The sequence below is a fragment of the Rubritalea profundi genome (assembly GCF_002954445.1).
GTDB classification, from domain to species: Bacteria; Verrucomicrobiota; Verrucomicrobiia; order Verrucomicrobiales; family Akkermansiaceae; genus Rubritalea; species Rubritalea profundi.
In genome coordinates this window covers 1,556,139-1,597,223 of sequence record NZ_MQWA01000001.1, presented here as the reverse complement: position 1 = coordinate 1,597,223, position 41,085 = coordinate 1,556,139, and the positions used below count along the sequence as shown (strand labels likewise).

36 protein-coding genes are annotated in these 41,085 nt (G+C 49.4%); 27 read left to right on the top strand and 9 right to left on the bottom strand.

Annotated elements, in window-relative coordinates:
* Both BSZ32_RS18745 and BSZ32_RS18320 read right to left on the bottom strand, forming a co-directional pair.
* Nucleotides 1-894, bottom strand: an 894-nt coding sequence (locus BSZ32_RS18745; protein ID WP_165788702.1) for a hypothetical protein, incomplete at its 3' end; no start/stop codon positions are given.
* A gap of 17 nt (nucleotides 895-911) precedes the next feature.
* Nucleotides 912-1,397 (bottom strand): hypothetical protein, encoded by a 486-nt coding sequence (locus BSZ32_RS18320; protein ID WP_129589638.1) that lies wholly within the window; start codon nucleotides 1,395-1,397, stop codon nucleotides 912-914.
* A 156-nt stretch (nucleotides 1,398-1,553) separates the two neighbouring features.
* Here BSZ32_RS18320 and BSZ32_RS06940 point away from each other — a divergent pair, with 156 nt between their 5' ends.
* Both BSZ32_RS06940 and BSZ32_RS06935 read left to right on the top strand, forming a co-directional pair.
* Nucleotides 1,554-2,459, top strand: coding sequence for a DMT family transporter (locus tag BSZ32_RS06940; RefSeq protein ID WP_105042769.1), 906 nt, complete (start codon nucleotides 1,554-1,556; stop codon nucleotides 2,457-2,459).
* A 36-nt stretch (nucleotides 2,460-2,495) separates the two neighbouring features.
* Nucleotides 2,496-2,789 carry a hypothetical protein gene (locus tag BSZ32_RS06935; RefSeq protein ID WP_105042768.1) on the top strand — a complete coding sequence of 98 codons (294 nt, stop codon included), beginning with the start codon at nucleotides 2,496-2,498 and terminating at the stop codon, nucleotides 2,787-2,789.
* A 125-nt stretch (nucleotides 2,790-2,914) separates the two neighbouring features.
* Here BSZ32_RS06935 and BSZ32_RS06930 read toward each other — a convergent pair whose 3' ends face one another.
* From BSZ32_RS06930 to BSZ32_RS06915, 4 genes are all read right to left on the bottom strand, one after another.
* Nucleotides 2,915-4,750 carry a sodium:solute symporter family protein gene (locus tag BSZ32_RS06930; RefSeq protein WP_105042767.1) on the bottom strand — a complete coding sequence of 612 codons (1,836 nt, stop codon included), beginning with the start codon at nucleotides 4,748-4,750 and terminating at the stop codon, nucleotides 2,915-2,917.
* 45 nt (nucleotides 4,751-4,795) lie between these two features.
* Nucleotides 4,796-5,065: a DUF4212 domain-containing protein gene (locus tag BSZ32_RS06925; protein ID WP_105042766.1), complete on the bottom strand. Its 270-nt coding sequence runs from the start codon at nucleotides 5,063-5,065 to the stop codon at nucleotides 4,796-4,798.
* Between the two features lie 154 nt (nucleotides 5,066-5,219).
* On the bottom strand, nucleotides 5,220-6,689 hold the full coding sequence (locus BSZ32_RS06920) for an arylsulfatase (RefSeq protein WP_105042765.1): 1,470 nt from the start codon (nucleotides 6,687-6,689) through the stop codon (nucleotides 5,220-5,222).
* A 10-nt stretch (nucleotides 6,690-6,699) separates the two neighbouring features.
* Nucleotides 6,700-8,118: a sulfatase family protein gene (locus BSZ32_RS06915; protein WP_105042764.1), complete on the bottom strand. Its 1,419-nt coding sequence runs from the start codon at nucleotides 8,116-8,118 to the stop codon at nucleotides 6,700-6,702.
* Between the two features lie 252 nt (nucleotides 8,119-8,370).
* On the opposite strand from BSZ32_RS06915, the gene BSZ32_RS06910 reads away from it, so the two are divergent.
* The 9 genes from BSZ32_RS06910 to BSZ32_RS06870 all read left to right on the top strand — a co-directional run bounded on the left by BSZ32_RS06910 (nucleotide 8,371) and on the right by BSZ32_RS06870 (nucleotide 21,073).
* Nucleotides 8,371-10,023 (top strand): ATP-binding protein, encoded by a 1,653-nt coding sequence (locus tag BSZ32_RS06910; protein ID WP_129589637.1) that lies wholly within the window; start codon nucleotides 8,371-8,373, stop codon nucleotides 10,021-10,023.
* Between the two features lie 301 nt (nucleotides 10,024-10,324).
* On the top strand, nucleotides 10,325-10,963 hold the full coding sequence (locus BSZ32_RS06905; protein WP_165788701.1) for a 3D domain-containing protein: 639 nt from the start codon (nucleotides 10,325-10,327) through the stop codon (nucleotides 10,961-10,963).
* Between the two features lie 148 nt (nucleotides 10,964-11,111).
* Entirely contained in the window at nucleotides 11,112-11,762 is a 651-nt protein-coding gene (gene nth / locus BSZ32_RS06900; protein ID WP_105042761.1) for an endonuclease III, read from the top strand.
* 280 nt (nucleotides 11,763-12,042) lie between these two features.
* A complete protein-coding gene (locus BSZ32_RS06895; protein WP_105042760.1) occupies nucleotides 12,043-12,828 on the top strand; it encodes a MotA/TolQ/ExbB proton channel family protein in 786 nt (261 codons plus the stop codon).
* Between the two features lie 90 nt (nucleotides 12,829-12,918).
* On the top strand, nucleotides 12,919-13,371 hold the full coding sequence (locus tag BSZ32_RS06890) for an ExbD/TolR family protein (protein WP_105042759.1): 453 nt from the start codon (nucleotides 12,919-12,921) through the stop codon (nucleotides 13,369-13,371).
* Between the two features lie 26 nt (nucleotides 13,372-13,397).
* Nucleotides 13,398-13,859: an ExbD/TolR family protein gene (locus tag BSZ32_RS06885; RefSeq protein ID WP_105042758.1), complete on the top strand. Its 462-nt coding sequence runs from the start codon at nucleotides 13,398-13,400 to the stop codon at nucleotides 13,857-13,859.
* Between the two features lie 128 nt (nucleotides 13,860-13,987).
* Complete coding sequence (locus tag BSZ32_RS06880) at nucleotides 13,988-17,053, top strand: tetratricopeptide repeat protein (RefSeq protein ID WP_129589636.1); 3,066 nt, start codon at nucleotides 13,988-13,990, stop codon at nucleotides 17,051-17,053.
* Nucleotides 17,054-17,137: 84 nt separating this feature from the next.
* On the top strand, nucleotides 17,138-18,079 hold the full coding sequence (locus BSZ32_RS06875) for a Mul1B family putative transporter subunit (protein WP_105042756.1): 942 nt from the start codon (nucleotides 17,138-17,140) through the stop codon (nucleotides 18,077-18,079).
* Between the two features lie 132 nt (nucleotides 18,080-18,211).
* Entirely contained in the window at nucleotides 18,212-21,073 is a 2,862-nt protein-coding gene (locus BSZ32_RS06870; RefSeq protein ID WP_105042755.1) for a hypothetical protein, read from the top strand.
* A gap of 76 nt (nucleotides 21,074-21,149) precedes the next feature.
* Here the strand turns inward: BSZ32_RS06870 and BSZ32_RS06865 are convergent, their stop codons facing one another.
* Complete coding sequence (locus BSZ32_RS06865) at nucleotides 21,150-21,425, bottom strand: HU family DNA-binding protein (RefSeq protein ID WP_105042754.1); 276 nt, start codon at nucleotides 21,423-21,425, stop codon at nucleotides 21,150-21,152.
* Between the two features lie 231 nt (nucleotides 21,426-21,656).
* On the opposite strand from BSZ32_RS06865, the gene BSZ32_RS06860 reads away from it, so the two are divergent.
* The 9 genes from BSZ32_RS06860 to atpC all read left to right on the top strand — a co-directional run bounded on the left by BSZ32_RS06860 (nucleotide 21,657) and on the right by atpC (nucleotide 30,067).
* Entirely contained in the window at nucleotides 21,657-23,000 is a 1,344-nt protein-coding gene (locus tag BSZ32_RS06860; protein WP_105042753.1) for a YiiX/YebB-like N1pC/P60 family cysteine hydrolase, read from the top strand.
* Nucleotides 23,001-23,198: 198 nt separating this feature from the next.
* Entirely contained in the window at nucleotides 23,199-24,167 is a 969-nt protein-coding gene (gene atpB, locus BSZ32_RS06855) for a F0F1 ATP synthase subunit A (RefSeq protein ID WP_105042752.1), read from the top strand.
* A 93-nt stretch (nucleotides 24,168-24,260) separates the two neighbouring features.
* Nucleotides 24,261-24,446: an ATPase gene (locus BSZ32_RS06850; RefSeq protein ID WP_105042751.1), complete on the top strand. Its 186-nt coding sequence runs from the start codon at nucleotides 24,261-24,263 to the stop codon at nucleotides 24,444-24,446.
* Nucleotides 24,447-24,534: 88 nt separating this feature from the next.
* The gene (gene atpF, locus BSZ32_RS06845; RefSeq protein ID WP_105042750.1) at nucleotides 24,535-25,065 is read left to right on the top strand and encodes a F0F1 ATP synthase subunit B; all 531 of its coding nucleotides are present in this window, start codon (nucleotides 24,535-24,537) and stop codon (nucleotides 25,063-25,065) included.
* 44 nt (nucleotides 25,066-25,109) lie between these two features.
* Nucleotides 25,110-25,502 (top strand): F0F1 ATP synthase subunit delta, encoded by a 393-nt coding sequence (locus BSZ32_RS06840; RefSeq protein ID WP_105042749.1) that lies wholly within the window; start codon nucleotides 25,110-25,112, stop codon nucleotides 25,500-25,502.
* A 58-nt stretch (nucleotides 25,503-25,560) separates the two neighbouring features.
* The gene (atpA, locus tag BSZ32_RS06835) at nucleotides 25,561-27,093 is read left to right on the top strand and encodes a F0F1 ATP synthase subunit alpha (RefSeq protein WP_105042748.1); all 1,533 of its coding nucleotides are present in this window, start codon (nucleotides 25,561-25,563) and stop codon (nucleotides 27,091-27,093) included.
* Between the two features lie 79 nt (nucleotides 27,094-27,172).
* Nucleotides 27,173-28,069 carry an ATP synthase F1 subunit gamma gene (gene atpG, locus BSZ32_RS06830; protein WP_105042747.1) on the top strand — a complete coding sequence of 299 codons (897 nt, stop codon included), beginning with the start codon at nucleotides 27,173-27,175 and terminating at the stop codon, nucleotides 28,067-28,069.
* A gap of 63 nt (nucleotides 28,070-28,132) precedes the next feature.
* On the top strand, nucleotides 28,133-29,599 hold the full coding sequence (atpD, locus tag BSZ32_RS06825; protein WP_105042746.1) for a F0F1 ATP synthase subunit beta: 1,467 nt from the start codon (nucleotides 28,133-28,135) through the stop codon (nucleotides 29,597-29,599).
* A gap of 57 nt (nucleotides 29,600-29,656) precedes the next feature.
* Nucleotides 29,657-30,067 carry an ATP synthase F1 subunit epsilon gene (gene atpC, locus BSZ32_RS06820; protein ID WP_105042745.1) on the top strand — a complete coding sequence of 137 codons (411 nt, stop codon included), beginning with the start codon at nucleotides 29,657-29,659 and terminating at the stop codon, nucleotides 30,065-30,067.
* A 412-nt stretch (nucleotides 30,068-30,479) separates the two neighbouring features.
* Here atpC and BSZ32_RS06810 read toward each other — a convergent pair whose 3' ends face one another.
* Nucleotides 30,480-30,944 (bottom strand): hypothetical protein, encoded by a 465-nt coding sequence (locus BSZ32_RS06810; protein WP_240610575.1) that lies wholly within the window; start codon nucleotides 30,942-30,944, stop codon nucleotides 30,480-30,482.
* 198 nt (nucleotides 30,945-31,142) lie between these two features.
* Here BSZ32_RS06810 and BSZ32_RS06805 point away from each other — a divergent pair, with 198 nt between their 5' ends.
* The 7 genes from BSZ32_RS06805 (at nucleotide 31,143) to BSZ32_RS06775 (ending at nucleotide 40,187) form a co-directional block, all read left to right on the top strand.
* Nucleotides 31,143-32,126 carry an AAA family ATPase gene (locus tag BSZ32_RS06805; protein ID WP_105042743.1) on the top strand — a complete coding sequence of 328 codons (984 nt, stop codon included), beginning with the start codon at nucleotides 31,143-31,145 and terminating at the stop codon, nucleotides 32,124-32,126.
* Between the two features lie 15 nt (nucleotides 32,127-32,141).
* Entirely contained in the window at nucleotides 32,142-32,990 is an 849-nt protein-coding gene (locus tag BSZ32_RS06800; protein WP_105042742.1) for a DUF58 domain-containing protein, read from the top strand.
* 10 nt (nucleotides 32,991-33,000) lie between these two features.
* The gene (locus BSZ32_RS06795) at nucleotides 33,001-33,801 is read left to right on the top strand and encodes a hypothetical protein (RefSeq protein WP_105042741.1); all 801 of its coding nucleotides are present in this window, start codon (nucleotides 33,001-33,003) and stop codon (nucleotides 33,799-33,801) included.
* A gap of 6 nt (nucleotides 33,802-33,807) precedes the next feature.
* A complete protein-coding gene (locus tag BSZ32_RS06790; protein WP_338066252.1) occupies nucleotides 33,808-34,731 on the top strand; it encodes a vWA domain-containing protein in 924 nt (307 codons plus the stop codon).
* Nucleotides 34,731-35,714 (top strand): VWA domain-containing protein, encoded by a 984-nt coding sequence (locus BSZ32_RS06785; protein ID WP_105042739.1) that lies wholly within the window; start codon nucleotides 34,731-34,733, stop codon nucleotides 35,712-35,714. The genes BSZ32_RS06790 and BSZ32_RS06785 overlap by 1 nt, the downstream gene beginning before the upstream one ends.
* Before the next feature lie 43 nt (nucleotides 35,715-35,757).
* On the top strand, nucleotides 35,758-36,306 hold the full coding sequence (locus BSZ32_RS06780) for a tetratricopeptide repeat protein (RefSeq protein WP_105042738.1): 549 nt from the start codon (nucleotides 35,758-35,760) through the stop codon (nucleotides 36,304-36,306).
* Between the two features lie 170 nt (nucleotides 36,307-36,476).
* Nucleotides 36,477-40,187, top strand: coding sequence for a hypothetical protein (locus BSZ32_RS06775; protein ID WP_105042737.1), 3,711 nt, complete (start codon nucleotides 36,477-36,479; stop codon nucleotides 40,185-40,187).
* A gap of 315 nt (nucleotides 40,188-40,502) precedes the next feature.
* Here the strand turns inward: BSZ32_RS06775 and BSZ32_RS06770 are convergent, their stop codons facing one another.
* Nucleotides 40,503-40,988 (bottom strand): hypothetical protein, encoded by a 486-nt coding sequence (locus tag BSZ32_RS06770; protein WP_129589634.1) that lies wholly within the window; start codon nucleotides 40,986-40,988, stop codon nucleotides 40,503-40,505.
* Nucleotides 40,989-41,085 lie beyond the last annotated feature (97 nt).

The following is a 41,085-nucleotide window of genomic DNA, read 5'->3' as shown; positions in this document are numbered from 1 at the left end:
ATTGAGATAGAGGTTCTCTCCTTGCGCAGAATCTCCTTTTTTAGCCGTCACTTGGAGATAGACATGTGAGAGGTTATCTTTGTCGAACTTGGTGAAGACTGGCTCTTTGATCAATTGCTCTAACCTATTTTTATAGGGAAGATAAAATCTATCTTGGCTATACTGGGAGAAGTTTTTTGTGCCGAGACTAGCGACCATAGCTTGTTCAAACTTTGGTCGCAGTACGTCTGCTCTGCCAACTATGACGCGCACGCTCTTCTCAGGTTTTGGGTCGAGCGTGAGGGGTAAGACTTGTTCGAGGTCGTACTGAGGGACGACCCAGAAGACGCGGAGTCCGGGCTTGTTGAAGTAGGATTTCCACCAAGTTTTTACCATTCCATTGGCTTCATCTGTGCTGAGGCCTTGGGCGACGAGGCCTTGGCGCATTTGTTGGAAGACTTCGACTTGTGGATTCTTTGGTGTGATCCATTCGTTTTCAGCCACCAGAGCAGCCTGGTTAGGCTCAACGCGGCCTAAATTTTTATAGCGGAATTTTCCGCCTATATTTTCGAAAGCAAAGGCGAATGGGATGGCTTGTTTGCTATTGTTCTGCACCTTGAGGGTTTCATTGGAATCGACACTGAAGGTGGCAGGCAGCTGGAAGTTTCCAATCCCTCGGTAGAATAAGAAATCTTCATACTCGTCAACGACTTTGAGCATGTTGGCGTCTGGCACGCGCGGGTAAATCCAGGTGTAATTTTCTTCTGCTTTGAATGTGAATGCTGGGTCAGCCTGGGATTTAGGGAGAATTTCCACATCCCATTCGATCCCGCCAGTGTAGGGTTTGGAAAAATCAATAGGGGCATTGATAACCATCTCACGTCCAGTGAGCGATTTTGCTAGAACCTCGCTCATCTTGAGGTTTTTGCCTGTCAGTTTGTTGGGAGTGTCGCCTGTAGTTCTTTGTGGATACCACTGGCTGATCGTGCCGCCATTGAACCCCACTTTGACATGCACCTTTGGGGTGTCGTCACCGTAAAATAGAGGACGGGTGTTTCCATTTTTACCGTAACATTCTGTAGTAGGGACTGGTGCATCCCCTTCGAGAATAACGGAAAGTATTGCTTGTTCTCTCCTTGAACAACTAACATCTGATTCTCGTTTTGAGTGGATCGACCACCAAAGGAATAGTTTTGAGGTAACTGATTAACAAAGGCACAGAGGTTTCCCGATTGTGGAGCTATTCCTACATGTGAATAGACGAAGGGTGGCTGGTGCTCTTCTTCTGTGTGTAGTCCAGTTAGCGTGCGGCCGTCTGATCCTGAGACTTTGGTGAATGTTCCCCATTCGTGCATTTCATAAGCATTCAAAAATGGGCTAAGACCACAGAGGGTGAGTAGCGGTAAATAATTTTTCATAACAATCACTTGTAGCATGAATATCTGTAGGGAAATACATGAAACAGCTTGGTTTACAGACTCTTTACAGGCTGCGTGTGCTGCCTTTGGTCGGGAAATTTACTGAGACCTATTCCTCCTTGCATCTTCACAAAGGTGGGGTGAGCTTGGCAGCAGATGAAGCGCTCGCCCTATTTTGTTTTCCTCCCGGTCTTGCTGTGCGCATTGCTCTGGGGCAGCGCGTTCCCTACGATCAAGATGGTCTACAGCCATTGGGCAGAATCTGGGATCGAGGTAAACATCTTCGACCGTTGGTTATTCGCTGGGGTGCGTTTTACCGTGGCGGGTTTAGGGCTGTTGCTGATTGCTAAAAAACCGTGGGCAGAATGGCAGGCGACGCCTAAGAGGTGGGTAGCTCTGCTGGCGGTAAGCCAAACTTTGCTGCAGTATCTTTTCTTTTACTTGGGGCTCTCACTCTCGAGCGGCAGCCTCACAGCTTTGATGGCATCGACGGGAAGTTTCTGGTGGATGATATTGGCTCCAGTGATGTTAGGCACTGTTTGGCCTCGTCTTAGGCAATGGTTGATTTTGGTAGTTGGCGCCATGGGCGTGGCGCTAGCGGTCTATGCTCCTGGAGCGGGAGCTGGAGAGCCTCTGCTCGGTGCCATTTGCATCATGTTCGCTACTTTCTTTGGTGCTATCGGTATTATTGTCGTTTCTAAAGTAAAAGCTACGATGGGTTCGCGCGCCGCTACTGGGTTTGCCCTCTTCCTCGGAGGTGTGGGGTTGTGCTTAGTGGCTGTGCCTGCTTGGGAGCACATCACTCAGTTGTTTGATGGCTACGTCATCGTTGTGACTGCTTGGTTGGCTCTCGTTTCAGCTCTGGCATTTGCGGTTTGGAATCATCTATCTACCCAGTACCCTGTGCCATTGTTAGCGAGTTGCCGTTTCCTTATTCCGGTGTCTGGCGTTCTCCAGTCGCTGCTCTTTTTGCCTGGCGAGTCCGCGGGGTGGGGTTTGATCGTTGGCGGCATGTTAGTCATAGGGTCGATGCTCGTGGCTACTTGGATGAAGCGCGATTGATGTTGATTTTGTGGATTAAATACTGACAATTAGCCCATGGCTGGACACGAGCGACACGATTGGAATGAGGATACAGAAGAGGGAACTCGTCTGTATAAGGCTGTATATTTCGCTAAAGAATGGCGATTTGCGACAGCAATGAAGGGATCACGCAGTGCTCCTGCTGAGTGGGGAGACATTCATGAACCGACCACAGAGCATTGGCAGGCCCTCCGTGATATTCTTTTCCGTAAGTATCAGCGCAAGCGTTGTCCTTGGAAGTTTATCGAAGCTATCGATAAAAGGCTCGGTCGCAAAGTTGATGATATTAAGCAGGGTCGAGGTAAGTAAACCTACCAGCTTTGGGCACTGAGAGGAGTGTCGAAGGTCAGAGAATCGAGTAGGGTTTTGACCTACACAAAAAAGCCGCTGTGACCTAGAGATCACAGCGGCTTTTGTTTTATTAGAGGATAGTGTTAGTGGCTGGCGTCCCCCGCATCCGATGGGATGTGGATGGACTCTACCATGTCCTGCACTTCTTTCGGAGGAGCAGGGGTGAAGGCGGAGACGATGAAGGTCACTGTGAAGTTGATGAGCATGCCAACGAATCCGATACCTGCAGGGCTGATGCCGAGGAGGAGTTGGTCTTTAGGACCATCGAGGAATTGGAAGTATACGATGTATCCAATGGTGAAGCCGATTCCACAGACCATACCTGCGATCGCTCCTTCTTTGTTGACGCGCTTTGAGAAGATACCCATGAGCAAAGTCGGGAAGAAGGATGAGGCGGCGAGACCGAAGGCGAGAGCCACTGTCTCTGCAATAAACGTGGAAGGTGGGTTGATACCGAACCATGCAGCGACCGAGAGTGCTACGAATGATGCGATACGAGCGTAGCGCACTTCTTCTTTATCACTGAGATCCGGCTTGATGATGTTTTTCATCAAATCGTGTGAGATCGAAGTAGAAAGAACTAACAAAAGTCCAGCAGCAGTGGAAAGCGCCGCTGCGATACAACCAGCCATGAGGAGAGCGATCACCCATTTTGGAAGGCCAGCCATCTGCGGGTTAGCCATCACCATGATGTCTTTACCGAACCATAGTTCGTTCGGGTTAGACATGTCGGCTTTGACCGCGAGTAAGCGCTCACCATGAACTCCAATGAGTTGACCAGTTGGTGTTTCCTCCGGTGGATAAATTGGCTTTTTGGCTTGGAATACTTTGTTGCTCCCGTATTTCTTATTGTTTTCATCTAACTTCTCAGGGCCGAAGTACTGGATCTTGCCGTCGCCATTCTTGTCCACCCATGCCATCTGGCCGGTTTCCTCGAAGTTGCCGAGCCAGGCTGGAGCTTCTTTGTACGAGGTATTGTGGAGCGATTCGATGAGGTTGACGCGGGCGAACGCTCCGATTGTTGGAGCCGTGAGGTAGATCACTGCGATAAAGAGAAGTGTCCAGCAAGCGGACTTACGTACAGCTTTGACGTTTTTCACAGTGAAGAAGCGAACAATCACGTGCGGCAGACCAGCAGTACCAAACATAAGCGCTGCGGTGACACAGAACATGTCGATGGTGCTCATCTTGCCATCGGTGAATCGGCTGAAGCCTAGATCGGTGTTGATGGTGTTGAGCTTTTCAAGGAAGGGGACGGGGTCGCCAGCTCCTGCAGTGTACTCGCCGATGAGTCCGAGCTGAGGGATGACGTTGTTAGTCATCGCTATGGCGATGAAGATCGCGGGGATGGTGTAGGCAAATGCCATGACGCAGTACTGAGCCACCTGAGTGTAAGTGATGCCTTTCATGCCGCCGAGGCCAGCATAGAAGAAAACGATAGTGCCACCGATGAGCACACCCTTAGTAAGCGAGATACCGAAGAGCTGTGAGAAAACCACGCCTACTCCATTCATCTGCCCCATGATGTAGGTCATGCAGATGAAGATCGCGCAAACCACGCCCACTCCACGAGCGAGCTTGGAATAATAACGGTCGCCTAGGAAGTCTGGGACAGTCGCTTTGCCAAATTTACGGAGGTAAGGAACCATCAGAACTGTGAGTAGCACGAAGCCGCCAGTCCAACCCATGAGGAAGCGTGAGGCGTCGTAACCAGAAGCTGCAATTCCACCAGCCATCGAGATGAAGGTGGCTGCTGACATCCAGTCGGCTGCAGTTGCCATGCCATTGGCGAGTGGGGATACGCCACCACCAGCGGTGTAGTATTCCTTAGTGGATCCTGCACGCGAACGCAGGGCGATAGTGACATACACCGCGAAGGTGATGCCGATGAAAATGAAGTTGAGTTGATCTTGGTTCATTGAAATAGTCAGGTGGAAATTGGGAAAAGCAGTGAAAAAGCGACGTTATTCGTCTTCGTCTGCGTAGCCGTGTTTTGCGTCGAGCTTGTTCATTCTCCAGGCGTAAACAAAGAGGATGAGGAGGAAGCTGATGATGGATCCTTGTTGCGCCATCCAGAAACCGAAGGGAGCAGTGCCAACGTTAGGCATATTGAGATCTAACCAATCACGGAAAAGCACTCCGCAGCCGAGGCTCACAGAAAACCAGATAGCTAACAAAATGAGTACTAGGCGGAGGCATGCGCGTCGGTGCGCTCGAGGATGGTCAATTTTCATAGGGTTTGTAGGGAGTATTCCTAGGTGTTGGTTTGAATGATGACAAGCAGGGAAAGTGTTCTTTTTGAGGAGTGTCGTTTTTTAGACATCTCAACTGATCTACTCAGCTCTGAACACGCTTTGTGAATCCGCAGAAAGTGAGGGCGTGGCTCGATTACTTTTTGTCGACCAGTGGAAGTGGGAACTTTTGGTTCACGGTGCGACTGGTGAGCCAAGATTTTTCGAGCAATTGGACGCGCTCTGGGTTCTGTTTCGCGAGGTCGTGTTTTTCCTTGGGATCTGACTGGATGTCGTAGAGTTCCCAGTTCTTTGGTTTTTTTGATTTTATCCCGCGGCGGATGGCTTTCCATTTGCCGTCGCGGATGGCGATGATGCCGCCGTAGCCGTGGAACTCCCAGAACATGGGTTCATTTCGCTTGGCTACTGGCTGGCCTGAAAAGGCTGGCAGGAGGTTGATGCCGTCGGATTTAGAAATATCAGCGCCGGCAATGTCAGTGAGAGTGGGGAACCAGTCAGGAAAGTAACTGACCGTGTCGTTGGTGGTCCCAGCTTCGATGTGGCCTTTCCAGCGGACGATCATGGGAACGCGGAGGCCGCCTTCGTAGGCTGAGCCTTTACGCCCGCGGAGGTCGTTTACTGAATTAAAGAACTGGGTGTCCACTCCGCCCTCATCCGTTGTGGCCCCATTGTCTGAGGTGAAAATGATGAGGGTGTTATCGTAAATGCCTTCGGCTTTGAGTTTGGTGACGATGGTGCCGACGTGGTTGTCTAGGTCCGTGATCATGGCAGCGTAGCCAGCGCGTGGGCGTGGGTGGGGGAGGTAACCTTGCTGACCGCGGTACGGCTTAGTGTCCCATGATTTAGGGTATTTATTGATGTCTTCTTGGTGAGGCTGCATGGCGACATGTGGCTCTACGAATGGCAGGTAGAGGAAGAAGGGCTTGGCTTTGTTTGCGCCGATGAATTTGACGGCTTCGTCGAGAATGAGGTCAGGTGCGTAGCTCTCTGCACGGTAGGTGTCAGCGAGCACTTCTCCCTTTGGTTGGCGTGCGCGACCTGGAATAGGATGCTTGTTGATGGTGACTTGATCTTCGTCGCTATCGAGGTAGGCAGGGTAAAAGCTGTGGGCGTTGCGCTGGCAATTGTAGCCGTAGAATCGGTCGAATCCCTGCTTGATAGGTGAGCCAGTGCTCCATGTGGCTCCGAGCCCCCACTTACCAAAGCCGCCAGTGGCATAGCCTTGTTCTTTGAGAACTTCAGCGATGGTTACCGCCTCTGGCGAGAGCGGCGTCTGGCCACCGTAGAATGCTTCTTTGCCCTTTGGTTTGGTCTTTATTTCGCCATTATTGCGGACTTCGGCGTGGGCCAGATTTTTTCCAGTGAGGAGCACACAGCGGGCTGGACCGCAGACGGGCGCGCCGGAATAATGGTAGTTGAACTTCATGCCCTCGGCTGCGAGTTGGTCGATGTTAGGGGTCTTTATTTTCTCTTGGCCATAGCATCCTAGTTCACCGTAGCCGAGGTCGTCGGCGAGGATGAAGACGATGTTCGGTTTCTCAGATGCGCTGAAGGCTGGGGAGCTGAGTAGGCAAAGTAGAGTGAAGCTTAAATTCTTTTTGAGCATATTGATGGAGCTAATTTTTAAATTGATCGAACTCTGGATTCACACACTTCTGTTTCCAGCGGTTGTAGACGGCTCTGAGTCCGGCTGGGGATTCTGGCTGCATGCCTTTGTCGCCAGTTTCTTTCTGCCAGTTTTCTAGGATAGAGATGTGCTGTTGGAGAGTTGTGGCATGTTTGGGGTCGGTGGCGAGGTTGTTGATTTCAAATGGATCCTTCTCTAGGTCGTAGAGTTCGTGCTCTGGGCGCTTACTAAAGTAGATTTTCTCCTGCAGCTCGCTGAGTTTACCCGCTGCGTGCATGCTCTTGAGCTGTTTGATGTAGTCCTTGGAGTCGCGGTATTGTGGTTGGAGGTAAATGCGGTCGGTCTTGAAGTTCCGAAGGTAGCGGAACTTTTCGGTGCGCACGGTGCGTGTGACATCGATGGTGTAGTCACAGCGATCACGGGCGGAGATGACGTGGTTGCGAGGCTGGTGGTCTTTGGAGAATAAGTCTCTGCCTTCGCTCCATGCAGGAGCTTCGATGCCGGCGATGGCCAGTGTGGCAGCGCTGATGTCTAGACCTGAGACGAGGTCTTTACGGCGCTGGTTCTTTGGTAGACCAGCCCCAGCTACGATGAGTGGCACGCGGACTCCGCCTTCGTAGCAAAATTGTTTATGGCGGACAGAGTGGTTGTTGCCGTGGTCCGAAAAGAAAAAGACGACGGTGTTGGCTGCGCGTCCAGATTGCTCAAGCTCGGCAAGTATGCGCTTCACATCAGCATCTGTCTTGCGGACTGTGTTGTAGTGGTGCGCCCACCATTTTTTGAACACTGGGGTGTCGGGGAAATAGGGAGGAACCTCGATGTCGTCGGCTTTGACGGCTCCATTTTTGATTCTGGATTTCCCACCAGCTAGCTGAATCTGGACAAAGAAAGGTTTGTCGGCGGGGAGTTCGCTGAAATTGCCAGTGCCTCTCTGGGCGATTCCTTTCTTTTGTCCGTTGCCGATGGAATAGAGCTCAGATCTTTTGTAATCAAAGTTGTAGTCGTCCTTGCCGCGGTTGAAGGTGGCGTAACCATTTTCTTGAAAAATCTGTGGCAGAGTTTTCCAGCCTTTTGGTAGCTGGATGAGGGCGCTTTTGTCGCGGGATGATCGGTGGTTGTGGGTGCCGCTAGTGGTCTGCATGGCGCCGGTGATCATAGCGGAACGGGTGGCGGAGCAAACCGGAGCTGGTGTGTAGCAGCGCTCAAAGAGCACGCCGTCGGCGGCGAGTTTGTCTAAGGTTGGGGTGGATTCTTTGTTGATGTCGTCACCGTAAGCCCCGATCCAAGGTGAGAGATCTTCGACATAGATCCAAAGAATATTCTTATGTGTGTCCGAGCTGTCTTTAGCATCCACGCTGGCGATGCTGAGTAGACAGGAAATGAGTGCGAGTAGTTTGAGTGATTTCATAAAAAATGAATGGACTGTGGAAGAGTCTCGAAGGGGAGACACCTACTGGATGCTGCGGCTAGCTTAGTCTGCCGCAGAGCGGTGTCGAGCCACTAGCAGTCCAGAGCAGCTGCGCAAGATTTGAGATCTATTCAGCTTTCGTCAATTTCGTTTATTTCGCGGTAGGAAATGGGTTTCACCCATTGGGCTTGCAAATCTTCTGCTAGATTATAGTTGCCGAATGGGGGAGTGATCGGTGAGGTTGTAGGGGTGATGAAACTTCCTAGTTGGTCAAAAGAGGTGATAGCGTCCTATGAGAGTGGGACGGCTGGGTGCTTTGTGTTACACGGCAATGTGCACGATAGTGTGATGTTAGGTCACGGTGGAAGGAAGCGACAGCTGGGGAATTTAGGAGATTTTATCCAGGAAAGTTTGCTGCCAAAGTTTGATGTGGTGCTGAGCTATGATCTTGGCTTTGGCATGCGGGTGGAACGTGGTGGCGATATCTTTAGAAAGTGGCCATCGCTGGACGAGACTCCAGACATCCCGCATCACCCCTTGCCGGCTATTCGTCTGATGACTCACTACATGCAGTATTGTAGGAATCTCAAGATTATGGGGCGTGAAGCACCACGAGTGGCGGTGGTGGTGAAGCAGGCGCATTTGGTTTGCCCCGCGCTGCCGAATTTACTCAACTACGATTTGAGCTCGATGGCCTCGCTGCTGCGAGGCTGGGCGGCGGAGGCGAAGTTGCCGGATTTTGGACAAGCAGCCTTCTTGGTGTCGGAGAATCTCAATGGACTGCACCCGTTGGTGTCTGAGAGTAGCCGGGTGTGTGCTCTGGATGTGCCTTTGCCGGATCAAGAGGCTATTCACGCTGCTCTAGAGTATTTAAAGGCGGACTGCGGGAGTGCTCTCACTAACTATGATGGGAAATTAGAGCAAGTGGCGGAGCGCTTGGTCGGGGCGACTTTGATGTCGGTGGAGCAGCTGTTGCGCCGTAGCAGCCATGATGGACGGGCTCTCGACGATAAGAGTCTAGCGAAGCTGAAGAAGCAACTAGTCGAGCGCGACTGCAAGGGGCTGATCGATTTTGTTGAGCCGGACCGAAGTCTAGAAGATATAGTAGGGCTGGACGGAGTGAAGAAGTGGTTGCGGCAGGATATCTCCCTGTGGAACCAAGGCGAGCTAGAGGCTATGCCGATGGGTTACCTAGTTTGTGGGCCGGTGGGTACGGGCAAGACCTATCTAGCGGAATGTTTGGCTGGTGAAGCCGGTGTGCCTGTCGTCACGATGCGTAATTTTCGGGACAAGTGGGTGGGGTCAACCGAGGCGAATCTGGAGAAAATCTTTACATTACTGCATGCTTTAGGGCGTTGTATTGTTTTTGTTGATGAGGCGGATCAGGCATTAGGCAAGCGTGATAGTGGGTCTGGTGACTCGGGGGTTTCATCGCGTGTGTATTCCATGATGGCAAAGGAGATGTCGAATACTCGCAATCGAGGGAAAATCATGTGGGTGCTGGCATCGAGCCGACCAGATTTGATAGAGGTGGATCTCAAGCGCCCTGGGCGCATTGATGTGAAGATTCCTTTGTTTCCTTCTCTAAACTCGCAGGAGGGATTCTCTCTTATCCGTGCGTTGTGCAAGCGAAAGGGAGTGGTGGTGAATGAGGAAGATTTCAGTGAGTTCGAGGGGGTGATTCCGCCGTTGCTCACAGCAGGTGCTGCCGAGACGCTGGCGGTGAAAGCGTATCGGGTGAAAATGACTGAGAGTCTGACGGATAAAGAGGCGCTAATGGCATGCCTGAGAGAATACAGGCCACCCGTTTCTCTAGAGACTTTGCGTTTCCAAATGCGGATCGCAGCGGATGAGGCGACGGATGCGAGCCTCATCCCAGCAGAAGTACAAGAGATGCTAAAATAGTGTTTTCGTGCTCCGGTGACGGACTATTTTCTGAAAATGGAATACTTTAAACGGCGATTATGCTCGGATCTTTCAGAAAAATGCATTTTTTTCACATTTCTAGAAAGTCCATGGAAGTATTGATATTTCGGGGCTTGTTGCGCTTGGAGCTGTAAATATTGGGTGGAATCGAGTCCTGCCGTCTTAAAAAAGATTTGCGCCAATGTGTCGGCACCCCTAGAAGTCGCCCCCGAGAGGGGATTGGGACTTGTTGGTAGTCAACATCCCATGAACTAAACCTAACAACTTATCAGCAATGATTATGAAGAGCATACTTTTTAAGACGGCAATGGGATTGGTAGCGAGCGCTGCTTTTTCCAGTTGCGCACTGCAAGCCGATTCGGCCACGGGTTCTAAGAAAGTGGTGAAGGGGATGCCACACGCCCCTTGTTCCAAACTAGTAGCGAAAGATGCTGGGCGTACTAAAGATAAGCACGGGATGGTGACTTATAAGGACAGTGAGCGTCGTCGTCACGTCCGCACAACATCCTATTCACACATGGAGAATGAGCCTGGCGCTCCTGGCAAGATGAATGCCGCAGGAACAACTCTGATATTTAACAATAAGGTGCGCAGCGCTGCCGCCGACTGGTCGGTGTATCCTTTGGGTACGAAGTTCCGTATCAAAGGGCTGCCCTACCTTTACGTGGTGGATGACTATGGCTCCTCTCTTGCTGGAACAAACACAATCGACATTTATAAGCCGACCCTATCAATGATGCGCAAGTGGGGGTCTCGCAATGTGGAAGTGACTGTGGTGCAATGGGGAAGTTATGAGCGCAGTCGCCGACTTCTCTCCGGTCGCAGAGGTTATTGGCATTGTAAGAGAATGCATACAGCGATCGTAAAGAAGCTCAATACTGGTAAATATGCCAAGCTGGAAGAGGCAGTCCTCTTCTAAGAAAATAATTTTCGGCCCTTCATGGTGAAGGGCTAAATCATAGCAGATACTGCCGCTCTGGATTATTCTAGAGCGGCAGTATTTTTTTGTAGAGAGAGGTGCTGCTCCAGCCTTGGCAAGTGAAGGCTCATTGGATATGTGTTCTTTTATGTTGAAAGCAGAGAGGGCTGAGTGGGTGATGCATCGGTTGGAAGAGCTCTATCCGGAGACTCCAATCCCGTTAGATCATAAAGATCCATTCACCTTGCTGATAGCGGTCTTGCTTTCGGCTCAGTGCACGGATGCAAGGGTGAATACCGTCACTCCTGCTCTTTTTGAGTTAGCTGACAACCCGTCAGATATGGCCCAGTGCGCCGTCGAAGATATTCAAGCGATTATCCGGCCCTGTGGCTTGTCACCAAGAAAGTCGAAGGCCATTGCCGGCCTCTCTAAGATTTTGATGGAGCAGCATGCTGGTGAGGTGCCGCAAGATTTTGCCGCATTGGAGGCATTGCCCGGGGTGGGTCATAAGACCGCCTCGGTGGTGATGGCTCAGGCGTTTGGAGTGCCGGCATTTCCTGTGGATACACACATCCACCGGCTCGCCCAGCGGTGGAAGCTGACTGATGGAAAAAATGTCGAGAAGACCGAAGCCGACCTTAAGAGGCTGTTCCCCAGAGAGAAATGGAATAAGCTTCATTTACAGATCATTTTTTATGGTCGTGACGCCTGCACAGCACGTGGTTGTGATGGGACTGTTTGTGGGTTTTGCTCCACACTTTTTCCGCTGAGAAAATCGCCAGTTGTTACCAAAAAATAGAAAAAACGCCCTAAAGTTTTGTTAACTTTACTTAAGCACTACCAACGGTTAGAGTTGTGAATGTATATTTTCTGAAAAATATACGGTCGCTTGGAAACGGTGTAAGTCACCTATTTTAAACAAATTTTATGGGTCCTACGTGGGTAAGTGAGCGAGGTTTTCAGATTATTTCCCAAATTACTTCTTTACTAGAGACGATCGATTAAGAGAATCACGAATCTACTATGATTCAATAGGTCATTTAGACACACACCTAGACCCACGCACCCACGATAAAACTATGAAACATCTTTCGCCTCGACCGCTTAGAACAGCTGGAATTACTCTCTTCACAACATTGCTAGCAACTGCTCCATTGTTTGCCCAAGACACTGCCGCAAAAAATGAAAAAAGTGCATTGGACTCCTACTTTTTAGATGGTGGTCCATTGACTTGGTTCATTGTTGCTGTCGGCATTCTCTCACTTATGGGCTTGAGCGTCTATAACTTCATCAACCTCGGTAAGGCAAAGTTTGCACCTGATGATCTCAAAGAAGCTCTCCTCGATCACATGCTCAACTGCCGTGTTCGCTCGGCTATCGAGCTTGGAGCATCACACCCAAGCTACCTTGGCCGTATGCTTGCCTATTCCCTTCCTAACATCGATGCTACTCAGCCTGAAACTCTTGGGCGTGATGCCGTCGAAGATGCGATTGCTGATTTCTCTATCAACGAGAACCGCAAGCAGATGATCTGGATCAACCTTATTTCACTGGTGGCTCAGTCCGCTCCGATGATGGGTCTTTTTGGTACAGTGTTCGGTATGATCGCAGCCTTCGCCACATTGGAGCAAGCTGGTGCTGATCCATCTCAACTTGCGGGAGATATCTCGATTGCGCTTCTTACAACTATGTGGGGACTAGTGATTGCGATTGCTTCAGTGATCGCTTACTTCTTCTTTAAATCTCGCTACAACAACCTCGTAGCGGACTGTCACCAAACAGCTGAGGAACTTATCAATGCTTCTGTACAGACTGTGAACGGTGAAGCACATCTTGCTAAGATTCCTGAGGGTCTAGCCGTTTAAGCCTTCGATAAGGCGACACGAATGGTGGCGCAGTAACTCTATGAAGCTGCGCCTAGTCTCCTCAATCGTAATTACGAACTAGGAATTTCAATGTCAAATAAACTAAGAGAACTCAGCGCCCGCGAAGAGGACGAAGCGAAGATGGACATGTCACCAATGATTGACATGGTTTTCCTGCTCCTCGTTTTCTTCATCGTGGTGTCCACACCGATGGTGGTGAAAATGGACGCCAAGGTGAAGCCCTCTGTAGCCTACAATGCGAAGCAGCCTGAAGAGAAGCGCGGACGTATCGTCGTCAACGTACGCTCCGATGGAACTATCTACCCAATCGATGTGGAGGATGGCCCATTAGAGACTGATGAAGACATCACTGAATACGTTAAAGCGTTCAAGGAGAAGTATGATAACCAAGGTTTTGATCCACGTCTCCACCTTCGTGGTGATAGGGAGTCTGTGTTCAAGTATACACGGAAGGTGATCAAGGCTGCAGCCTTGGCCGGTGTTGATAGTGTTATTTTCTCAGCGTTTGACTTCGAGAATTAGAAAACCCAATAAAAATTTAGAATACTATGTCCAGACGTAAAAAAGGACTCGTTCCAGAAGATGATGAACCAGAATTGGACATCTCGTCATTGATTGACGTGTGTTTCCTCCTCCTCATTTATTTCATGGTGACGGCGACGATTCAACCACGTGAGAGTGACCTCGGCATGACTTTGCCGTCTCAAGCTCCCTCGGATACTCCGCCAGATCTTAAGCCGATGCTTATCGAAATTCTGGATAATGGATCCATCCTAGTGAATAAAGAAGAAAGTCTCGATCTCGCGGCATCAGGCGCGAGGCGTAATTTGCCGCTTTTGGCGCAACGGCTTCTGATCTATAAAGATGGAGCATCTGCCGCGAACGAGGACCCACTTGTTCAGGTGGCTGTTCGTGGTGAAGCGTCTCAGCAATCGGTCATTGACGTGCTCAACTGCCTCGTTGGTTTAGAAATTCAGAAAGTCACCTTCACGGATTTCTCCAATGACTAATTTTGCACTTATTGCTAATAAACTCTCACTTAGTAGCGTTATACTACTACTCATAACAATAGTGCCTTTTTAGGGCGCGTTCCTCGGATCACGCCTTTTTTCAAAACTCAATTTTTTCTTAGACACCCATGAAAACTCATCATTCTCTAACAATCGCCTTTACTCTAGCTGGGGCGTCACTCGTTGGTATGGCCCCAACACAAGTAAGCGCTCAAGATATCCAGGAAGCGGTACCCCTAGGGATCCAAGCAATGAATGAAAAAAAATGGGAACAAGCGCAAGGAATTTTCGCTAAAATTATTGAATCCTACGGCGGCGACCGCGGTAAGCGTCTTTTTGGCGGACGTTTTGGGATCATTTATTACAATAAAGGTTATGCTGAGCAAAAGATGGCAACGAATTTTAAGGGGCTTGGAGGCGAGGAGAACCTTGCCAAGGCCGCTGAATATTCTAGCCTTGCGAAAGAATCGTTTACAAAATCTTATGCAATCCCGTCGGATGACAAAAGTAAGAATATTTACCACAAGAAATCGCTTCTTTGTAAAGGCCAAGCACACCAGGCGTTAGAGGAGTACGAGGAAGCCATTACTAGCTATAAAAAATTCATCGCTGAGCGAGGACCTCGAGATAAGTTCAACAGAGGGATGTACCAGATTAATATGGCGATTTGTCACTTCAGACTCGATGAACCACAGATCAAGGAAGGGATCGTATTTTTTGATACATCTCTGAAGAATAAAGACCGTTGGAAAACTCCAAATACGGCTATTGTCTCAGCATTCCAAGCTCTCACAAGGGCTATGATTGCAACCAAAAATGAGCGCGCTCTCATTGATTTTCTCAATCAAAACCGCTCGGCAATCACTCTGCGGCCATACCAGATGGTGCAATTTGGTCCCTTTTTCCAGAAATTGGCGACGGATGCTCTCACTGCTGACATGCAACAGGCTGCATATAGTCTGTTCGCATTGATTCCAGGCACTGAAGTTGCTCTGAGCGACTTAGGCGGGATTAAGGAAAAGCTCGCGCTTTATCCTGGTTTAGCAATCAAAGAAGGTTCCGATTTTATCTCTAAGGAACGGATCAGCAAGTGGTACAGCGATTTGCGCGATAAAGATCGTTCCGGCGACCCTCCAGAAGTGCTAGCTCTCAGCGCTTTGGCCTTCACTCACGAATCTAACGGTAATGTACGAGGAGCATACCGAGCATATGAGCAACTCGAACTCTATTTTCGCGATTCAACCCGCCGTGAGGTGAACCTTTACAACTTAGTACGGACTTCGGCGGTGGCAGATGAACTTTCCGTTACTGTGGGTTATGCTCAAAAGTTTCTCGCGAAATATCCAGAGAGTAAGTACCGTGAACCTGCAGCAAATATGATGCTTTCTTTACTCTTTGCGAATAGTAAATATGAAGAAAGTGAGTTAATCGCTGGTGAAATGATAGCTGACTTGCCGAAGCCATCTCCTCTGCACGATATTTGCCTGCACGTTTTGGGTGGCTCAAAGTTCTACTTAGGGAAATTCGCTGAAGCTCGCCCTCACCTGGAAGAGCACCTCAAATTATATGAGAAGAGTAAATATAGTATTTCCGCTAATTACTTTGAAGCTTCAAATCTGGCCCAATTACAGTTGTGGGATCAGGCGGGTGTGAAGTTGAAAAAATTCCTTAAAACGTACCCAGATTCTACAAAAAACGTATTTTTAGCCTATGCCCTCAATGATCTAGCAAATGTGCACTCCTACAAGGGGGAAGATGAAATAGCATTGGAAAACATTGCACGTATCGAATCCGAGTTTCATGAGTCAAATGTTGCAAATACGGCATACAACCTTAAAGGCAGTATTTTACAGAATATGGGACAACTTGATGAGGCTAAGAAATATTTTCTCAAGGTATGTGATTCTGTTGAGGATAGTGACAGTGATGTGAATCAGGGTGAGTCACTTTACCGGCTGGTAAACCTCCTCGGTGCAGAGAAAATTGATAAAAAGCCTAATGCTAATATGAAAGAGGCTCTTCCGTACTATGATCGTTTCTGGAAAAATCACCAAAACTCGCCTTTTAAAGGACTGCTCGCAGTTGCTGGTATGCCGGCTTTGATTGAAGCTGGACGAGATGACGAAGCCTTATCTAATCTTCAGCTTGCGATTACTGATATGGCAGAGCGTAAGAAATTTTCGAATTTGGAAAAGACTATTGCTACATACACAGTATATTATCTTCAGGCACAGGAAAAAAAGAAAATCTCACCGTCAAATGCAATAAGTAACTTGAAGTTGCATTACTATACCTTCCCAGGTATAGATAAAAAAAATATCCGAGCACTTGCGTTACTTCGTATTGCTGTGATTGGGGTTTATGAAAAAAGTTTAAAAATTGCCTCTAAAGAAGGAAATGAAGCTCTCGTAAGCCGTATCCAAGCTGGCATCAATGCCACCTTCAAGGACTTGAAGACTGCTTATCCTGTGGAAAAACTCTCCGATTCTGTTCTTATCCGTATAGGTGATTATCTTCGTACTAAATCCTCAGCTCCTCGCCAGGCTCTGCCATATTACCAAGAGCGCTTGAAACATACGCAGCCTAATGGCCGTATATCTGCAGAGTTTGGTATTGCCGATATCTACGGTAGAGCTGGAAGCAATGCTGAGATGACTAAAGCCATCGGAATGATGCAAGATGTCATCAAGCAAAAGGACACTACTAAGAAAAATCGTGCTAAAGCGCATTCAAGCATGGTTCAGATCTATGCTAAGCAGGGTAACTGGAACAAGGTGGTCGAAGAAGGGGTACTCTATCTGGAGGAGCACACCAAAGAACGTACGGCTATCCAGCAACTCCTCGCACAAGCATATGATGAGCAAAAAAATTATCTTAAATGTATTGCAATTAACTCAAATTTAGCTGGAAACAACAGATCAAACTGGGATGTCTCAGTGCCTGCAATGAACCGTGCCACCGAGCTTATGTGGGCTCATGGTACGGCAGCAAAGGATGGTAGATCGAAGCAACAGCTGGCATACGAAGTGGCAGCTCGATACATCAAGTCATCACGCGCTGCATTTGATGAGCATAAAGATGAAATGTCTGAAATTGTTCGTACCACATGGAAGCGTATTGATGCCCGAGTCATGAAATGGGAAGATAGCGGGAAAATCCAAACCTTTGCGGAGATGGAAAAAAATAATAAGTAGTCCAGTATTGATTGAATCCAAATATCTGGCGACACAAACAATGAAATTGTGAGCGCCAACTAACAAAAATATTTAACAAAGAATATGAAATTACTCACAATGCTCATGGTAGCCATCTTTGGCTTCACTCTGTATGTTTCAGCTCAGCAACCTGAGCGAGTTGCGATAAGAGGCTTCCTCATCATGGCCGATAGTACATACGAAAAAGTGTTGCTCTTGGGAGCTACTGATAAAAGGATTTTCTATGTGCCTAATATAAAGGCAGTGGATGTCAGCAATAAGCGTCGCGGCTCTGTTGCTTCAGTCTACATCACGGAGCCGAAAGAATACACAGAGGCGATGTCTCTTTTCGAAGATCGTAAGTATAGCGAAGCTCACACCAAGTTTGGTGAAGTGATGGAGCGTTACAAGAAGTTCCAGCCAATCAAAGATAACCACTACACGCTCGCTGGTTTCTATCAGCTCGAATGTCTTCGTAAGCAATTGAAGGCAGCGGAACTCGTGAAAGCAGTGGCTGCCTACGACACGCAAAATCTTATTCGCACAGATCTCCTCAAGCAGCTCGAAGTGTATAAGTTTTGGGAAGTTCTGAACTCGAAGGATTGGGCTCGGCTTGATCGACTTGCTGGCGAGTGGAAGAGCAAGCGTGTGCCAATCTCTCAACGTGCACAGATTGCCTATTGCCATGCTACGGCGCTAGAGGCTCTCGACCGCAAGACTGATGCTCTAAATATGTATGCTCAGGCAATGACGGCTGATTATTCAAAATCAGAGGAAATTGTGCGGGAGTCAGTACATGCAGCGCTTCGTGTGTACCAGTCTATGCCTGAGGTGAAGGCTGCGATGAAGCTATGGAAGAGCCCCGATGAAGATATTTACTCCTCTGGTTATCGTTTACTGGCTGAGGCGAATGCCCTGGCACGTCTTTACAATAAGGCTGGCATGGGGGCGGGTGTAGCGCTGCCGGCTAAGTATGTGGAGTTTCTTAAGTTCACGGCCGATGATGCCCCTGGTCTGAAGAAGTAAGAGCCCGCAAAATTAATTGAGTCACGCACCCGTTCCATTTTTTGGACGGGTGTTTTTGGTCTAAGGCCATTGGTTTCTTTTTTTCGCTCTATGTGGTCTAAGAATTTCCCTATGCTATAAGTTAAATTAGAAATGAATAAGCCAGTACAGATTTGGATCACAGTTGCATTGCTAGCACTGGCGAGCCCAGTGGCATGCGCTCTAGAAGTCGGGGATGACCAGCTTCGTCTGGCTGTGAGTTTGATGCAGAATGAAAAATGGCAATTAGCCTATTCTGTGTTTTCTGAGATCGACGATGCTGAGCAAGCCGCCGGAGTGTCAGAAGGAGTGTACGGTAAGCTCCTTTTCAGTATGGGGCTGTGTCAGATGGAGCTGGCAAAGGAGGGGGGAGCCGAGTTACGTGAGGGTTTCTATCAGAAGGCACTGAAAGATTTTGAAAAGTGTCGGAATTTTATTGGTTCGCCAGATGATCAAAATCCGTACGTTCGTCGCAGTCTTTTGCGCATGGCAATGTGCTATCAGGCGCTGAAGCAATTCGACGCCGCTTATGCAGCGTATGCAGCATTTTTAGTGGAGCGAAATCAAATCAGCGATGTGTATGACCACGGTAACCTGCTGTTGAATTTGACAACATGCTCATTGCGTCGGTCCTCACCTGTAAATGCCGAGACCTTGACCTATCTGCAGCAGGCCGTGGACGGGCGCAAACGCTACGAGATAGAGACGGCGGCACTCTGCGATGTTGTGCTAGATGTGTATGGCGTGTTGGCTGGCAGGTTTTCTCCAGAGCAAGAACTGCTTCTCTTGGCTTGGTTGGCTGAGTTGACTCCCAGTTTAGAAGATGACTCAGATGTGTTTTTTGCAGCACTGAGCAAGACGGCTCAAAAACTCTTTGATAATGGTAATGTAAAAAGTACTCAGTCATTACTTAGAGTCCTGTCATGGCTTAGTGCGCAACCTGTAGAAAAGTTAGATTTTTCAAATTCTGTTGGGCGTGATCCCGTCCTAGTCGCGCGTTCGATTGAGCAATATGCCTATACTCAATCAGCTCAGCAGCGGGGTAATCTACTCGCTCAGCTCATTGAGCGGTTCCCTCAGTCGGCTAGAGTGTCTGAATGGTTGTATCGCTGCATTGTGGCGCATTTTGAACTCGACCAAATCGAGCTGGCACGCGCAGATGTCGAGCTCTACAAATCTAAATTCCCGGATGGTGACTATCTAAGCTCTATTGAGTTACTAGAGCTAAGCAGCCTTTTCGATGCTGGCCAATATGCAGAGGCTTTAGCATTGGCTGAGGCTGCCTCAGCTGGAGCTGGGGAGCAAAATGAAGACCGACTTTATGTGATGGCTGGTTCGACTTGTTTTTTAGGCGAGTATCATCGGAGCTTTAGTTTAGCAGCTAAGTACTTGGAGCTATATTCAGATGGTGAGCACACGGAGTCCGTGCGGTACTTCCAAGCGGTGAACTACGCCCGTCTGGGCTACGCTGCTGAGGCTCGCTCTATTCTGTCAGAGATCACAACTGGTGGGCTCCAAGTCTATGCTCAATATGAGCTGGCAATGCTAGATTTCGAGTCAGCATCTTACCTGAAAACTCAAGAACGATTGGATGAGATTCGCGAGCTTGAGTTAGATCCAACCTTGCGGGTTCAAGCAGACCTGCTCTCAGCCCGTACTTCTGCCATTCTGCGAGAGCGTGAGACAGCTGAAATTTTGTATCTAGATGCGCTCAAGTTGGCTAGATCCTCCCACTTGCTAGAGCTGGAGCAAGAAGTCATGTTCTACCTAATCGCCTTCTACGGCCGTGAAAAAGTGGCAGGGGAACCCAACTCGGACATGGAAAAGTGCCTGCCCTACTACGACGCGTTTTTTCAGAAATTTTCGGATTCCCCGTATGCCGCTCAGGTAGCGTCGGCGGCAATGGCTGCATTGAAAAATGCTGGTGAGTTAGATCGTGGAATCAAGACGCTTGAGCGGGTTCTTCAGTCTGCGTGTAATGCATCAAAGGAAGCTGGAGTGCGTGATGCTGCGAGCGCTTTGATCTGGGCTAGAATTGACGCAGGAATGAAGCCTTCTGAGCTCAAGCTTCAGTTTAGCTCTCATGAGCCTTCCCACTTTAGTTCAGTGCAGTGGTTTGCTCTGATTGAAGTTTATGCTGCAGGTCTTGATCAAGCGCATACAAGTTGGGGGCTTAAATTGCGCTACGATGCTACCTTACGGGGCATGTACGCCGAACTCTCACTGCAGGCCAAAGATGTTAAGCTTCCTAGCTATATCGATTTGGCTCTGGGCGAATGGTATCTGATCGATGAGAATTTCCCTCAGTTGTCTCGTGATCATTTTGCTAACGCTCGGTCGTCTGATTTGATTCGCCAGCAAAAAATCGCAGTTCTTGGCATAGTAAATTCTTTAAGGGTATCCGCGACTGAGTCTGATTTAAAGCAAGCGCAGAGATTGATTACTAACTTGCTGGAGCGCTTTGGCGAAGATGAGAAATTGCTGGAAAAAGCTATGTACGAATCGATAGAAGTTCTCTCCAAGCTCCAGTCGTGGGATGTTCTAACAAATGAGTCTAAAGAATATCTAACAAAACATAAGTTCGACTATCGTCGCTCGAGAGTCTGGTACCTATTAGCTAAATCCTACGATTTGAGGGGAATGAATGAAGATGCGATGGCAAATTATTCTCGTGTTTTTGCGGGATACACACGGGTTTTGGCTGTTTCTGCGCCGTCTGTAGAGAGGTTAAGTGAGCTCACTTGGCAAAGAAACCGTCCAGAAATGACGGGGGAGAAGGCTGATAGACAGATTGCTTATCAACTAGCACATCGCTATTTGACGATGGTGAAGGACTATCCGGAATGGGAAAGAAAGCGTGTTGGCGTCCATGAGTCCTTGGCGGCTATTCGTGCTAATGTCGATACCTGGGAGTCGAGTGGGGAGGTGATTTCTGTAGAACAAATGCTCAGAGAAATACGCCAGGGCAAGCGCTAAACAGGCTTCATTCTAGGCAATAAAAAACCCCACTATCAGAGGATAGTGGGGTTGTTATACCTTTTGGGTAAAGGGATTAGAGTGATCCTTTGAGCGTAGAAGAAGCCTTGAAGCCAACCGTCTTAGACGCTTTGATCTTCATTGATTCTCCAGTCTTAGGGTTACGGCCCATACGAGCAGCACGCTTCTTCACTTCAAAAGTGCCGAAGCCGATAAGTTGGACTTTCTCGTCCTTCTTAACACCTTTAGCGATGGATGTAAGGACTGCGGAAAGAGCGTCTTCAGCAGCACGCTTAGTAGCGTCCTTCCCGAGGTTCTTTTGGATTGATTCTACAAGTTGAGCTTTGTTCATAACGCTATACTTTTCGCGAAGTTTTCCTTATTTGTAAAGGGAAAAAGAGTAGAAAAAATCCTATATGAAATATAGGGTTTTTAGCTTGCCAATATCTACCGATCCGTAGTATACGCAGAGGCTCGAGCTTGATACATAGGCTAATTGAATTTGTTAGGAGTTGTTATGTGCTGATATACATAGCTTATGAGTTGACATGATGAGTTGTTAAATCGAAGATTCTCCTTTGCTATGTCGTTGGGAAAAATAGATTATGATTGGGTTTTGGAGTTAGTGGTTTCGGCCGCTAAGGGAATTCCGACTCAGGGTGATTTGTCGGATTTACTAGATGATGCTCTCTCTGCGCAGCAGCGCGGCTATTTTTTGCCCGATGAGGATGAGCGGCTACGCGATCGCTATCGCCAGTACTTGCGACTCCGTACTGTCCTGCTGAGTAGCATTGCTGAGCTAGAGCCCTATTGTAATGAGGAGGAAGACTGGGATACTTGTCTGCACGCCTTTGCAGTGGGGTTCACGGCGGCTTGCGTTTTGATGCGTGCCGCCGAGTTTATCGTCGATTTGGCAGGCGACAGGTTTTTGGTGTGGAAAAAGCTGGATGAGGCTGAGCTGAGGTACGGGATCGAGGCTAAGAGCTTTTCTCGGATGTATAAGAATCTTACCTCGCCGCGGAAGATGTGGAGGTTTTATGAGGCTACATTGTTCTGGGAACTACATTCGGATGAGGTGATGGCACTGAGGGGAGAAGGTGGGAGGGTGCGTGAGCTGATAGAGGTGCTGGAGTCAGAACTTCCCTTTGTTAGCAGGAGTAAGGCGGCCTATTTAAAGCGACAGCTCCAGTATAGAATTTTCTCATTTCGCCGCAGACAGCATTCCAGCTATCGGAATGTGATGTTTCAGATGTTTAGGATGAGTGGCAAGGTGATCTCAGAGGTGAAACAGCCAATTCTAGCAATCCAAAAGTCTGGTAAGCGCGTGACTCCGCGGGTCTTGGCTAAGGCGTGGGCTATCCTGCAACCGGGTGATGTCATTGTGACTCGGCATGACGAGGCGATGAGCAATCTCTTTCTCCCAGGTTTTTGGCCGCATGCCGCCTTATATATCGGCAGCAAGGAACAGCGCGAAAGCTTGGGCATTTTTGACGACGTACAAGAGGGGGTGAATGTGGTGGAGGCTAAAAAGGATGGCGTACACTTGCGAGCGTTGACCGAGACCTTGGCTGTGGATGCCTTCACGATTCTTCGGTCGAAACTGCCAGAGGAAAAAGTGGTCGAAGCGGTGAAGTGCGCAATGAGTCACACCGGGAAGCGTTACGACTTCGTCTTCGATTTTCGCCAATCGGATCGCTTGGCGTGCACCGAAGTGGTCTACCGCTCCTACCAAGCTGGGGCTGGAGTGGGGTTTGAGCTGGAAGATCGAGCTGGCAGATTGTGTCTCTCGGCGGAGGCTCTGATGAATCAGGGGATAAAGCTCGGGGTCTTTGAGCCGGTGGCCATCTATGGAGTCGATGGGATAAAGGTGCACGAGGGGGCGGAGGCGAAACGACGGCTCGCAGATAGCTATAAAACTGACTGGTGAGGTTAGGGTTGCTTTCCGCTGCCATTCTTAAGTTTTCCTAGCAAAGGATAGTCAAAAGGATGACGTAGAAAATTCCTTGGGAAAGTGCTTATTTGCAGAGAGTTAATCAGACTTTGTGAAAAATTTCACAAATAGACTTGCTCGCTTTTCGTGAGGAGGTTATTGACCAGTCGCTCGCCGCAATGGCGATTTAAATCCATGGCCAAGAAAACGACTTTCCTACCACTGTTTTTCCTTTGTTTTGCATTGGGACTTCCTGTTGCTGTTGCTGATGAGCATCACGATGCGCATTCTGCGGCAACACACGTCGAGCACGTTGCTACCGAGCATGCCGGTGAAGCGAATGCTGAAAGCCATGAAAAGCACGAGGCGCCTATGCTTCCGAAGAATGCAGTAGCTCTTCATCAGAGCGCTACATTCCTCACAAACTCCTACGTGATGACTTGGCTTTCAGTGCTCGTTATCGTTCTTTTCTGTCGCGCAGGCGCTGGCAAGCTTTCGATGATTCCTGTTGGTTTTCAGAACTTTGCTGAGTGGGTGATTGAGTCCCTCTATAACTTCTTTGCAGGTATCCTCGGTGATAAGCTCGCTAAGCGCACATTCTGGTTCTTCGGCTCTACTTTCCTTCTTATTATCATTTCTAACTACATGGGTCTCATCCCAGGTGTTGGAACTGTCGGCTGGGGTAAAGATTTATACGGTCACATGCATACACCGCTTCTCCGTGGTGGTAACGCAGACGTCAACATGACTGCGGCGATGGCATTTACCTTCGCATTACTCTGGTTTTACTGGGCGATCACAGAGAATGGTTTCAAAGGTTTCATCGCGCACATCTTCGCTCCTAAAGGTGACTTCAAAGGGTTGATGGTTCCAGCAATGATTCTTATCTTCGGCTTGGTTGGTGTTCTTGAAATGATCTCCATCGCAATTCGCCCAGTGGCTCTTTCCTTCCGACTTTTCGGTAACATCTACGGTGGAGAGCAGACTCTCGAAACGCTCATGGGTATCGGTGGTGTTTGGGCTGGTTGGGCAACGTCCCTCCCGTTCTACTTCATGGAGCTTCTCGTAGGCGGCGTTCAGGCGCTCGTGTTCACTCTCCTTTGTGCTGTCTTCCTAAAGCTCATCTGTGAGCACAGCGATCACGACGAAGAGGAGGCACACTAATATTTCTAAACAATCTCAGGAATCAGACTCATAGCATTACGACCGTGGGGGGTTCCGGAAAACAACAACAAACAAACTAACCAATACACCATTATGACAGGATCAATCGCAATAGCACTCGCAGCACTCGGTGCAGCACTCGGCATCGGCCTCGTAGGATTCAAAGCAACTGAAGCAACTGGTCGTAACCCAGGCGCAGCAGGTCCTATCCTCACACTTGCAATCATTCTTGCAGCTCTTTGTGAGGGTATCTTCATCCTCACTCTCTTCCTTAGTTAATTTTACTAAGAAACGAATTTTACTCGCTGCTGCTTGATGAGTAGCAGCGAGTTTTACTACTCAATCACATCAAAAAACTTTTACGATAATGATCACATTAATAGCATCTGGAGGAATAATCTCTGACCTCACTGAACCATTCGGCGTGAGCTGGTTGCCTTTCGGCTTTCAGGTTCTCAACTTCATCATTGTGATCATCGTTCTGAAGAAGTTTGCCTTTGGCCCTATCATGGCAATGCTTGAGCAACGCTCAAAGCGCATTGCAGAAGGTGAAGAAAAGCTAAAGCGCATTGAGACTCAGTTAGCAGAATCAGAGGAGCGCACTACTGCTGCTCTTGATAAAGCTAACGCTGATGCAAAGCGTCTTGTAGAAGAAGCTAAAGAAAGTGCCGCTACTCTTTCCGAAGAGAAGACTCAGGAAGCAATCGCGAAAGCGCAGGGCATTCTCGAGAAAGCACAGGCAAATGCTAAAGCTGAGCGCGACCAAATGGTCACTGAGCTCAAGCAAGACTTCGGTCGCCTCGTTGCCGCTACTACAGCTTCTGTCACTGGTAAGGTTCTTACCGACGATGACAACAAGCGCATCAATCAGGAAGCACTCGCAAGCGTCGAGGGCTAATCTCATTCAACAATTTTTTCAAACGTCGATCGCCATTATAAACCATGAAAGTATCTAAAGACGCAGCTTCCGCAGCTCGCCGACTCTACCGCCTCTGCAATGTAGACGGTAAGCTCGACGAAGTGAAATTTAGCAAGGTCGTTAAGACTGTCGCTGAAAAGAAACCGCGCAATTTCCATGGAATCCTAGTCACTCTCAAGCGTCAGCTTGAGCTCGATCTCGCAAAGAAGCACGTCACAGTCGACAGTGCTTCTGAGTTAGATTCAGCGACTAAGGAAAGCATCGTGGCCAAGCTAACAAAGCAACACGGCAGCGATCTGACATACGAATACAACATCAACTCTGCCCTTCTGGGTGGAATTCGCATCCGTAAAGGTGACGACGTGTGGGACGGCACAGTAAAAGGCCGTCTCGATGCCATCGCCAACGCGTTTTAACCCAATCCATAACGAATCCCACATCCGGGCAATTTAACCAATCAACCAACAGTAAGATATGAGCAGCATTCTTCAGGAACTCGAACAAGAGATCGCGAACGTCACGACCTCAGTCGGCAAAAGCAACGTAGGTACCATCCGTGAAATCGGTGACGGTGTAGCCAAAGTAGAAGGTCTTAGCGACGTTCAACTCAACGAAATGGTCTCCTTCCCAGGCGGAGTAACAGGTCTCGCACTTAACCTTGAAGAAGGTGAAGTCGGAGTTGTTCTTCTCGGTGAATACCTCCACCTCAAAGCTGGTGACGAGTGTAAGTGCACAGGTGAGCTTCTTTCCGTACCAGTAGGTGAAAACCTCCTCGGCCGCGTGATCGACACTCTCGGCGCACCAATCGACGGTAAAGGCGAAGTTGCTGACACTGTTGAATACCCAGTTGAGAAAATCGCTCCTGGTATCATTAAGCGTAAGTCAGTTTCAGTTCCAGTTCAGACTGGTATCATGGCGATCGACGCAATGGTTCCAATCGGCCGTGGTCAGCGTGAGCTTATCATTGGTGACCGTGCTACTGGTAAGACCACTATCGCGATCGACACAATCATTTCTCAGGCCAACCAGAACAAGGCTGCTGAAGCAGGCAAACTTCCTGGCTACAAGCCAATGTACTGTATCTACGTCGCTATCGGCCAGAAGCAGTCCAACGTGGCTCGTATCATCTCGACTCTCGAAGAAGCAGACGCGATGAAGTACACAACAATCGTTTCCGCATCTGCATCTGATTCCGCTGCGAACCAGTACCTAGCACCTTACACAGGTTGTGCAGTAGCTGAGTTCCACATGGATAAGGGCCGCGACTGTCTCATCGTATTTGATGACCTTTCAAAGCACGCTGTAGCTTACCGTCAGGTATCGCTCATTCTTAAGCGTCCTTCTGGACGTGAAGCGTATCCTGGTGACGTATTCTACCTTCACTCCAGACTTCTTGAGCGTTCTGCACGTCTTTCTGAGAATGCTGGTGGTGGTTCACTCACAGCACTTCCAATCATTGAGACACAGGCTGGTGATGTATCCGCATACATCCCAACTAACGTGATTTCCATCACAGACGGTCAGATCTTCCTTGAGACAGACCTCTTCAACCAAGGTATCCGCCCGGCAATCTCTGTTGGACTCTCCGTTTCCCGTGTTGGTTCATCCGCACAGACGAAGGCGACTAAGAAGGTAGCTGGTACGACTAAGCTTGACCTGGCTCAGTTCCGCGAACTTCAGGCATTTGCCCAGTTCGGATCTGACCTCGACGATACCACTAAAGCGAAGATCGACCGTGGTCTGCGTATTGTGGAGCTCTTCAAGCAGAACCAGTACTCACCACTCTCCATGCAGATGCAGGTAGCTGTGCTCTTCGCAATGCAGAACGGCTTCCTCGATGATGTTGAAGTTGAGCGCATTTGCGAATTCCAAGCGGCGTTTGAGGAATTCCTTACAACACGCAAGGCGGACGTTCTTCAGCAAATTGCTGACGACAAAGCTATCACTGATGCTGTTAAGTCTGGCCTGACACAGGCTATCGAAGACTTCAAAGGATCTTGGAAGTAATTCCACAAAGGAGGACGTCGCTCAGCGGCGTCCGTCTTCCTAACTAATAGCTACTGGCTACTCGCTACTTTATAAAATAATGGCAAACCTGAGAGACATTCGTCGCCGTATCAAATCGGTGAAAAACACAGCGCAGATCACCCGCGCGATGGAGCTTGTTGCTGCAGCCAAAATGAAAAAGGCTCAGAATCAGGCACTCGCTGGTCGTGCCTACGCCGATGAGCTCAATAAAGTGCTCGTCAATCTTAAGGAGAACGTGGATGAGAATGCTCATCCACTCCTCGAGAAGCGTGATGGCAACAAGACTCTGACACTCGTTATTTCTGCAGACAAAGGCCTTTGTGGTGGTTTCAACGGAAACCTCCTCAAGGAAGTCAACAATGCACACACTGACGAAACTGAGTATGTGACAGTTGGCCGTAAGCTTCGTCTCAGCCTGATGAAGGCTGGCAATGATATCAAGGCGGATTTCGTCGTAGTGGACCCAGTTCCATTCGCTGAAGCTCGTCCGATCTCAAAGTACCTCATTGAGCAGTTCCTCAGCGGTGACTACGATTGCGTCAAAGTAGCATTCAACGACTTCAAGTCCACAATGGTGCAACTTCCACGTGTGGTTCAGCTTCTTCCAATCGAGTCTAACTCACTTGGTGAAAAGCAGACTTACGAAGGCGTAGGAAAAGGCCAAGTCGGTGAAACTGACAAAGTGACTGCACTTGAGAAAGAGTACACATTCGAGCCATCTCCTGAGAAGGTCCTCGACGCACTCCTTCCACAGTACGTCAACTTCCAAGTCTACCAAATGCTAGTCGAATCCCGGGCTTCCGAGCACTCCGCACGCATGGTTTCCATGAAGTCGGCTACCGACAACGCGAATGACATGAAAGATGAGCTGACACTACAGTTCAACAAACTCCGTCAGGGTGCGATCACAGCAGAACTTCTCGAAATCACCACTGCCATGAAGGCAATGGAATAATATTGATCACTTCACATTGATCACTTTTAACTAAATTTTACTAACTGATAATACAACAAAACCATGAGTAACGTAGGAACAATCGTTCAGATCATTGGCGCCGTCATCGACGCTGACTTCTCGGATGCAACAAACATTCCAAGCATTTATAGCGCTCTCGAAGTTTCTTATACTTTCGAAGGCAACGCAACTAAGCTCGTACTCGAGGTGCAATCGCACCTTGGTGACGGATGGATTCGCGCTGTTGCAATGAGTACATCTGACGGCCTCAAGCGTGGCATGCAGATCACGGATACAGGTGGACCAATCACAGTGCCAGTAGGTGCTCAGGTTCTCGGCCGTATCTTCAACGTCACAGGTGATCTTGTGGACGAGAACGTGCCACTTCCAGACGCATCCAAGCGCACAGCTATTCACCGTCCAGCTCCTAAGCTCGTCGATCAAGCATCTTCCACTGAGATCCTCGAAACAGGTATCAAAGTAGTCGACCTTGTTTGCCCATTCCTTAAGGGTGGTAAAGTTGGCGCATTTGGTGGTGCTGGTGTTGGTAAGACCGTGGTTATCATGGAGCTCATCAACAACATCGCTCTCGGACACGGTGGTTACTCCGTATTCGCTGGTGTAGGTGAGCGTACTCGTGAGGGTAACGACCTTTACTGGGAAATGATCGAATCTGGTGTTATCGCTGTTGAAACAGACGATAAGGGCCACCCAATCCTCAACGATGACGGCACACCACAGCTCAAAGCTGAAGGTTCCAAGGTTGCTCTCGTATACGGACAGATGAACGAGCCTCCAGGAGCACGTCTCCGTGTTGCTCTCTCAGCTCTCTCCATGGCGGAATACTTCCGTGATGAAGAAGGCCAGGACGTTCTTCTCTTCGTTGACAACATTTTCCGATTCTCTCAGGCAGGTTCTGAGGTGTCCGCGCTTCTCGGCCGTACACCATCTGCTGTGGGTTACCAACCGACTCTTGCAGAAGAGATGGCCGGTCTCCAAGAGCGAATCACATCCACTAAGAAGGGATCTATCACATCACTCCAGGCCGTTTACGTTCCTGCGGATGACTTGACTGACCCAGCTCCAGCTAACACATTCGCTCACCTTGATGCGACTGTTGTTCTTGAGCGTTCACTTGCTGAGCAGGCTCTCTTCCCAGCGGTTGATCCACTGGCATCCTCCTCTAAGGCACTCTCTCCTGAGACTGTTGGTGAGCGTCACTACAAAGTGGCTCGTGGTGTACAGGGTGTACTCCAGCGCTACAAAGACCTTCAGGACATCATCGCGATTCTTGGAATGGACGAACTATCTGACGAAGATAAGATGTCCGTATTCCGTGCGCGTAAGATCCAGCGTTTCCTCACACAGCCATTCTTCGTTGGTGAAGTATTCACAAACGTTCCTGGTGTTTATGTTGCTCTCGAAGACACAATCGAAGGTTTCGAACAGATCCTCGACGGTAAGTGGGACGATGTATCCGAGTCTAACTTCTACATGAAGGGCTCCATCGACAAGGTATCCCGCGACTAATTAGTTTCAGTGAGGAGTGTGCTTCACACTCCTCACTTATCTCTTATCACTAAAAAAATGCTTCATCTTGAAATAGTCACACCTGAGAAAAAAGTATTCTCAGATAAAGTAGCAGACGTCTACCTTCCAGGTGGTGATGGTGAGATCGGTGTGCTTGATTTGCACGCAGCTCTCGTCACCACTCTTACTGCTGGTGAGCTTCGCTACCAGAAAGACGGTAACTCTCATGAACTCGCGATCGGCTCCGGCTTCGCTGAGATTTCAGACGACAAAGTCATCATCCTAACCGATATGGCTCTTGGCGAAGACGAGATTGATGAAGCAGCTACGCAAGCAGCAATCGAGCGTGCTGAAGAGCAGCTCAAGAATTTTGACCACAACGAGAATATCGAAGAGTTCACCCAGCTACAGGGCCTCATCGCGCAGAACCTCGCCAAGCTCAATCTCAAGCGCAAGCGCCGCAACTAAGCTGGCTGCCTAACGCTTCAAAAAAGTATTATCAGTAATGCACCCCGCATGGATTCGTTCCATGCGGGGTGTTTTTTTCACAAACGGGTAGGCCATGGTGACACGGGTCGTTTGAATGACTACATAGGTGAAAAATACTAGCCATTGTCGAAAATTGTTGCCCAACCGAAGATGAAATACGTCGTTGTCTACGGCAAGGGACTCGAGATGACTCTCGAGCACATCATCAAACATGACACGTAGTCACTAACTGGGGGAAACATCGGGGGAATATTTAACAACTACATACCTGAGGATGTGTGCCACTGGTGGTGGCACTGTTTCATCGTACTGGCTTGTTCCTCAGTAGGTCTACCGCAGCCGTCAAGCTGAGCCCGTCACAAAGTGGGTTCGAGCCGCGCGCAGGATGAGCTTACAGCTGGCGGGCATTACGGCCTTCGTCGATCAGCTTCCAGAAGTGCTTTGAGTTGCTCAAGGCATCGTCTTCGCTGACCGGCATCTTTGAACGGAATAAGAAATCCGAGAAAGTATTTTTATGCAACACGCGGTGGACAATGACATTCTTATCCTTCACTCCGAAATAGATTCGGTATTCTTTGGTGCGGAAGCGGTACAGCACCTTGCCATCGCGCTCAAATTTTGCGTACTCGCCACCATCAAGGTTCGTCAACTTTTCTTCAGTCACCCGGAAGGCGTCTAACAAGTCGAGTTGATCGAGCGTTTCGAGCTGAGAAATCTCAGCGGCACTAATTTCGTTGAAAACTATCTGGAGCACCCCCGCAGCATAACGAGAGCAAAGAGAATGACGAAGCTTTTTATCTAGAAAATCGGCATCAAAAAACACCCCACACTCCACTGTAAGGCCACCAATAGGCATTATTAATAATTTAGCCTCCGTGGCTTCAAGAGCTGAGCTGTAGTCATTTTTCTCTCGGGTGCACTTTTTTGAGATATTTCAAACGAAATTTCAACGGTGCATCGCTAACGAGTAAATCCGCTATCGATGATCACATTGTTAGCGTAATGCGCACGCCCGCAAATCCACACCACACAAGTTCGAAAACGCTCACTTCACATGACAGAAAATATAGACTCCACAGCCACGTATCTGCAAAACATTCGGGATCGTGTAGGCCAGATCATTGTAGGCCAAGAAGTAGTCGTAGAGCGTACATTGATCGCCCTTCTCACCTCCGGCCACCTTTTGTTAGAAGGTATGCCAGGGCTGGCTAAAACTCTTTTGGTCAATACGGTCTCCAAAGCCATGCATTTGGACTTCAAGCGAATCCAGTTCACTATCGACTTACTTCCTGCTGATATTTTGGGAACAGAAATATTTGATGACAAGACTGGAAATTTCCGCACCCATAAAGGCCCAATCTTCACCAACTTATTGCTCGCTGATGAGATCAACCGAGCCGCGCCAAAGGTGCAGGGCGCGCTGCTAGAAGCGATGCAAGAACGCAAAATAACCTTGGGCAACCAAACCTTTGAGCTACCTACTCCATTTCTGGTAATTGCGACACAAAACCCGATTGAGCAATCCGGCACATTTGAACTCCCCGAGGCGCAGTTAGACCGCTTCATGCTCTGCCACCGTCTCAGCTATCCGACTCCTGAAGAAGAAGAGGAAATCATGCGCCGCAACTTGAAACTCGGCGTCAAAAAAGGTGAGTCTGGAGCCGTTGCTCGCACAGAATTTGACCTCATCTCCGACGAGACTGTCGGCTCGCCTGAAGACCTCGTGACAGCGATGGAAGCGGTGCACAATATCCACGTGAGTGATGTCTTTATCAAACACACGGTCAACATCATCGAGCGCACAAGACATCACCGTGACCTCGAAGTCGGTTGCTCACCGCGTGCTGGAATTTCACTGCTGAAAGCATCCCGAGCACGTGCTCTGATTCACGGCCGCGACTATGTCATCCCCGAGGACCTCTTCGCCCTTGCTCCCGATGTTTGTCTGCACCGAATCCGACTCAACTACGAGGCTCTAGCAGAAGGGAAAACGGCTCACGGGGTGCTCCAGGAAATCATCGAAGAATCCATTTCCTAACCACTCCCTCAGTCAATGCCGCTACTCGAGCACACAGACCCGCTGGACTCACGCCAGTTTTTCATAGCAATCAAGCGACTTGCTGACTCTCTATCTTATGGAACAGATAGATCGCAGCTGCTTGGCCAAGGAATCGAGTATGTCCAGTCGCGCCCCTATGTTCAGGGCGATCCAGTAAAATCAATCGACTGGAGAGTGAGTGCCCGCACCGGAGTGACTCACGTCAAAGAATACGAGACCCCAAAGTGTCTTCCAGTCTGGTTCATCGTCGACACCTCGGCATCGATGACACTCTCCTCGACGACCATTTCGAAGTACCAGTTAGCCGTACAAATTGCTGGTGGATTAGCCTTGTCTTGCATCGATAAAGTCTCACCCGTTGGCATACTGGGAGCTGGTTCGAGAGATCTCAATATCAAGCCCTCGCTCTCACGCGACACGATACTAACATGGCTCCACGAGCTACGGAATTACGACTTCAACGAGAGCACCCACCTCGCAGAAAAACTCATCTCGCTGAGTCCTTCTCTGGGAGAGAATACCCTGATTTTTGTGCTGTCTGACTTTCACGACCCCGATGTGCTTCGCGCACTCAAGAGGCTCAATCATAAACACGATGTGGTATCGCTGATTCTGCGAGACCCCGCTGAAGACGACCTCCGAGGCGCAGGACTGATCCGCGGCAAAGAGGTAGAGTCGAAACGCGAGTTTACCATCTCAGCAAAAAAAGAATTCTCACGCTTAGAAGACACCACGGCTGCCTTAAAAAAATCCTCGGTAGACCACCTTGCCCTCCATACGAACAAGCCAATTCTGGCACCCTTGAGGTTATTTGTTCAGTCCCGCCATTTACTCTCGCGCTAACAATTTCAGAATGTTTACACGCACCCACATCTCACGGCTACTGGTAGCGGCATTTTTGCTGTTAGTGACTCCACTTTTCTCAGTAGAAAGCCAACAAGCGCCAATGGGTTTACCAACGCGCTTCACGGATATCTACATCGCTGGAGAAAAGGTAGAGCCGATTCCACGGACCGATTCCTCGTCTTCGCTCGTCATCAGAGTGCTCGAGATAAAGCCCGCGTCTGAGGGATACCGCTACGACATGGAGGTCTATGGACTAGACGCTGGAGTGCACTCGCTCGCTCGATTTTTAAGATTCACTGAGAGCCAACTGCCAGTGACCGAGCTGGAGACTACACTAGAGATCACCACTCAGCACCCCATTGACACCCTTCCTAAGCCGCAGTCGCTGGAGTACTCGACACCAGGAAATCTAAGTAATTATCGTAGCACGATCTGGGTAGCAGCACTACTGTGGGTCATCGTGCTCGTCTGCATTATCGTCTACCGCAAACCGAAACCCAAGAACCTAGGCGAAGAAGTTAGAGTAGAGACTACCCATGAAAAGCTGCAGAAGTTAGTGCTGGCGACTGCTCACGGCGAACTCGATTTGACCCAGAAATCCACCCTAGAGCGACTAATCATTGGCCATTGGAAAAAGCAAGTTCCCGGTTTGGACGTGCTGCCAACAGCCGAGGCTATTTCCCAGCTGCGAACCCACCCTGAGGCGTCACCACTGGTGCTAAAGATAGAGCACTGGCTGCATGCTCCATCGCAGTCGATTACTCAAAAAGAGATCGAGCCACTGCTCACAGCGTTCAAAGAATACTAGGCAGCCATCCAATATGTCATTCGCTCATCCATTGGTCCTAGTGGCCTCATCCTACCCATACTGCTTGCCATTCATTTATGGCGAAAGCACACGCGTGCGCTGGCTCTGCCATTTGACCACCAACGCACCAAACATGCAGTCTGGACTTCACGCCTTCTCAACTGCGTCAACACCCTGCCCGCTCTCATCCTAGCAGCAGCCATTATTCTGTTAGCTGGTCCACGCCGATTCGAGCGTCCACGCTCGGAGCGAGAACTCACTAACATCCAATTCTGTTTGGACGTTTCCGGATCGATGACTGCCAAACTTGGCGAGAAGGATCGCTATGGAGTGGCGATGGACTCGCTCAATGAGTTCCTCACCTACCGCAAGGGTGATGCCTTTTCGCTGATCGTCTTCGGTGATGACAACCTGCGCTGGGTTCCGCTCACCACTGATGCTTCCTCGTTCTCCTGTGCCGCACCATTCCTCCACCCTAGCAACCTTCCACCATGGTTCCGTGGTGGCACAGCGATCGGATCAGCTCTCAAGCAATCTGAGCGATTCCTGCTTACTTCAGAAAGCGGTGACCGCATCATCATTCTCATTTCTGACGGACAAAGCTATGACCTCTATGATGGCAATGACCAAAAAATTGCGCAGAGCCTGAAGGAAAATAACATCACACTCTACGGCATCCACATTGGCAGCGGTGAACCACCAGCTGAAGTTCAGCTGATTTCCCAGTCGACAGGAGGTGCCACATTCGCAGCGGGTGATCCACAAGCACTGCTGGAAATTTTTAGCAAAATTGACGTGATGGAGAAGGCTACGTTCAAGCGTCTAACACCTGACCCTGTAGACCATTTCTCCCCCTATCTCATCGCCATGCTATCACTCGCGGGCACATATCTCCTCACCCTTTTCGGACTCCGCTACACTCCTTGGTAATGACTCTCTCACCCGCGATTCTTATTTCACTGGCTGCCGCAATTCTTACTGCGGGGGCTGAGCTCGTGCACCACCGGCGGATTCTGCGTGTGCGCCATCTAGCATTCGGTACCGGCGCTCCGATCCCAACACCACTCTACACCGCGTCATTGCTCAGAGTCCTAGCTCTCACAGCCCTGGCATGGGGAGCTACCACCTTACTGTTCTTACCTCCTAAAGCCCACCGCAACGTGCAGGCTGAGGAAGTTCCAGCAGAGGAACGGAGGCATCTCGTTCTGCTGTTAGACGTCTCACCCTCGATGCGTCTCAAAGATGCAGGATCTGATCAAAAAATTTCCCGCACCGAGCGCGCCTCGGCCTTGATCCAATCAATGCTACAGCGGACTGCTGATGACAAGCTACACTTCACCATGGTGGCCGTCTACAATGGAGCCAAGCCGGTTGTCAAAGAAGGCCGCGACATAGAGGTCATCCTTAACTTTTTAGACGGCTTACCGCTCTCGAGCGTCTTTCCGACAGGTAAGACTCGTCTGTTTGATGGCATCAGCGAGGTGGCAACTATCGCTCAGGACTGGCCAGCGAATTCAGCAACACTAGTGATCGCTTCAGACGGCGACACTGTCCCAGCCTCAGGTATGCCAAGGCTACCAAGCTCAATTGGTTCTACCCTCGTTCTAGGTGTGGGCGACCCGAGTAAAGGCACATTTATCGATGGCACGCAGTCGCGCCAAGACATCAGTACGTTGAGCCAGATTGCAACGAGACTGGGAGGATCCTACCATGATGGAAACCGCAAACATATCCCGACAGATGTTATAGCCGACCTTGGCACGCTGAAAATGGAAAAAGAGAGCCCAGAACTGACACTGCGCGAGTACTCACTCATAGTCATTGGTGTATCCTCTCTGCTTCTCGCCCTCATCCCATTCATGTTACATTACCACTCTGGCCGGTTTGAGCCAGGCCCACCCCTTACCCAATAGACTCCTATCATGAGAAAAAAAAATCATCCTAGCCACCCTCTGGTTGCTCGTTCCACTGATTGCACTCGCCTACCACTATGGACCAGGACAAGAGAGACTCGCATTAGAGCACACCGACGACCTGCTCGCCGAATCCCAAGCGGCTGTCGCTGACGAAAACTGGCCTGAAGCGATTCGCCTGTACCAAGACGCCTTGGCAAAACTGCCGAAGGAAAAAACTCAGATCTCTAGAAAAATTCAGCTAGAGATAGCTAAAGCAAAAATGCAGAACAGCCAACTCCCCGAAGCTCGAGAAGAGCTCGCAGCTCTAGCAGCAGAAATCCAGAGCGACCCGTATGCATCACCCGAGCTCAAACAGCAGGTCACCTCCACGCTGGCCAATGCCCGCTACTACATGACCTACCTCATGAAGTTAGAAGGCAAGCCAGATGCTGAGTGGGAACCCGAGATTGAGGCCGCCAGACAGGAATATAAGCTACTCGCACAAAACTCACAGGCGGGCAGCAAGCACTTGCTAGACCTAGAAGCGACTATCCGCCTAGCACGCGCCACCCCCAAGGAACTCTACGGCCTTCCCATCCCATCTCAATGACAAGGATGTTCTTCGGGCGGTCGCCCGAAACCAGCAGCAAAACCTAGCAACAAACCTAGTGATTCACGTGGCGCAGGCCAAGGACCACCAGCTGACGGCTCAGGATCCTAACACCTCATTCACGCTTTCCCCCAAACTCCACTCACACACTTTCCCACACCCATTATTTTATGAAAAAAACGGCCATCTATTGGGCATCACTCTCGCTCGCCAGCCTACCAGCTTCCGCTCAAAACTCTAACGTCAGACTTCAAGGTATCAATCCATCTGGCATTGAGAGTAAACAGCTATCTGCAGACCAAGCCATCCAGTCTCGCAGGGCCGGGTCCACCTCAAAGAGGAAACCTCTGACTCCAGCCCAACAACGGAGCAAAATCATTGAGGAAATCAAAATCAATCGCTCGAACTCCGGGATTATTGAAACCCGCATGGCGGTCAAACGCACCCCACTGAAGATCGAGAAGCTCTCAGAAGCACAGCTCAAAAAATTGACTCCAGCACAGCAAATTACTCGCTTCAAGCTAGAGGTGAAACAAATACAGAATGATGTCATTCTGAGCAATTGGCCACAACTCAAAGAGTCCCTCGCAGCGCTCCAAAATAATGAGGCCACTCAGATTTATAGCCAAATCCTCCAGCAACTCTCCCAGCCAGCACGTATCTCACCAAAGCAGGAAATAGCAGCCACTGGCGCCCGCTCCCACACCCAGGCTCAGTATTTTCCACCTGCAGACCTTCTACCTCTCGCTGATGCTTGCCCTTCTGCTCTTAGCCCACAAACACTGAAGATTTTGGCTAAACTAATCGGCCCTAACAACCGACCACTCCCATCCTTTTTCGAAGAACTCAAAAAGGGAAACTCAGCACTGGGACTTGGTAGCGAAATTACAAAATCTAACACAGCCGAGTTACTCATACTCAGCGGCCTGTTAGGCCAAGTCTCTCCCTACATTCCAGATCAAGCGAAGGCACAAAAGGAAAATGACTACAAGGCGCTAGACCTGCTCTCGCAGTACCACTCTGCGGCCCATCAGGCTAAAATGGGTAAGCAACACTTGCCCATAGCCTGGGAGCTTTCGCGTTACATTTTATCTCATAAAGAAGCACCCTATAGCCTGAGAGGAAAATCTCTCTACCGAGCACTTTCACTACTCCCTGAGCTCGATGAAGACTCAGGCAGAGAATGGCTTAAGAAAACCTTCGCGGACACCGACTCTGAAGGGTTCGAAATTCTCTCAGCCGTGGGCATTCTTTCATCGCAAACTCGTCAGAACCAGGACGCAAACTTCCGCCTAGAGCAACTCCAACTCCAGGCCGCCGCAGCCAACGCCCTCATCCAGAACACCACTGCGGCCACTGCTGATTGGTCCGAATTACTGACACTTTACCTTCGCAACTGGAACCATGAGGCGGAGCATTCCTACAAGCTCGACTCCTCCACCAGCCTCAGACCAGAAATGCAGTCAGACAGATACGGAAATATCTTCTATGGAGCTCGACAACCACAAAGCAGGTCAAGTATCTCGGTTTCCCCTATCCGCTCTGGAGACTTGCTAGAGTTAGCACCATCTAACGAATGGCTCGATTTAGTCCAAGAAAACGTACGGATGAACTACCTGACAGGTGCATCGAAACTTTTCCTCAAAGTGAAAGAGGAAGGAAAAGCCTTCCCTCTACTCAAGGAGATAGCAAGCACCCGTCCAGAAACGGCGAAAGATCTAATACGTGAAATGATCCGCGTCTGGGCCGATAACCATAACCCGAACGCCAAGAACAACCGCTATCGTTCACGCTACTTTTACATGTATGGGATGAACCAGCGTGCCGAATCCATCCCACTCACCCGCTCCAAGCAGGAACGCAATCTTAAAGAACTCTCTGAGCTGATCGCCCAAGTCAAAAGTCTCGACTTAGACGACAAGTTTCAGAAAGAATTTGCCGAGGCCTTCACCAGTGCTCACTCGACGGCTGAAGTCTGGCGATTGGAAACATTGAAAAAGGTCTTTGGCTCCACAAAAGAAATCGAACCTGAAGTCGTCGCCTCATTGCTCAGCCGCATGCGCACCAACCTAGCAGGACTTTGGCCCAAGCAAAAACTCCAGATCGATGCCAAAACAAAGCGCACCGACAAAGAGCAACAAGCGCAAGTTCTCCGCGGCTACGCCATGGCTCTCGGGCTCTGCAAGGCCAGCCTGAACCACCATCCTGATCAATGGCGCTTGATGGTGCAGATGGCTGCGCTCACACTCGAAGAATCTAACTACAAATCCAGCATTGGATCTAACTCAGAGCACTCGTCCGACAAGCTTGCATCGATGGAGTTATTTGCGAAAGCGGCTGATGCCTACATCGCAACACTCCCTCTCGATAAAGAGAGCGATGAATCAGTCCAAGTATTTACAGATTGGTTCTATGGATCACTAGGTTCCTCTATCCTAGAAGCGCTAAAGAGCCATCACCAACCGATGAATGGTGAGTTTACTAAAATCAAATCTACGTTAGAAAAGCTTGATACCATCGACCCAGGCGCAGCGGAAAGACACCTTGCCAAGTTCACCAAGGTTCTCAACCAACGCCTCGCGAACGTCGGACCCGACCTCAAGTTTCGCTACTTGAAATCAGCCATCGACCTCGTCGGTGACCACGCCAATTTTGCCGACGGCAACACAGTCTACCAATACTACCAAGACCTCGTCACTGAGGTGAAGCTCGATAGCTATGTCGACGGCTCCAGTGAAGTGTCAGCCAGCGAGCCATTTGGCCTCTACATCAATCTCCGCCACACTCGCGAAATCGAACGCGAAGCCAGCGGCTTCCAGAAATACCTCGTCAACCAAAGCAATACTCGCTCTGGCTACAACTACGGTAGGCCAGCAGAAGACTACCGCGATAAATTTGAAAAATCAGCGCGGGCTGCCTTGACTGAGAATTTTGAAATCGTATCAATCACATTCCATAATTCGAAAGTCCAATCTCGCACAGACAAGCAACAAGGATGGACTCTCACTCCTTACGCTTACATCCAGCTCAAGCCCAAAGGCCCACAAGTCGATACGATTCCTCCACTCAAAATCGACCTAGATTTCTTGGACACCTCTGGCTACGTTGTTCTGCCTATCACCTCTCCCGCTATTCCTATCAGCGCGAATAACAAAACAAGTGATAGACCCCACCGCGACCTCAAGGTCACCATGGTGCTCGACGAACGCGAGCTCGATAAAGAGAAGACACTGAAGTTAGAAATCAAGAGTTCAGCTCACGGTACCGTCCCCCAGTTAGACAAGATGCTCCAACTCCCACCGAAGGGCTACAAGGTGGTCTCGATTGATGACAGAGAACTCCAGATCGTAGAACTCGATGCAACTACAGACGACCTAGCGCCACTGTCCACCCACGAGTGGGTGGTGACTTTAGCGACTGAAAATGAGGCTAAACCCACAGAGTTTTCCTTCCCAGAACTTCTCTTGCCCACTGCGAAAGAAGAAGGTCTCACTCTCCAAAGATATGACGATGTCGATCTAGTCTCAGTAGAGAAAACTATTTCCCTAACCGAGACTGAAACTGCCGGGCTTCAACCATGGTACTTCGTAGCGGGAGCCCTCGTTCTTGGCATCACCGGCTTCTTGACTGTTAAATCACGCAAGGCAGCCCCAGTCACTGGCCCGTCAAATGTAATCGCTCTACCCACCGACCTCACGCCTGTCACCTTACTCAGCTATCTAGAGAAAATCTCTCAGAGCCCTTCGCTAAATGATGAACAAAAGGCAAAGCTCGAACTAGAAATTGGACAACTCCAAGCGTCCTACTTCGGCCCCGAGGCCCTACAGACCGACGAAGACAATCTCAAGTCAATCGCCCAAACCTGGCAAAAAGCCGTCTAAGCGATTGATCTGTAGGTGCCGCCAGCCTACTCCCTCCTAGCGCGAGCTAATATTGTCTGTTCCTTGATTTTTACAGTGTTACGACGCAGTCGCTACGCTGGGATTAAGCCTGATAATCTGGGTCTATGGAGGGCTATATCAGCCTGGTTTGTGTGTGGATGACGGGACTGAATGTCACGGGGAAGTTCGCCGGTGAGGTCTGAGCGCTGTGGGTCAGCAGCTTCGCTGGGAATATTTTGAGCGACCGGGACGGTCGCGCTACCTGCAGAGTCCGTCACATTGCGTAATGTATTGTGTGTGTATTCCTGCTTGTTACTAGAGCTTTGGAATTTGGTTGAGCGTGTAGTAGCTGTTGGGGTGCCACAGCGGGCTTCCGCCCTTAGAGCGTAGGCCTGAGCAATCAAGGTGGTGGACATGACCTTTTGTCATACCATCTAACTTAATTTTCACGCTCATACCATCAGCAGCCACTTCCACGGCTGTGACCACTGGTGTGACATTATCAACCTCTGGGCTGCCGTAGCTTTTCTGATAAATGTAGGTCCAGGCCTGCATTTTGTAGTTTTCTGGATTCGCAGCTAATTCTAGATCGAGAGCTTCGGTAAAACGCAGCGTGAAACCATCTGCTTCGGCCTCCATTTTTAACATTTCGAAGGGAGTGACTCCAGTCCAGCTCACTCTTTCGAGGCTGAAGTTTTTTGTCCCTCTCGATGCCCAGCCACGGTTGGTGCCTCCAACAAAAAGAGTCCCGTCATCGGCCTGGCGCATTGGCACAATGCCACACTCAAAACCTCCTAACATTTTCCACACAGCCCCCAATGGCACTTAAATAAGGCATATAATCGTGAAATTGAGTGTTAGGAAAACCGGGATCGAAATGTATTGAAATATTAACCTG

Coding starts and splice junctions, on each gene's coding strand:
- atpA (WP_105042748.1), top strand. CDS start 25,561: ATGAGCAGCATTCTTCAGGAACTCGAACAAGAGATCGCGAACGTCACG.
- BSZ32_RS06940 (WP_105042769.1), top strand. CDS start 1,554: ATGAAGCGCTCGCCCTATTTTGTTTTCCTCCCGGTCTTGCTGTGCGCA.
- atpG (WP_105042747.1), top strand. CDS start 27,173: ATGGCAAACCTGAGAGACATTCGTCGCCGTATCAAATCGGTGAAAAAC.
- BSZ32_RS06890 (WP_105042759.1), top strand. CDS start 12,919: ATGTCAAATAAACTAAGAGAACTCAGCGCCCGCGAAGAGGACGAAGCG.
- BSZ32_RS06910 (WP_129589637.1), top strand. CDS start 8,371: ATGAAACTTCCTAGTTGGTCAAAAGAGGTGATAGCGTCCTATGAGAGT.
- BSZ32_RS06875 (WP_105042756.1), top strand. CDS start 17,138: ATGAAATTACTCACAATGCTCATGGTAGCCATCTTTGGCTTCACTCTG.
- BSZ32_RS06800 (WP_105042742.1), top strand. CDS start 32,142: ATGCCGCTACTCGAGCACACAGACCCGCTGGACTCACGCCAGTTTTTC.
- BSZ32_RS06810 (WP_240610575.1), bottom strand. CDS start 30,944: ATGCCTATTGGTGGCCTTACAGTGGAGTGTGGGGTGTTTTTTGATGCC.
- BSZ32_RS06905 (WP_165788701.1), top strand. CDS start 10,325: ATGAAGAGCATACTTTTTAAGACGGCAATGGGATTGGTAGCGAGCGCT.
- atpC (WP_105042745.1), top strand. CDS start 29,657: ATGCTTCATCTTGAAATAGTCACACCTGAGAAAAAAGTATTCTCAGAT.
- BSZ32_RS18320 (WP_129589638.1), bottom strand. CDS start 1,397: ATGAAAAATTATTTACCGCTACTCACCCTCTGTGGTCTTAGCCCATTT.
- BSZ32_RS06795 (WP_105042741.1), top strand. CDS start 33,001: ATGTTTACACGCACCCACATCTCACGGCTACTGGTAGCGGCATTTTTG.
- atpB (WP_105042752.1), top strand. CDS start 23,199: ATGGCCAAGAAAACGACTTTCCTACCACTGTTTTTCCTTTGTTTTGCA.
- BSZ32_RS06840 (WP_105042749.1), top strand. CDS start 25,110: ATGAAAGTATCTAAAGACGCAGCTTCCGCAGCTCGCCGACTCTACCGC.
- BSZ32_RS06935 (WP_105042768.1), top strand. CDS start 2,496: ATGGCTGGACACGAGCGACACGATTGGAATGAGGATACAGAAGAGGGA.
- atpF (WP_105042750.1), top strand. CDS start 24,535: ATGATCACATTAATAGCATCTGGAGGAATAATCTCTGACCTCACTGAA.
- BSZ32_RS06895 (WP_105042760.1), top strand. CDS start 12,043: ATGAAACATCTTTCGCCTCGACCGCTTAGAACAGCTGGAATTACTCTC.
- BSZ32_RS06925 (WP_105042766.1), bottom strand. CDS start 5,065: ATGAAAATTGACCATCCTCGAGCGCACCGACGCGCATGCCTCCGCCTA.
- BSZ32_RS06770 (WP_129589634.1), bottom strand. CDS start 40,988: ATGTTAGGAGGTTTTGAGTGTGGCATTGTGCCAATGCGCCAGGCCGAT.
- BSZ32_RS06850 (WP_105042751.1), top strand. CDS start 24,261: ATGACAGGATCAATCGCAATAGCACTCGCAGCACTCGGTGCAGCACTC.
- BSZ32_RS06880 (WP_129589636.1), top strand. CDS start 13,988: ATGAAAACTCATCATTCTCTAACAATCGCCTTTACTCTAGCTGGGGCG.
- BSZ32_RS06805 (WP_105042743.1), top strand. CDS start 31,143: ATGACAGAAAATATAGACTCCACAGCCACGTATCTGCAAAACATTCGG.
- BSZ32_RS06865 (WP_105042754.1), bottom strand. CDS start 21,425: ATGAACAAAGCTCAACTTGTAGAATCAATCCAAAAGAACCTCGGGAAG.
- BSZ32_RS06915 (WP_105042764.1), bottom strand. CDS start 8,118: ATGAAATCACTCAAACTACTCGCACTCATTTCCTGTCTACTCAGCATC.
- BSZ32_RS06930 (WP_105042767.1), bottom strand. CDS start 4,750: ATGAACCAAGATCAACTCAACTTCATTTTCATCGGCATCACCTTCGCG.
- BSZ32_RS06775 (WP_105042737.1), top strand. CDS start 36,477: ATGAAAAAAACGGCCATCTATTGGGCATCACTCTCGCTCGCCAGCCTA.
- nth (WP_105042761.1), top strand. CDS start 11,112: ATGTTGAAAGCAGAGAGGGCTGAGTGGGTGATGCATCGGTTGGAAGAG.
- BSZ32_RS06870 (WP_105042755.1), top strand. CDS start 18,212: ATGAATAAGCCAGTACAGATTTGGATCACAGTTGCATTGCTAGCACTG.
- BSZ32_RS06885 (WP_105042758.1), top strand. CDS start 13,398: ATGTCCAGACGTAAAAAAGGACTCGTTCCAGAAGATGATGAACCAGAA.
- BSZ32_RS06860 (WP_105042753.1), top strand. CDS start 21,657: ATGTCGTTGGGAAAAATAGATTATGATTGGGTTTTGGAGTTAGTGGTT.
- BSZ32_RS06920 (WP_105042765.1), bottom strand. CDS start 6,689: ATGCTCAAAAAGAATTTAAGCTTCACTCTACTTTGCCTACTCAGCTCC.
- atpD (WP_105042746.1), top strand. CDS start 28,133: ATGAGTAACGTAGGAACAATCGTTCAGATCATTGGCGCCGTCATCGAC.
- BSZ32_RS06785 (WP_105042739.1), top strand. CDS start 34,731: ATGACTCTCTCACCCGCGATTCTTATTTCACTGGCTGCCGCAATTCTT.